The 54,177-nt window shown below is 72.0% G+C and carries 60 protein-coding genes (2 of these 60 cut by a window edge); 15 read left to right on the top strand and 45 right to left on the bottom strand.

What is annotated here, in order from left to right:
• Positions 1–1,140 carry the 3' portion of a nucleotide sugar dehydrogenase gene (locus K7472_RS03260; protein WP_222973694.1) on the top strand. The gene continues 120 nt to the left of window position 1, outside the view, so only the last 1,140 of its 1,260 coding nucleotides appear in the window; the start codon falls outside the window, past its left edge; it ends in the stop codon at positions 1,138–1,140.
• 39 nt (positions 1,141–1,179) lie between these two features.
• Here the strand turns inward: K7472_RS03260 and K7472_RS03255 are convergent, their stop codons facing one another.
• Both K7472_RS03255 and K7472_RS03250 read right to left on the bottom strand, forming a co-directional pair.
• Positions 1,180–3,699, bottom strand: a complete 2,520-nt coding sequence (locus K7472_RS03255) for a hypothetical protein (protein WP_222973693.1) — start codon at positions 3,697–3,699, stop codon at positions 1,180–1,182.
• A 139-nt stretch (positions 3,700–3,838) separates the two neighbouring features.
• Positions 3,839–5,056 (bottom strand): rod shape-determining protein, encoded by a 1,218-nt coding sequence (locus K7472_RS03250; RefSeq protein WP_222973692.1) that lies wholly within the window; start codon positions 5,054–5,056, stop codon positions 3,839–3,841.
• Between the two features lie 246 nt (positions 5,057–5,302).
• Between K7472_RS03250 and K7472_RS03245 the strand changes: the two genes are divergently transcribed.
• Entirely contained in the window at positions 5,303–5,920 is a 618-nt protein-coding gene (locus tag K7472_RS03245; RefSeq protein WP_222973691.1) for a hypothetical protein, read from the top strand.
• A gap of 121 nt (positions 5,921–6,041) precedes the next feature.
• Here the strand turns inward: K7472_RS03245 and K7472_RS03240 are convergent, their stop codons facing one another.
• From K7472_RS03240 to K7472_RS03225, 4 genes are all read right to left on the bottom strand, one after another.
• Positions 6,042–7,163 carry a GuaB3 family IMP dehydrogenase-related protein gene (locus tag K7472_RS03240; protein ID WP_222973689.1) on the bottom strand — a complete coding sequence of 374 codons (1,122 nt, stop codon included), beginning with the start codon at positions 7,161–7,163 and terminating at the stop codon, positions 6,042–6,044.
• Positions 7,164–7,298: 135 nt separating this feature from the next.
• Positions 7,299–8,813: an IMP dehydrogenase gene (guaB, locus tag K7472_RS03235; RefSeq protein ID WP_222973686.1), complete on the bottom strand. Its 1,515-nt coding sequence runs from the start codon at positions 8,811–8,813 to the stop codon at positions 7,299–7,301.
• Between the two features lie 351 nt (positions 8,814–9,164).
• Positions 9,165–9,800: a sigma-70 family RNA polymerase sigma factor gene (locus K7472_RS03230; protein ID WP_222973685.1), complete on the bottom strand. Its 636-nt coding sequence runs from the start codon at positions 9,798–9,800 to the stop codon at positions 9,165–9,167.
• Between the two features lie 495 nt (positions 9,801–10,295).
• Positions 10,296–10,907 carry a response regulator transcription factor gene (locus K7472_RS03225; protein WP_003948568.1) on the bottom strand — a complete coding sequence of 204 codons (612 nt, stop codon included), beginning with the start codon at positions 10,905–10,907 and terminating at the stop codon, positions 10,296–10,298.
• Between the two features lie 755 nt (positions 10,908–11,662).
• Here K7472_RS03225 and K7472_RS03220 point away from each other — a divergent pair.
• Positions 11,663–11,968: a WhiB family transcriptional regulator gene (locus tag K7472_RS03220; protein WP_109451398.1), complete on the top strand. Its 306-nt coding sequence runs from the start codon at positions 11,663–11,665 to the stop codon at positions 11,966–11,968.
• A 220-nt stretch (positions 11,969–12,188) separates the two neighbouring features.
• Here K7472_RS03220 and K7472_RS03215 read toward each other — a convergent pair whose 3' ends face one another.
• Positions 12,189–13,121: a LysR family transcriptional regulator gene (locus tag K7472_RS03215; protein WP_222973684.1), complete on the bottom strand. Its 933-nt coding sequence runs from the start codon at positions 13,119–13,121 to the stop codon at positions 12,189–12,191.
• An 82-nt stretch (positions 13,122–13,203) separates the two neighbouring features.
• Here K7472_RS03215 and K7472_RS03210 point away from each other — a divergent pair, with 82 nt between their 5' ends.
• From K7472_RS03210 to K7472_RS03195, 4 genes are all read left to right on the top strand, one after another.
• Positions 13,204–14,259 carry an aminotransferase class V-fold PLP-dependent enzyme gene (locus tag K7472_RS03210; RefSeq protein ID WP_222973683.1) on the top strand — a complete coding sequence of 352 codons (1,056 nt, stop codon included), beginning with the start codon at positions 13,204–13,206 and terminating at the stop codon, positions 14,257–14,259.
• A 230-nt stretch (positions 14,260–14,489) separates the two neighbouring features.
• Positions 14,490–15,065, top strand: coding sequence for an MOSC domain-containing protein (locus tag K7472_RS03205; RefSeq protein ID WP_222973681.1), 576 nt, complete (start codon positions 14,490–14,492; stop codon positions 15,063–15,065).
• 3 nt (positions 15,066–15,068) lie between these two features.
• Positions 15,069–15,770, top strand: a complete 702-nt coding sequence (locus tag K7472_RS03200; protein WP_222973678.1) for an MOSC domain-containing protein — start codon at positions 15,069–15,071, stop codon at positions 15,768–15,770.
• 61 nt (positions 15,771–15,831) lie between these two features.
• Positions 15,832–16,605 carry an SDR family NAD(P)-dependent oxidoreductase gene (locus tag K7472_RS03195; protein WP_222973676.1) on the top strand — a complete coding sequence of 258 codons (774 nt, stop codon included), beginning with the start codon at positions 15,832–15,834 and terminating at the stop codon, positions 16,603–16,605.
• 167 nt (positions 16,606–16,772) lie between these two features.
• Here K7472_RS03195 and groL read toward each other — a convergent pair whose 3' ends face one another.
• Both groL and groES read right to left on the bottom strand, forming a co-directional pair.
• Positions 16,773–18,398 (bottom strand): chaperonin GroEL, encoded by a 1,626-nt coding sequence (groL, locus tag K7472_RS03190; RefSeq protein ID WP_222973674.1) that lies wholly within the window; start codon positions 18,396–18,398, stop codon positions 16,773–16,775.
• Positions 18,399–18,551: 153 nt separating this feature from the next.
• Entirely contained in the window at positions 18,552–18,860 is a 309-nt protein-coding gene (gene groES, locus K7472_RS03185) for a co-chaperone GroES (protein WP_109451385.1), read from the bottom strand.
• 362 nt (positions 18,861–19,222) lie between these two features.
• Between groES and K7472_RS03180 the strand changes: the two genes are divergently transcribed.
• Positions 19,223–20,431, top strand: a complete 1,209-nt coding sequence (locus K7472_RS03180) for a class I SAM-dependent methyltransferase (RefSeq protein WP_222973672.1) — start codon at positions 19,223–19,225, stop codon at positions 20,429–20,431.
• A gap of 229 nt (positions 20,432–20,660) precedes the next feature.
• Positions 20,661–21,080 (top strand): hypothetical protein, encoded by a 420-nt coding sequence (locus K7472_RS03175; RefSeq protein ID WP_222973671.1) that lies wholly within the window; start codon positions 20,661–20,663, stop codon positions 21,078–21,080.
• A 42-nt stretch (positions 21,081–21,122) separates the two neighbouring features.
• Here K7472_RS03175 and K7472_RS03170 read toward each other — a convergent pair whose 3' ends face one another.
• From K7472_RS03170 to tsaB, 4 genes are all read right to left on the bottom strand, one after another.
• On the bottom strand, positions 21,123–21,368 hold the full coding sequence (locus K7472_RS03170) for a hypothetical protein (RefSeq protein ID WP_222974309.1): 246 nt from the start codon (positions 21,366–21,368) through the stop codon (positions 21,123–21,125).
• Between the two features lie 80 nt (positions 21,369–21,448).
• Entirely contained in the window at positions 21,449–22,552 is a 1,104-nt protein-coding gene (gene tsaD, locus K7472_RS03165) for a tRNA (adenosine(37)-N6)-threonylcarbamoyltransferase complex transferase subunit TsaD (protein WP_252395024.1), read from the bottom strand.
• Positions 22,545–23,096, bottom strand: a complete 552-nt coding sequence (gene rimI, locus K7472_RS03160; protein ID WP_222974306.1) for a ribosomal protein S18-alanine N-acetyltransferase — start codon at positions 23,094–23,096, stop codon at positions 22,545–22,547. The genes tsaD and rimI overlap by 8 nt, the downstream gene beginning before the upstream one ends.
• A 59-nt stretch (positions 23,097–23,155) precedes the next feature.
• Positions 23,156–23,824, bottom strand: coding sequence for a tRNA (adenosine(37)-N6)-threonylcarbamoyltransferase complex dimerization subunit type 1 TsaB (tsaB, locus tag K7472_RS03155; RefSeq protein ID WP_222973669.1), 669 nt, complete (start codon positions 23,822–23,824; stop codon positions 23,156–23,158).
• Positions 23,825–23,976: 152 nt separating this feature from the next.
• Here tsaB and K7472_RS03150 point away from each other — a divergent pair, with 152 nt between their 5' ends.
• Complete coding sequence (locus K7472_RS03150) at positions 23,977–24,552, top strand: hypothetical protein (protein WP_222973668.1); 576 nt, start codon at positions 23,977–23,979, stop codon at positions 24,550–24,552.
• Between the two features lie 39 nt (positions 24,553–24,591).
• Here K7472_RS03150 and K7472_RS03145 read toward each other — a convergent pair whose 3' ends face one another.
• The 5 genes from K7472_RS03145 to K7472_RS03125 all read right to left on the bottom strand — a co-directional run bounded on the left by K7472_RS03145 (position 24,592) and on the right by K7472_RS03125 (position 29,291).
• Complete coding sequence (locus K7472_RS03145) at positions 24,592–24,807, bottom strand: hypothetical protein (RefSeq protein ID WP_222973667.1); 216 nt, start codon at positions 24,805–24,807, stop codon at positions 24,592–24,594.
• Between the two features lie 258 nt (positions 24,808–25,065).
• Positions 25,066–25,629: a tRNA (adenosine(37)-N6)-threonylcarbamoyltransferase complex ATPase subunit type 1 TsaE gene (gene tsaE, locus K7472_RS03140; protein ID WP_222973666.1), complete on the bottom strand. Its 564-nt coding sequence runs from the start codon at positions 25,627–25,629 to the stop codon at positions 25,066–25,068.
• 62 nt (positions 25,630–25,691) lie between these two features.
• Positions 25,692–26,900 carry an alpha/beta fold hydrolase gene (locus K7472_RS03135; protein WP_222973665.1) on the bottom strand — a complete coding sequence of 403 codons (1,209 nt, stop codon included), beginning with the start codon at positions 26,898–26,900 and terminating at the stop codon, positions 25,692–25,694.
• Complete coding sequence (gene alr / locus K7472_RS03130) at positions 26,897–28,168, bottom strand: alanine racemase (protein ID WP_222973664.1); 1,272 nt, start codon at positions 28,166–28,168, stop codon at positions 26,897–26,899. Before alr ends, K7472_RS03135 begins: the two co-directional genes overlap by 4 nt.
• 91 nt (positions 28,169–28,259) lie before the next feature.
• A complete protein-coding gene (locus K7472_RS03125; protein WP_222973663.1) occupies positions 28,260–29,291 on the bottom strand; it encodes a L,D-transpeptidase in 1,032 nt (343 codons plus the stop codon).
• Between the two features lie 253 nt (positions 29,292–29,544).
• Between K7472_RS03125 and glmS the strand changes: the two genes are divergently transcribed.
• From glmS to coaA, 4 genes are all read left to right on the top strand, one after another.
• Positions 29,545–31,392, top strand: a complete 1,848-nt coding sequence (gene glmS / locus K7472_RS03120) for a glutamine--fructose-6-phosphate transaminase (isomerizing) (protein WP_222973662.1) — start codon at positions 29,545–29,547, stop codon at positions 31,390–31,392.
• 7 nt (positions 31,393–31,399) lie between these two features.
• A complete protein-coding gene (locus K7472_RS03115; RefSeq protein WP_222973659.1) occupies positions 31,400–31,768 on the top strand; it encodes a holo-ACP synthase in 369 nt (122 codons plus the stop codon).
• Positions 31,769–31,857: 89 nt separating this feature from the next.
• Complete coding sequence (locus K7472_RS03110) at positions 31,858–33,327, top strand: NAD(P)H-hydrate dehydratase (protein ID WP_222973657.1); 1,470 nt, start codon at positions 31,858–31,860, stop codon at positions 33,325–33,327.
• A gap of 23 nt (positions 33,328–33,350) precedes the next feature.
• The gene (gene coaA, locus K7472_RS03105; RefSeq protein ID WP_222973655.1) at positions 33,351–34,334 is read left to right on the top strand and encodes a type I pantothenate kinase; all 984 of its coding nucleotides are present in this window, start codon (positions 33,351–33,353) and stop codon (positions 34,332–34,334) included.
• Between the two features lie 91 nt (positions 34,335–34,425).
• On the opposite strand, the gene glmM is transcribed toward coaA, so the two are convergent.
• From glmM to K7472_RS03080, 5 genes are all read right to left on the bottom strand, one after another.
• Positions 34,426–35,784: a phosphoglucosamine mutase gene (gene glmM, locus K7472_RS03100; protein ID WP_222973654.1), complete on the bottom strand. Its 1,359-nt coding sequence runs from the start codon at positions 35,782–35,784 to the stop codon at positions 34,426–34,428.
• 143 nt (positions 35,785–35,927) lie between these two features.
• Complete coding sequence (rpsI, locus tag K7472_RS03095; protein ID WP_222973653.1) at positions 35,928–36,440, bottom strand: 30S ribosomal protein S9; 513 nt, start codon at positions 36,438–36,440, stop codon at positions 35,928–35,930.
• 42 nt (positions 36,441–36,482) lie between these two features.
• Positions 36,483–36,929: a 50S ribosomal protein L13 gene (rplM, locus tag K7472_RS03090; protein ID WP_222973652.1), complete on the bottom strand. Its 447-nt coding sequence runs from the start codon at positions 36,927–36,929 to the stop codon at positions 36,483–36,485.
• A 227-nt stretch (positions 36,930–37,156) separates the two neighbouring features.
• On the bottom strand, positions 37,157–38,395 hold the full coding sequence (locus tag K7472_RS03085; protein ID WP_308013745.1) for a glycosyltransferase family 87 protein: 1,239 nt from the start codon (positions 38,393–38,395) through the stop codon (positions 37,157–37,159).
• A gap of 90 nt (positions 38,396–38,485) precedes the next feature.
• Positions 38,486–40,105 carry an ABC-F family ATP-binding cassette domain-containing protein gene (locus K7472_RS03080; RefSeq protein WP_222973649.1) on the bottom strand — a complete coding sequence of 540 codons (1,620 nt, stop codon included), beginning with the start codon at positions 40,103–40,105 and terminating at the stop codon, positions 38,486–38,488.
• A 163-nt stretch (positions 40,106–40,268) separates the two neighbouring features.
• Here K7472_RS03080 and K7472_RS03075 point away from each other — a divergent pair, with 163 nt between their 5' ends.
• Positions 40,269–41,366: a chromosomal replication initiator protein DnaA gene (locus K7472_RS03075; RefSeq protein ID WP_222973647.1), complete on the top strand. Its 1,098-nt coding sequence runs from the start codon at positions 40,269–40,271 to the stop codon at positions 41,364–41,366.
• A 23-nt stretch (positions 41,367–41,389) separates the two neighbouring features.
• Here the strand turns inward: K7472_RS03075 and truA are convergent, their stop codons facing one another.
• The 22 genes from truA to rpsQ all read right to left on the bottom strand — a co-directional run.
• The gene (gene truA / locus K7472_RS03070) at positions 41,390–42,220 is read right to left on the bottom strand and encodes a tRNA pseudouridine(38-40) synthase TruA (protein ID WP_222973646.1); all 831 of its coding nucleotides are present in this window, start codon (positions 42,218–42,220) and stop codon (positions 41,390–41,392) included.
• Between the two features lie 82 nt (positions 42,221–42,302).
• Positions 42,303–42,791: a 50S ribosomal protein L17 gene (gene rplQ, locus K7472_RS03065; RefSeq protein WP_222973644.1), complete on the bottom strand. Its 489-nt coding sequence runs from the start codon at positions 42,789–42,791 to the stop codon at positions 42,303–42,305.
• A gap of 210 nt (positions 42,792–43,001) precedes the next feature.
• Positions 43,002–44,021 (bottom strand): DNA-directed RNA polymerase subunit alpha, encoded by a 1,020-nt coding sequence (locus K7472_RS03060; RefSeq protein WP_222973642.1) that lies wholly within the window; start codon positions 44,019–44,021, stop codon positions 43,002–43,004.
• 110 nt (positions 44,022–44,131) lie between these two features.
• Positions 44,132–44,758 carry a 30S ribosomal protein S4 gene (gene rpsD / locus K7472_RS03055; protein ID WP_222973640.1) on the bottom strand — a complete coding sequence of 209 codons (627 nt, stop codon included), beginning with the start codon at positions 44,756–44,758 and terminating at the stop codon, positions 44,132–44,134.
• 27 nt (positions 44,759–44,785) lie between these two features.
• Complete coding sequence (gene rpsK, locus K7472_RS03050; protein ID WP_003948617.1) at positions 44,786–45,190, bottom strand: 30S ribosomal protein S11; 405 nt, start codon at positions 45,188–45,190, stop codon at positions 44,786–44,788.
• Between the two features lie 66 nt (positions 45,191–45,256).
• Positions 45,257–45,637 (bottom strand): 30S ribosomal protein S13, encoded by a 381-nt coding sequence (rpsM, locus tag K7472_RS03045; protein WP_222973639.1) that lies wholly within the window; start codon positions 45,635–45,637, stop codon positions 45,257–45,259.
• A gap of 194 nt (positions 45,638–45,831) precedes the next feature.
• Positions 45,832–45,945, bottom strand: a complete 114-nt coding sequence (gene rpmJ, locus K7472_RS03040; RefSeq protein ID WP_003956441.1) for a 50S ribosomal protein L36 — start codon at positions 45,943–45,945, stop codon at positions 45,832–45,834.
• Positions 45,946–45,982: 37 nt separating this feature from the next.
• Entirely contained in the window at positions 45,983–46,204 is a 222-nt protein-coding gene (infA, locus tag K7472_RS03035; protein WP_003956442.1) for a translation initiation factor IF-1, read from the bottom strand.
• Positions 46,205–46,435: 231 nt separating this feature from the next.
• Complete coding sequence (gene map / locus K7472_RS03030) at positions 46,436–47,272, bottom strand: type I methionyl aminopeptidase (protein ID WP_222973638.1); 837 nt, start codon at positions 47,270–47,272, stop codon at positions 46,436–46,438.
• A 141-nt stretch (positions 47,273–47,413) separates the two neighbouring features.
• Positions 47,414–48,073, bottom strand: a complete 660-nt coding sequence (locus K7472_RS03025) for an adenylate kinase (protein ID WP_222973637.1) — start codon at positions 48,071–48,073, stop codon at positions 47,414–47,416.
• Positions 48,073–49,389, bottom strand: coding sequence for a preprotein translocase subunit SecY (gene secY / locus K7472_RS03020; RefSeq protein WP_222973635.1), 1,317 nt, complete (start codon positions 49,387–49,389; stop codon positions 48,073–48,075). The genes K7472_RS03025 and secY overlap by 1 nt, the downstream gene beginning before the upstream one ends.
• A 169-nt stretch (positions 49,390–49,558) precedes the next feature.
• Positions 49,559–50,017, bottom strand: coding sequence for a 50S ribosomal protein L15 (rplO, locus tag K7472_RS03015; protein ID WP_109451327.1), 459 nt, complete (start codon positions 50,015–50,017; stop codon positions 49,559–49,561).
• 1 nt (position 50,018) lies between these two features.
• Positions 50,019–50,201 (bottom strand): 50S ribosomal protein L30, encoded by a 183-nt coding sequence (gene rpmD, locus K7472_RS03010; protein ID WP_109451325.1) that lies wholly within the window; start codon positions 50,199–50,201, stop codon positions 50,019–50,021.
• Positions 50,202–50,203: 2 nt separating this feature from the next.
• A complete protein-coding gene (gene rpsE, locus K7472_RS03005) occupies positions 50,204–50,809 on the bottom strand; it encodes a 30S ribosomal protein S5 (protein ID WP_222973633.1) in 606 nt (201 codons plus the stop codon).
• 43 nt (positions 50,810–50,852) lie between these two features.
• Positions 50,853–51,236, bottom strand: coding sequence for a 50S ribosomal protein L18 (gene rplR / locus K7472_RS03000; protein ID WP_109451321.1), 384 nt, complete (start codon positions 51,234–51,236; stop codon positions 50,853–50,855).
• A 3-nt stretch (positions 51,237–51,239) separates the two neighbouring features.
• A complete protein-coding gene (rplF, locus tag K7472_RS02995; RefSeq protein ID WP_109451319.1) occupies positions 51,240–51,779 on the bottom strand; it encodes a 50S ribosomal protein L6 in 540 nt (179 codons plus the stop codon).
• Positions 51,780–51,801: 22 nt separating this feature from the next.
• On the bottom strand, positions 51,802–52,200 hold the full coding sequence (gene rpsH, locus K7472_RS02990) for a 30S ribosomal protein S8 (RefSeq protein WP_109451317.1): 399 nt from the start codon (positions 52,198–52,200) through the stop codon (positions 51,802–51,804).
• 187 nt (positions 52,201–52,387) lie between these two features.
• Complete coding sequence (locus K7472_RS02985; protein ID WP_003956452.1) at positions 52,388–52,573, bottom strand: type Z 30S ribosomal protein S14; 186 nt, start codon at positions 52,571–52,573, stop codon at positions 52,388–52,390.
• A 3-nt stretch (positions 52,574–52,576) separates the two neighbouring features.
• On the bottom strand, positions 52,577–53,140 hold the full coding sequence (gene rplE / locus K7472_RS02980) for a 50S ribosomal protein L5 (protein WP_222973628.1): 564 nt from the start codon (positions 53,138–53,140) through the stop codon (positions 52,577–52,579).
• The gene (gene rplX / locus K7472_RS02975) at positions 53,140–53,463 is read right to left on the bottom strand and encodes a 50S ribosomal protein L24 (protein WP_222973625.1); all 324 of its coding nucleotides are present in this window, start codon (positions 53,461–53,463) and stop codon (positions 53,140–53,142) included. Before rplX ends, rplE begins: the two co-directional genes overlap by 1 nt.
• Positions 53,464–53,466: 3 nt before the next feature.
• Positions 53,467–53,835: a 50S ribosomal protein L14 gene (rplN, locus tag K7472_RS02970; RefSeq protein WP_109451312.1), complete on the bottom strand. Its 369-nt coding sequence runs from the start codon at positions 53,833–53,835 to the stop codon at positions 53,467–53,469.
• Positions 53,836–53,966: 131 nt separating this feature from the next.
• Positions 53,967–54,177 carry the 3' portion of a 30S ribosomal protein S17 gene (gene rpsQ / locus K7472_RS02965; protein WP_222973623.1) on the bottom strand. It continues 71 nt past the right edge of the window, so 211 of the gene's 282 nt are visible here — the last part of the coding sequence; its start codon lies beyond the right edge, outside the window; it ends in the stop codon at positions 53,967–53,969.

The following is a 54,177-nucleotide window of genomic DNA, read 5'->3' as shown; positions in this document are numbered from 1 at the left end:
CTGAACGCGGGACGTTCCCACCTCGACGGTCTCACCGCGGCCGAGGTACGGCGAATGCTGGCCACCGGATTCCGCGCCACCGGTGACCCCGCCGTCCTGGGCCGGGCCCGTACCGCCGTGATCTGCGCACCGACCTCCCTGGGCGAGGACCGTGCCCTCGACCTGTCCGCGGTGACCGAGGCGGCCCGCACTCTGGCCGCGCATCTGCGCCCGCACACCACCGTCGTCCTGGAGTCGACCGCATACCCGGGAACGACGGAGGAAATCCTGCGTCCGATCCTGGAACACGGTTCCGGCCTGCGCGCCGGCCGCGACTTCCACCTCGCCTACTCCCCCGGCCGCCTCGACCCCGGCAACCGGCACCACGGCATCGCCAACACCCCCAAGGTCATCGGCGGCCTCACCTCCGCCTGCACGGAGGCAGCCGCCGCCTTCTACGGCCGCCTCACCGAACGCGTGGTGCGGGCCCGCGGCCCCCGCGAGGCCGAGGCGGTCAAGCTGCTGGAGACCAACTACCGGCAGGTGAACATCGCGCTGGTCAACGAGATGGCCGTCTTCTGCCACGACGCGGGCATCGACCTGTGGGACGTGATCCGCTGCGCCGAGACCAAGCCATTCGGCTTCCAGGCGTTCCGGCCCGGCCCCGGCGTCGGCGGCCACGGCTTCGCGCTGGACCCGAACTACCTGTCCTATCCCGCCCGCACCCTCGGCTACCCGCTGCGCATGGTCGAACTGGCCCAGGAGGTCAACGGCCGCATGCCCCGCTACGTCGTCCAGCGCTGCGCGGCGCTGCTCAACGAACACGGCAAGTCGGTGCGCGGCGCCCGCGTCCTGCTGCTGGGCGTCACCTACAAGGCCGACGTCGCCGACGACGAGGGCGCACCGGCGCGCGAGGTCGCCTCGCGGCTGCTGGACCTCGGCGCGTCCCTCAGCTACCACGACCCCTACGTCCCCGACTGGCGCGTCCTGGACCGCCCGGTCCCCCGCGCCGACTCCCTGTGGGAGGCCGCGGCCGACGCCGACCTGACGGTCCTCCTCCAGCACCACCGCACGTACGACCTCCAGGGGCTGGCGGTGAAGGCGCAGCTCCTGCTGGACACCCGCGGGGCCACTCCGGCGGGGGCGGCGGCACGGCTGTAGGGGCGCGGGAGGGCGCCGGCCCGTCCCATGCCGGGTCACTCACCTCGGCGCCGGGCCGTCCGAGCCGGGGTCCTCGGGTGGCGAGCCGTCCGGACCGTCCGGGCGCTCCGGGCTGTCCGGGCCGGGGCCGGGCGTCCCCGGAGCGGGGTCGCCGGGGGGCTGCCTGCGGCGGGCCTGCCGCATCTTGAACGCTCCGGCCAGGAGCACCAGCAGCACGCCTCCCGCGATGACGCCGATCGCCAGCGGGGAGATCTTGCTGACCCGGACCTGGAACGTGATCGGATCTCCCCAGGGGCGGTTGTTCGCCGTCGTGTAGAGCTGTGCGGTGACCTGCACCGGACCGTTGGCGTGCGCCCGCGCCCGTACCTGCACGGTGTGGTTGGCCTCGGCCGCCGCGCGTACGGCCGTGGTGGGGTTGCCGATGGTGACCCGGTCGGCCGCCGAGGAGGTGACCCGCAGCTCCAGTCCGCTCAGGGGCTGCTGCAGTCCGTTGGAGACCGTGACCGGGATCGACGCCGAGTCGCCCGCCATCGTGACCGTGCCGAGCTTGGGCAGCAGGCGCACGGAGGTTATCGACTTGTCCACATAGGCACGCACCCCTTTCGTGTACGAGGTCTCGCTGTCGGTGTCGCCGCTGACCGCGTCCACCCGCCACCCGGTGGAAACAGCTCGCAGCATGGCGCGGTGCACCACGTCCGTGGTCCGGGCCGGGGCGGACAGCACCAGGGACAAGGTGTCGAGGTCCGGCTCGATCGCGGCCACCGCGTGAAGATCGTCCGCCGTCAGCTCGCTCGCCCGCAAGGCCTGTGGATAACTCTCCGGCGGGCCGACCGAGGCGGTGGGGGTCGCGGCGGTGGGGGTCGCGGCGGTGGGGGTCGCGGCGGCGGAGGCGAGGCCTGCGGGGGCGGCGATGCCTGCGGCGGGGGTCAGGCCTATGGCGGGGGCCAGACCCGCGGCGGAGGTCGTGGAAGCCTCGCCGGAACCCGAGGGAGCCTCGCCCGAAGCCGCAGAAGCCGCACCGGAAGCCCAGGGAGCCGTGGAAGCCGTGCTGGAGGCCGTCGTCGACGCCGGGGCCGCGTTGGAGACCCCGTTGAGGCCGACGACCTTCGCCCATCCCGCCCCCTGCGCCGCCTTCAGCGCCTCCGCGAGGGCCTGGGCGGTCGACGCCGACATCTGTCGCGGCGGTACGACGAGCAGACCGCCCGGGGCGTCAGGAGCGTCCCGCTCGGCGTTCAGCAGGTCGCCCAGGATCTCCTGGCGGGCGGTGGCCACGTCTCCGGCGTCGGTCGTCGGCTGGGTCAGGACCGCGTCGATCGCCGGATCGCCGACCAGCGCGGTCCCCCCACCGCCGATCGAGACCTTCGGCTCGGAGGCGCCGGTGCTCAGGCCGCGCCCGGAGGCGAGGAAGACGTTCGGGCCCAGCTTCTGCACCAGGGCGGCGATGTCGGTGTCCAGGGCGCCCGCGTACGGCCAGGCCACGTCGTCGCGCACCGACACGTGCAGCGTCTGCGCGGCCGTGGTCCCGCCCCAGCTCACCGCGTCGCGAAGGATCGTGGCGAGCGCTCCGGTGTCCGCGTTCCAGCGCGCGATCGAGGCCAGGTCGGGGTCGGCGTACGGCAGGGCGACCACCGAGCCGTCCTTCACCGCGGCGCGGATCGCCGTCAGCCATGAGGAGGCCACCGTGCCCCCGGTGCCCGGCACGCTTTCCTGGGGGCTGCCGCTGTCCGGGTTCTTCGCGACGCGGTAGCCGCCCGTCATGCCCTGCGCCTCGTCCAGCAGCGCGGGGTCGACCGTCCAGGTGACGGGCAGGCCGGCGGCTGCCGCGACGACCTGCCGCAGCCGCCCTCCGTCGGCGAACTCGGTGGCCAGTTCGTCGTCCCGGAAGACGGGCTGGGCCGTGTCGCCCTCACCGAGCGAGACGGGTTCCTCGTGCGGAGTGTCGGTGACCGGCCAGACGGCGGCGACGTCCAGCGGCTTGCCCTGCGTGCCGGGCGGATACCAGGGCAGGCGCACGTGGAGCTGTCCCCAGCGCGTTCCGTCCGATCCGGCCAGTGCGAGGGTCAGCGTGTGGTCGCCCGCGCTGTGCAGGTTCAGCGCCGATACCGGCACCTTGAACGTGAACGGCAGCGTCTCACCGGGCGCCAGCGCGGCGACCGGTTCGGTATGTCCGGTGATCTCCCCACCGTTGCCGATGCGCACGCCCAGGTGGCTGTCGGCGACCTGGTGGTTCGTGGAGTTGGCGAGGTCTCCGGTGATCGTGAGGGTGTCGTCCGGCTTCGGGAGTGACGGGCTGAACGCGCTCAGAGTGACGGCGACCGGGTCACCGTCCGGAGGCTGCTGGACGTGGACGCCTCGACCAAGGACGGCCGACTGCACGCGGTCCGACTGGGCTTGTCCCGGCTCAACCCGTCCCGGCTGAGCCCGTACCAGCTGCGCCGAGGACGCCCGCGCCGGGGCCGTCAGCAAGGTGAGCGCCACGACCACCATGAGCACCAGCAGGTCCGCCGACCGGCGCAGGGCACGGCGGCCCGCCCCCGCCGCGCACCTCGCGCCGCTCACCACCTGTCAACGTTCTCCCTGCCGTCCCGGTTCCCGCCTCGTCCCCGCGGCCTGCCGTCGCATACGCGGCCTGCCGTCGCCTCCGCGGCCCGGTCGGTCCGGCCCGGCCGACGCGCGCCCGGACCGGCCTGGCCTGCCGTCAGCCCTTGTACGCCAGGTACGAGTTGGGCGTGGCGTCGATGACGGTGCGCAGGGCGTCGTAGTTCTCGACGCACTTGCCAGTGCCCACCGCCACGCAGTCGAGCGGCGAATCCGCCACGATGACGGGGATGTCGAAGGCGCTGCTGAGCCGTGCGTCGAGGCCCGGCAGGAGTGCGCCACCGCCCGTCAGCACGATGCCGTGGTCCATGATGTCGCCCGCAGGCTCCGGAGGGCAGGAGTCCAGGGTCTGGCGCACGGCGTCGATGATCGTTTCCACGGGATCGTTGATCGCGTGGCGTATCTGCGCGGTTTCCAGCTCCAGGGTCTTGGGCAGGCCGCTGACCTGGTCACGGCCCCGGATCCTGCACCGCTGCTCACCGTCGGGGGTGGTGCCGACCGCGGTCACCAGGCCCACCGACGACTCCGGGTCGGCCTCTCGAGCGCCTCGCGCGTCGGCGGCGTCGGATCCGTCGTCCACGGGGTCGGCGGCTCCCATGTCCGCCTCGAGTTCGCGGTCGAGCAGGCCCAGTCCGTCCGGCCAGTAGCCCGAGGGCGCGGCCGAACCGATGGCCATCTTCACCTCTTCGGCGGTACGTTCACCGATGACGAGGGTGTGTTCTCGTTTCACGTAGTTCGCGATCGCCGTGTCGATGGCGTCCCCCGCCGTCCGTACGGACCGGGCGGTGACGATGCCGCCGAGTGAGATGACCGCGACTTCCGTGGTGCCACCGCCGATGTCCACGATCATGGAGCCGACCGGTTCGCTCACCGGCAGCCCCGCACCGATGGCCGCGGCCATGGGCTCGTCGATCAGGTACACCTGGCGTGCACCCGCGGTGGTGGCGGCCTCGACGACCGCGCGTCGTTCGACGCTGGTGATGCCCGAGGGAACGCACACCACCACCCGGGGGCGGCTGAAGCGGCGCCGGTTGCCGGCCACCTTGCGGATGAAGTGGGCGAGCATCCGCTCCGCCATGTCGAAGTCGGCGATCACCCCGTCGCGCAGGGGGCGTACGGCGACGACGTGGGAAGGCGTTCGCCCGATCGTGGACTTGGCGTCGGTTCCGACGCTGATGACCTCGCCGCCCACGGCGTTGACGGCCACCACTGACGGCTCGTTGAGCACGATGCCCTCGCCTCGCACGTACACCAGGGTGTTGGCGGTGCCGAGGTCTATGCCCAGGTCTCGTCCGGAAAAAGACTTCCTATGCGCCATAAATCTGATTATTAGGTGGCTGTGCGTCGGCCGCCTGTTGGGCAGCAAATGGCCCAACGGCGTCACCCTCGCGTCACCCGGCCGGTTCGTCACCGGTCCTCCGCTCGCCCGTGATTGAGCCGCCCTCAGCCGGTCCGGCGCTCTCACGGACGCCGCACGGCTGGTCAGGCCCCCTTGTCAGAGGTGACTGCTAGCCTTCAGGCCACCATCAACTTCAGGCCATAACTTCACTTACCGGGGGACCTCATGAGCACGCCGCTGCAACAACCACCCGCGGGCGACCCCTTCGGCGCTCAGCCTGCGCCGCCGCAGGGCTACGCCGCCCCGCAGCCCGGCTACGGACAGCCGCCGCAGCAGCAGGCTCAGGGCGGCTACCCGGCGCCCGCCCCCGCCCTCTACCCGCCGGGCGGCGGCGCCTTCCCGCCGCCGTTCGCCGTGCCGCAGCGCCCCGAGCGCTTCGGCCTCGGCCTGCTGGCGGGGCTCGGCGCGGCAGTCGTCGCCATCGTCTTCTACGCGGCGGTGCTCCGCTTCACCAACCACGAGGTCGGCTACGTCGCGATCGTCGTGGGCCTGGTCGTGGGGGCGGCGATGGGCAAGGTGGGGGGTGGCCGCAGCGCCGCACTGCCGATGATGGCCGCGGTGATCTCGCTGCTCGCGGTCTGGCTGGGGCAGCTGGTCGGCATGGCGTGGACGATCAACCACATGGACGGCATCCCGTTCACCAACGTTCTGTTCACCCACTTCAACGACCTGGTGAAGGCGTGGAAGGACTCGTTCGTCAGCCCGATGGACGTGCTGTTCTTCGGGATAGCCGGCGCCGAGGGGTTCGTCATCGCGCGTCGCGCGGCCCAGGCCCAGCGCTGATCCGGCACGTCGGCACTCGTACGCCAACCGGGGGACACGCGAAGGGCCCGGGACTCGCAACCGAGTCCCGGGCCCTCGCCTCACTTCTCACAACGCCGCGCGTACGGCACGGGGAAGTGCCTCAGCGGTGGGCCACCGGAGCGACCGTCACCTCGACGCGCTGGAACTCCTTGAGGTCCGAGTAGCCGGTCGTGGCCATGGCCCGACGCAGCGCGCCGAAGAAGTTCATCGAGCCGTCCGGGGCGTGCGACGGGCCGAGGAGGATCTCCTCGGTGGTGCCGGCGGCGCCGAGGTTCATCCGCTTGCCGCGCGGCAGCTCCTCGTGCACCGCCTCCATGCCCCAGTGGAAACCGCGGCCGGGCGCGTCGGTGGCACGGGCCAGCGGGGAGCCCATCATGACCGCGTCGGCACCGCAGGCGATCGCCTTGGGCAGGTCGCCGCTGGCGCCGAAACCGCCGTCCGCGATGACGTGCACGTAGCGGCCACCGGACTCGTCCATGTAGTCGCGGCGGGCGGCGGCCACGTCGGCCACCGCGGTGGCCATCGGCACCTGGATGCCCAGCACGTTGCGCGTGGTGTGCGCGGCGCCGCCGCCGAAGCCGACGAGGACACCCGCCGCGCCGGTGCGCATCAGGTGGAGGGCCGCCGTGTAGGTGGCGCAGCCGCCCACGATGACGGGCACGTCCAGCTCGTAGATGAACTGCTTGAGGTTGAGCGGCTCGTGCGAACCCGAGACGTGCTCGGCGGAGACGGTCGTCCCGCGGATCACGAACAGGTCCACGCCCGCGTCCACCACGGCCTTGGAGAACTGCGCGGTGCGCTGCGGGGAGAGCGCGGCGGCGGTGACCACGCCCGCGTCGCGCACCTCCTTGATGCGCTGGCCGATCAGTTCCTCACGGATGGGGGCGGCGTAGATCTCCTGGAGGCGCTTGGTCGCGCTCAGGTCGTCCAGCTCGGCGATCTCGGCGAGCAGCGGCTCGGGGTCGTCGTAGCGGGTCCACAGGCCCTCGAGGTTGAGCACCCCGAGGCCGCCGAGGCTGCCGATGCGGATCGCGGACTCCGGGGAGACCACGGAGTCCATCGGCGCGGCCAGGAACGGCAGCTCGAAGCGGTAGGCGTCGATCTGCCAGGCGATCGAGACCTCCTTGGGGTCCCGGGTGCGCCGGCTCGGGACGACGGCGATGTCGTCGAATGCGTACGCCCTGCGGCCCCGCTTGCCTCGCCCGATCTCGATCTCAGTCACTGTTCGCTATGCCTTTCCTCGTGGCCTGCACGCCCAGTATCCCAGGCCGGGCCACGCCGTCACCCAGTCGCGTCGGCGCTGTGCGGCGTGACGCTGTACGGCGTGAGCTGTACAGCGCCGACGCGGGACCGACGCTCAGCGCGTGTGGTAGTTCGGCGCCTCGGTGGTCATCTGGATGTCGTGCGGGTGGCTCTCCTTCAGGCCCGCGGAGGTGATCCGCACGAAGCGGCCCTTCTCCTTCAGCTCCGGCACGGTCTCCGAGCCGACGTAGCCCATCGAGGAACGCAGGCCGCCGATGAGCTGGTGGGCGACGGCGGAGAGCGGACCGCGGTAGGGCACCTGGCCCTCGATGCCCTCGGGGACGAGCTTGTCCTCGGACAGCACGTTGTCCTGGAAGTAGCGGTCCTTGGAGTAAGACTTGGCCTGGCCGCGGCCCTGCATGGCGCCCAGCGACCCCATGCCGCGGTACGACTTGAACTGCTTGCCGTTGATGAACAGCAGCTCGCCCGGGGACTCCTCGCAGCCCGCGAGCAGGCTGCCGAGCATCACGGTGTCGGCGCCGGCCGCGATGGCCTTGGCGATGTCGCCGGAGTACTGCAGGCCGCCGTCGCCGATGAGCGGGACGCCCGCCGGACCGGCCGCGAGCGACGCCTCGTAGATGGCGGTGACCTGCGGAGCGCCGACACCGGCGACCACGCGGGTGGTGCAGATCGAGCCGGGGCCCACGCCGACCTTGACGCCGTCCGCGCCCGCGTCGATGAGCGCCTGGGCGCCGTCCCGCGTGGCGACGTTGCCCGCGACGACCTCGATCTTCAGGTTGGCCTTCACCTTGGCGACCATGTCGAGGATGCCGCGGCTGTGGCCGTGCGCGCTGTCGATGACGAGGAAGTCGGCGCCGGCTTCCACCAGTGCCTGGGCACGCAGGAACGCTTCGTCGCCGACACCGACCGCCGCGCCCACCAGCAGGCGGCCCTCGGAGTCCTTGGCGGCGTTCGGGTACTTCTCCGCCTTCACGAAGTCCTTGACGGTGATCAGGCCCTTGAGGCGGCCCTCGTCGTCGACCAGCGGCAGCTTCTCGATCTTGTGGCGGCGCAGCAGCTCGATCGCGTCGTCGCCGGAGATGCCGACCTTGCCGGTGACCAGCGGCATCGGGGTCATGACCTCGCGGACCTGGCGGCTGCGGTCCAGCTCGAAGGCCATGTCGCGGTTGGTCACGATGCCCAGCAGCTTGCCCGCCGGGTCGGTCACCGGGACGCCGCTGATGCGGAACTTGGCGCACAGCGCGTCGGCCTCGGCGAGGGTGGCGTCCGGGTGCACGGTGATCGGGTCGGTGACCATGCCGGACTCGGAGCGCTTGACCAGGTCGACCTGGTTGACCTGGTCCTCCACCGACAGGTTGCGGTGCAGCACGCCGACACCGCCCTGGCGGGCCATCGCGATGGCCATCCGGGCCTCGGTGACCTTGTCCATGGCGGCGGAGAGCAGCGGGATGTTGACCTTGATGTTGCGGGTCACCCGGGACGAGGTGTCCACCTGGTTCGGCACGACCTCGGACGCGCCCGGCAGCAGCAGCACGTCGTCGTAGGTGAGCCCGAGGAACCCGAATTTCTCGGCGGCCTTCTCGGCCACTCCGTCGGCGTTTGCGGTCATGACACCTTCCCCAATGCTCTTGCCCGGCGTGGCATCCCATGCTACTGGGCCACTCGGACCACCTTCGGCCGTTCCGGTGGCGGACGGCGCGGGCAGGCAGGCTTCCGCCCTTGCGCGGGCCGGGGTGACGCGCGTAGCGCACGGGTGCGGCGCCACTCGCGTCTTATGCGTCACGTTCCGGGCAAACGTCGCCGCGCGGACACGTACGGGTGACCGGGGTGCGGTGGTGGGCACGCGGGGCACGCGGGGCGCGCGGCAAGGGCAGGCGCCCGGGTCGACGAGAGCAGCCCTGCGCCACGCGCCCCGGGCTCAGCCGTGGATCCCCGACGAGCTGCGCCGTGATCCGCCGAGCTACGCCGTGAGCCCCCGGGCGCCGTCCTCGCGCATCGCGCCGTCCGCCCGCATCGCCTCCGCCTGCTCGGCCAGCGCCCGCAGCCTGCTCAGCGCGCGATGCTGGGCGACCCGCACCGCACCCGGCGACATCCCGAGCATCCGGCCGGTCTCCTCCGCCGTCAGGCCCACCGCGACCCGCAGCAGCACCAGTTCGCGCTGGGTCGCGGGCAGGTTGGCGAGCAGGGCCTTGGCCCATTCGGCGTCACTGCTGAGCAGCGCACGTTCCTCGGGGCCGAGGGAGTCGTCGGGCTTCTCCGGCAGGTCCTCGGACGGGACGGCCGTCGAGCCGGGGCCGCGCATCGCCGCTCGTTGCAGATCGGCGACCTTGTGCGCGGCGATGGCGAAGACGAACGCCTCGAACGGGCGGCCCTGGTCGCGATAGCGCGGCAGGGCGCAGAGCACGGCGAGGCAGACCTCCTGAGCGAGGTCGTCCACGAAATGGCGGGCGTCGCCCGGCAACCGGGACAGCCTGGTCCGGCAGTACCGCAGGGCGAGCGGATGGACGTGCGCGAGCAGGTCATGGGTGGCCTGCTCGTCGCCCTCGGCAGCGCGGCGGACCAGGGCGCCGATGGCCTGAGTCTCGTTGTCGCGCATCGGTCCATGGTGCCTGGTCGCCTCGGCGTCCGTCGCACCGCGTCCGGAGTTGTGCACCGAAGCGTTATGGGGAGCGCTGGAGGAAGCGGCGTGAGGCGGAGCGCCCGCCGCCGTCATCTCTTCCCCCCGCGACTCCTCCGGTCCGGTTGCCGCAGCGGCGTCCACCGCCGCGGCCGACCCCACCGCCACACCTCCAGACGGAGGTACTGCACGCCGCAGTTCTCGTCGGTCCCCGAGGAAGTCCATACCTCAAGCATGCGTCCTCGGACGGGCATCCGGAACTTCACCCGCGATTCCGCTCCGCCGAACACCCCCGCGCACCCCGTCCGGCGACCGCTCCGCGCAGCCGCCGCCCGCCCTTTCCGCTCGCGTCGCCCCTGGTGAGCGTCGCGCCGGGGCGCACGGCACCGTTGGCACGCGGAGTCGCCCCCGGGCGGGTGCGGCCGGGGCGGGGCGGCGGACCGCCCCCGTCCACAACAGCGCATGACGCGCTCCTCAGCGCACCAGGCCCCAGCGGAAGCCGAGTGCCACCGCGTGCGCCCGGTCGGAAGCCCCCAGCTTCTTGAAGAGCCGGCGCGCGTGGGTCTTGACCGTGTCCTCGGAGAGGAACAGCTCACGGCCGATCTCCGCGTTGGACCGGCCGTGGCTCATGCCCTCCAGCACCTGGATCTCCCGCGCGGTCAGCGTCGGCGCGGCGCCCATCTCGGCGGAGCGCAGACGCCGGGGCGCGAGCCGCCACGTCGGGTCGGCGAGCGCCTGGGTGACCGTGGCCCGCAGTTCGGCGCGGGACGCGTCCTTGTGCAGATAGCCGCGGGCGCCGGCGGCGACCGCGAGCGCGACCCCGTCCAGGTCCTCCGCGACGGTCAGCATGATGATGCGCGCGCCCGGGTCGGCGGACAGCAGGCGCCGTACGGTTTCCACACCCCCGAGTCCGGGCATCCGGACGTCCATCAGGATGAGGTCGGACCGGTCGGCGCCCCAGCGGCGGAGGACTTCCTCGCCGTTGGCCGCCGTCGTCACGCGCTCGACGCCGGGCACGGTCGCGACCGCACGGCGAAGCGCCTCTCGGGCAAGCGGGGAGTCGTCGCAGACGAGGACGGATGTCATGACCGCCCTCCGCAGCTGATCCGCTTCACGTTGAGCCTCCAGGCTGGTACGAATCGTCACCGGTGGGGCCGACGGCGCCGGGCCGGTGCCCGTTTGCCTCGCCGTTCAACCACCTCCGCACTCTCAACGACGCTCACTCGAAAGAGTTACGGAGTCTGGCAGCCGTCCTCGACACTCTACGTGATCAAGCGGACACGAATCAGCTATCCGGCTCGACCAAGCGGTGCAATCCCCTCTCATGCCGGAGCGCACGGGGGCACGCGAACCCCTCGCCGCCACCGCCGGGACGGCCTCCGGACCCCCTGCCGCCCCGCTCCGGCCACCTCCCTCACGAACGCCCCCACTGACGGGCGCGCCCACTCGCGGGACATTCGCCACTCGAACGGGGCATCGCGCGGCGCGGGAGTGACGCCGGCGCGGTGGGCGCGCCCCGGGAGCGACCCGGGCTCGCCGCCCGTGCGCCGACCGGTCCGGCGCCCGCCGCGCGGCCAGGTGAGAGGCGGGACGGAAGGGGTACCCGGGGCGTCGCGACGTCCTGTTCGGTACGACTTCAGAGCACTCCGGACGGGTTGATGAACGAACCCGACGCAAGGATGTCGGATTTTGAACTGTTTGGAGGCTTTTTTTCCTAAGTAGGGGTGTTGAGGCTAGATTGGCAATGAGTCATATTTACATCCTGTTACACACTGAATGTGCACAGCCGCGGGAGGATGTGCCGCGGCAGACCTCAGGAAGACCGTTCGAGGGGATGAGCAATGGCAGATTTCTCCCGTCTCCCTGGCCCCAACGCCGACCTCTGGGACTGGCAGCTGGTGGCCGCGTGCCGGGGCGTCGACAGCTCTCTGTTCTTCCACCCCGAGGGCGAACGAGGCGCCGCGCGCAGTTCACGCGAGGCCGCCGCCAAGGAGGTGTGCATGCGCTGCCCGGTACGTGCGGCGTGCGCGGCACACGCACTGGCAGTCAGAGAGCCCTACGGCGTCTGGGGTGGTCTCACCGAGGACGAGCGCGAGGAGATGATGGGCCGCTCGCGGAACCGGCTGATCAGCAGCACGAGCAACTGACGAATCGTTTCTTCTTTTGAACTGTCGGGGGAAGACAGGGCCTCCGTGTCCGGGGTCGGTCGTATGGCGTAACGCGGCTTCGGAGGTTGCGGTCCCGCGGGGGCGTTTGGAGGACGCGATCCCGAGGGGACCTTTGGGAGGGCGCTGCAGCATGCGGGGGCGATACGACATGCGGGGCCGCCGCGGGCCGCCCCCAGCACCCCCAGCACCCCCGGCGCCCTCAGCGCATCGCCGCGTAGGCCAGTCGGTCGAGCATCGCGCTCACCGCGGGCACGTTGGCGAGGTCGGGCAGAGTGAGGGCCACGACCTCCCGGCGCACCGCCGGCCGGACGTCCACGACCGCCACGCCCTTGGCGCGTACCGCGCGAAGGGCCAGCTCGGGCAGCATCGCGACGCCCAGGCCCGCGCCGACCAGGCCCGCCACTGCCGGGTAGTCGTCGGTGGCGAAGTCGATGCGCGGGGTGAACCCCGCGGCCTCGCAGATGTCGACGAGGTGGCCCCGGCAGCGCGGGCACCCCGCGATCCACTGTTCGTCCGCCAGCTCGGCCATGTCGACGGGCCGCCCACCGCCGGGGTCACCGGGTTCGCCGGGACCGGAGGTCGCGTCGAGGCGGTGGCCCGACGGGACGAGGCCCACCAGCCGGTCGGTGAGCAGGTGGCGCACCACCAGGTCGCCCCAGTCCTCGCCGTCCCGCATGTCGGGGTACCGGAAGGCCAGGGCGATCTCACAATCACCCGAACGGAGCATCCCGACGGACTGCGGCGGTTCGGCCTCCTCCAGGGAGATCTGCGTTCCCGGGTTCTCGGCGCGCATCCCGGCGACGGCGGGCGGAACGATGGTCGAGATCCCGGAGGGGAACGAGACCAGCCGCACCCGCCCGGCCCGCAGCCCGGCGATGGCGGCGACCTCCTCCTCCGCGGCGGTCAGCCCGGCGAGGATCCCGGCGGCGTGCCGGGTGAGGGCCTCGCCCGCCTCGGTGAGCCGCATCTCGCGTCCGGCCCTGATCAGCAGCGGAGTCCCGGCGGACGACTCCAGCGCCTTCATCTGCTGGCTCACGGCCGGCTGGGTGCAGCCCAGCTCGCGCGCCGCGGCGGAGAAGGAGCCGGTCCTGGACACGGCACGTAGTACCCGGAGGTGGCGTGCTTCGATCATTCCTCAACCATAAGCAATCCTTAGGGGTGAATGCCACTTATTCTCAATGGACTTTGAGTTCGAGGGGGTCCAAGCTGAGGTCATGGACAGCTTGAGGAGCACCGAGTTCGCAGCGGAGACGACCTATCTCAACACCGCGTCCTGCGGCCTGGGCCCGGCCCGGTCGACCGCCGCGGTGCGCGAGGCCCTGGACGGCTGGTCCCGTGGGGACCTGTCCTCCTTTGACCCCGCGGTGACCGCGTCGCGCGAGGCGTTCGCGCGGATAGCGGGGGTGCCGGCCGAGCGGGTCGCGATCGGCTCGGCGGTCAGCGCGCACGTCGGCCTGATCGCCTCCGGTCTGCCAGAGGGGGCCGAAGTCCTCGTCGTGGAGGCCGACTTCAGCTCGCTGGTGAACCCCTTCGCCGTCCGCAAGGACCTCAAGCTGCGGGCCGTACCGCTGGAGCGGGTGGCCGAGGAGATACGGCCCGGGACCGCGCTGGTCGCGGTGAGCTCCGTGCAGTCCGCGGACGGGCGGGTGGCGGACCTGGCCGCTGTCCGGGCGGCCGCCTCGGCGCACGGGACACGCACGCTCGTGGACGCCACGCAGTCGCTGGGCTGGCTTCCGCTGGACGCGGGCGAGTTCGACTACGTGGTGTGCGGGGCGTTCAAGTGGCTGATGTGCCCGCGGGGGGCGAGCTTCCTGGTCGTCGGCGAGTCGGCCGCCGCCGAGCTGACGCCGGTCTTCGCGGGCTGGTCGGCCGGCGAGGCCCCCGAGATGTCCTCCTACGGCCCGATCGCCGAACTCGCCTCGTCGGCACGGCGGTTCGACCTGTCCCCCGCCTACCTCAGCTACGTCGGTGCCGCGCCGTCGCTGGCACTGGTCGAGGAGATCGGCGTCGAGGCCATCGGCGCGCACGACCTGGCGCTGGCGGAGCGGTTCCGGGCCGGCCTGGCGGAGCTGGGCCACGAGCCGATATCCACCGGGGGCTCCCCGATCGTGGCGACAGCGGGACTCGGGCACTTGGCGCCGGCACTCTCCCGGGAGGGCATCCAGCTGGCGGCGCGGGCGGGCAACCTGCGCGCGGCGTTCCATCTGTACAACTCAGCCGCCGACGTCGACCACCTCCTGGAGGCGATGGCTTCGGTCCTGGGGAGCTGAGGGCTGCGCCCCGAACGGCCCCGCCACGCCCAGCCTCGCCCCGGACGCCCCGCCACGCCCAGCCTCGCCCCGGACGCCCTACGCCACTCCGGGCCCCGGGCGCCCCACGCCACCCCAGGCCCCGGGCCCCGGACGTCCCGCCACGCCCACGCCACCCCGACCCCGGACGCCCACGCCACCCCGGGAGAAAAGAAAGCGCAGCGCGTCCCGCCCCGCCGTACCGTCGGAGCATGAAGCTGCTTTCGGTGAACGTCGGGGTGCCGCGTGCGAACCCGTGGAAGAAGCTCGCCCTCACCGGGATCGACAAGCGGCCGGTCGACGGTCCCGTCGCGGTCCACGCCCCGGGGCCCAAGGGCACCGGCGAAGTGGGCCTGGCCGGTGACCGCGCCTACGACGTCAAGCATCACGGCGGGACGGACCAAGCCGTCTACGCGTACGGAAGGGAGGATCTCGACGACTGGGAGAAGGAGTTGGGCCGCACGCTGGCCAACGGTACGTTCGGCGAGAACCTCACCACCGAGGGCTTCGACGTCAACGCCGCGCTCATCGGCGAGCGGTGGCGCGTCGGCGACGACGTCGTGCTGGAGGTGACCGGGCCGCGCATCCCCTGCGTGACGTTCCAGGGGTGGCTGGGCGAGCCGAAGTGGATGAAGCGGTTCACCCGGGCGGCGCGACCGGGCGCGTACCTGCGGGTGGTCGAGCCGGGCGAGATCCGCGCGGGCGACGCGATCGAGGTTGTCCGGCGGCCGGAGCACGGAGGCGAAAGCGTCACCGCCGCCTTCCGCCGCGAGATGGGCGGTGAGTAGCCGATGACGTCCGCCGAGCGGCCGGAGCGGTGCGGGCAGCCGTGGCTGGTGTCGGTCAACCTGGCGGTTCCGCACGTCGTGGACTACACGGACGCGGCCTTCACCGGGATCGACAAGCGGCCGGTCGGCGGCCCGGTGGCGGTCGCGGCGCCGAGCGAGCGCGGCGCGGACCCGGTCGGGCGCAGTGGGCTGGCGGGCGACGGCATCGGTGACGGGCGGTTCCACGGCGGCGACGACCAGGCGGTGTACGCGTACGGAAGGGAGGATCTCGACGACTGGGAGAAGGAGCTGGGCCGCACGCTGGCCAACGGCACGTTCGGCGAGAACCTCACCACCGAGAGCCTGGACGTCAGCGGGGCGCTCATCGGCGAGCGGTGGCGGGTGGGCCGGGACGTCGTGCTGGAGGTGACGTCGGCGCGCATCCCGTGCCGGACGTTCGCCGCGTGGCTCGGGGAGAAGGGCTGGGTCAGGCGGTTCACCCAGGCCGCGGTGCCGGGCGCGTACCTGCGGGTGATCGAGCCGGGCGAGGTCCGGGTGGGCGACGCGATCGAGGTCGTCCGGCGGCCGGGGCACGGGGTGAGCGTCGCGATGCAGTTCCGGGCGATGACGACTGAGGCGGGGTTGCTGCCCAGGGTGCTGGAGGCGGGGGACGCGCTCAACGCCCGCCACGCGCAGGTGATCCGGCAGCGGCTCGCGATGGCGTGAGCACGGGACCACGACGCCTCCGGGAGGAATGGCGCCGGGCGCGCGGGCTAGCCTTCCCCGCATGACGACCTCACTGATCACAGGTGCGACGGCGGGGCTCGGGGCCGCCTTCGTGCGGCGGCTGGCGGGCGACGGGCACGACCTGGTGCTGGTGGCGCGGAACGGCGAACGGCTGGAGGAGGCCGCGGCCGAGGTGCGCGGGCGGTACGGGGTGGCGGTCGAGGTGCTGGCCGCCGACCTGTCGACGCCGGACGGGATCGCGGCGGTCGAGACGCGGCTGAAGGACCCGGAGCGGCCGGTCGACGTGCTGGTCAACAACGCCGGGTTCGGCAACCGGGCACCGTTCCTCCAGGCACCGGTGGAGGACGAGCTCACCATGCTCACGGTGCACTGCGAGGCGGTGCTGCGGCTGACGTACGCGGCGACCGGGGCGATGCGGGAGCGCGGGCGGGGGTTCGTGGTCAACGTGGCGTCGGTGGCGGCGTTCTTCCCGCGCGGTACGTACGCGGCGAGCAAGGCGTGGGTGGTGCGGTTCACCGAGGGCGCGGCGCGTGAACTGGCGGGCAGCGGTGTGCGGTTGATGGCGCTGTGCCCGGGGTTCGTGCACACGGAGTTCCACCAGCGGGCGGGGATGGACACCAGCGGTCTGCCGTCCTGGGCGTGGCTGGACGCGGACAAGGTGGTCGCCGCGGCGATCAGGGACCTCGCGCGCGGCCGGGCGGTCTGCGTGCCCGACGTCCGTTACAAGACCGCGGTGACGCTGGGACGGCTGGCGCCCACGGGAGCGTTCGGCCGCCTCACGACCGGACTCGGTCGCCGCTTCGGGCCCCGCTGACCGCTCCCTTCGTGCGCCAGCCCCCGCTGACCACGGCACCGTGACGCCCGGCCCCGGCACGCCCCGGCACCACGCGCGAGGCGGCACCACGAACGGCACGCCAACGCATGAGGCCCGGCGCCCCCGAGGGGGTGCCGGGCCTCAGTGCTGAGGCGGACCGCTCGGCGTCAGTGCGAGTGGCCGTGGCCGTGACCGGCCGGGGCGGGCTCCTCCTCGGCCGGCTTCTCGACGACCAGGGTCTCGGTCGTGAGCAGCAGCGAGGCGATGGAGGCCGCGTTCTCCAGGGCGGAGCGGGTGACCTTCACCGGGTCGATGACGCCGGCCTTGACCAGGTCGCCGTACTCGCCGGTGGCGGCGTTGAAGCCGTGGCCCTTCTCCAGGTCGGCGACCTTGGAGGTGATGACGTAGCCCTCGAGGCCCGCGTTCTCGGCGATCCAGCGCAGCGGCTCGACGACGGCGCGGCGGACGACGGCGACACCGGTGGCCTCGTCGCCCTCCTTGCCGAGGGAGTCCTCCAGCACCTTGGCGGCGTGCACCAGGGCGGAGCCACCACCGGAGACGATGCCCTCCTCGACCGCGGCGCGGGTCGCGGAGATGGCGTCCTCCAGACGGTGCTTCTTCTCCTTCAGCTCGACCTCGGTGGCCGCGCCGACCTTGATGACGCAGACGCCGCCGGCGAGCTTCGCCAGGCGCTCCTGGAGCTTCTCGCGGTCCCAGTCCGAGTCGGTGGCGGTGATCTCGGCCTTGATCTGGGCGACGCGGCCCTCCAGCTCGGACTTGTCACCGGCACCGTCGACGAGGGTGGTGTCGTCCTTGGTGACGGTCACGCGGCGGGCGGAGCCGAGCACGTCCAGGCCGACCTGGTCGAGCTTGAGGCCGACCTCCTCGGCGACGACGGTGGCACCGGTGAGGGTGGCCATGTCGCCGAGCATCGCCTTGCGGCGGTCGCCGAAGCCGGGGGCCTTGACCGCGACCGCGTTGAAGGTGCCGCGGATCTTGTTGACGACCAGGGTGGACAGGGCCTCGCCCTCGACGTCCTCGGCGATGATCAGCAGCGGCTTGCTGGAACCGGCCTGGATGACCTTCTCCAGCAGCGGCAGCAGGTCCTGGATCGAGGCGATCTTGCCCTGGTGGATGAGGATGTACGGGTCCTCGAGGACCGCTTCCATCCGCTCCTGGTCGGTGACGAAGTACGGGGAGAGGTAGCCCTTGTCGAAGGCCATGCCCTCGGTGAAGTCCAGCTCCAGGCCGAAGGTGTTGGACTCCTCGACGGTGATGACGCCGTCCTTGCCGACCTTGTCCATCGCCTCGGCGATCAGCTCGCCGACCTGCTTGTCCTGGGCGGACAGCGCGGCGACGGCGGCGATGTCCTCCTTGGAGTCGATCGGGCGGGCGGTGGCGATCAGGTCGTCGGAGACGGCCTTGACGGCGGCGTCGATACCGCGCTTGAGGGCGGCCGGGGAGGCGCCGGCGGCGACGTTGCGCAGACCCTCGCGGACCAGCGCCTGGGCCAGCACGGTGGCGGTGGTGGTGCCGTCACCCGCGATGTCGTTGGTCTTGGTCGCCACCTCCTTCACCAGCTGGGCGCCCAGGTTCTCGTACGGGTCCTCGACCTCGACCTCGCGGGCGATGGTGACACCGTCGTTGGTGATGGTCGGAGCACCGAACTTCTTGTCGATGACGACGTTGCGGCCCTTGGGGCCGATCGTCACCTTCACCGTGTCGGCAAGCTTGTTGACGCCGCGCTCAAGGGCGCGACGGGCGTCCTCGTCGAACTTCAGGATCTTGGCCATGCCTCGTACTACCTCGTCATTTCCTCGTCAAAGACCGCGCCCCGGGTCCCCGGTCCGTAGGACGCGGAAAACCCGGGGCGGGATCACGGCTGCTTGGTATGAAGCCGGGTTACGGAGCCGTACCCCGCGCGGACGCGGAGGCGGGTGCCGTAATTACTTCTCGACGATCGCGAGGACGTCGCGAGCCGAGAGGACGAGGTACTCCTCGCCGTTGTACTTCACCTCGGTGCCGCCGTACTTGCTGTACAGCACGACATCGCCGACCTTGACGTCGAGTTCGATGCGCTTGCCGTCCTCGAAGCGGCCCGGACCGACGGCGAGGATGACGCCCTCCTGGGGCTTCTCCTTCGCGGTGTCCGGAATGACCAGGCCCGAGGCCGTGGTCTGCTCGGCCTCGAGCGGCTGGACCACAACGCGGTCCTCGAGCGGCTTGATGGCAACCTTGGTGCTGGCGGTCGTCACGATCCGACCTCCCCCTTCGGAGAGCTCACGGGAGTGTCTGTCTTGGGGTGGCGACCTGGTAGGCCCGTCGTCGCGGGTGCCGGACCTGCCTCGTCGCTGCTTGGCACTCCTTGATGGAGAGTGCCAGAGCCGAGACTAGGACGGACTTAGCACTCGGTCAAGCGGAGTGCCAACGCCACGCCCACGACGGTGTCCTGGGACGACCGCTCCCCCGCCCACGACGGCGTCCTGGTACGAGCGCTCCCCCGCCCGCGGCGGCGTCCTGGTACGAGCGTTCCCCCGCCCGCGGCGGCTCCCCCCGGCGGCGGCACCCCCGCCCCACGGCGGCGTCCTCGACGGCTTCGCCATGGCCGACATCCGCCATGGCCGACAATGGCCGGGTGGATCTCGACGCCTTCGCCTTCCTCCTGACCGACGACGGGCAGGCCCTGCTGTCCTCCTTGCGCGATTACGCGCCCGGGGACGAGCTGGCGACGGCGACCCGCCTGCGCCGCGACCACCCCGCCCCCGTGGTGTCCGCGGCGATCGCGCAGGCGGGGCTGCGGCGGCGGGCGGAGGCGAAGTTCGGCGCCGACGCGGCCCGGATGTACTTCACGCCTGACGGCGTCGAGCAGGCGACGCGTTCGAGCGTGGCCGCGCACCGCGCCGCACGCTTCCGCGCCCTGGGCGTCGGGCGCGTCGCCGACCTGTGCGGCGGCATCGGCGGGGACGCGATCGCGCTGGCGCGGGCCGGGATCGAGGTGATCGCGGTCGACCGTTCGCCGCAGGCCTGCGCGGTGGCCGAGGCGAACGCCCGCGCCCTCGGGCTCGACGGCCTGATCCGCGTGACGCAGGACGACGTGACCGCGTTCGACCCCGCGGACCCGGTGTACGCCGGGTGCGACGCGGTCTTCGTGGATCCCGCCCGGCGGGCCGGACGCGGGCGGATCTTCGACCCGGAGGCGTACTCGCCGCCGCTGTCCTGGGCGGTCGGGGCCGCCCGCCGCGTCCCGTACGCCGCGATCAAGGTCGCGCCGGGCATCCCGCACGAGGCGGTCCCCGAAGACGCGGCGGCGGAGTGGGTCTCGGACCGCGGGGACGTGAAGGAGGCGGTGCTGTGGTTCGGCACCCGCCCCGGGGAGCGCCGCGCCACCCTGCTGCCCGCGTCCGCGGAACTGGCCGGCGGCACGCTGCCCGATCCCCCGGTCGGCCCGGTCGGGCGCTACCTCTACGAGCCCGACGGGGCCGTGATCCGCGCCCACTTGGTGGCGGAGGTGGCCGAACGGCTCGACGGCGCGCGGCTGATCGACGAGACGATCGCGTACGTCACCTCGGACACCCTGCGTCCCACCCCGTACGCGACGGCCTACGAGATCACGGACGTGCTGCCGTTCAACCTCAAGAAGCTGAAGGCGGTGCTGAGGGAACGCCAGGTCGGCACGCTCACCGTGAAGAAGCGCGGCTCGGCGGTCGAACCGGAGGAACTGCGCAGGCGGATCAGGCCGCAGGGCCCCAACTCCGCGACGGTGGTGCTCACCCGCGTCGCCGGAGCGCCCACGATGCTCATCGGCGCCCCCGCGCGAGCCGCCTGAACACCTCCCGCGCCGGCCGCCCGAACACCTCCCGCGCGCGCCGCCCGAACGCGCCCGTTCGCCCCCGCCGGGCCCTGCGAAACGTCGCCGTCGCCCACGCCTCAGGGCTACGGAACCCCCTCCCCATCTCGCGCGATCACCCCCTGTGAGCGCCGACATGCCGAGCGCAGGCATCCGTCGTAGGCTCGTCTTCCTCGGGGACGACCCGACCTCCGATGGGAGGCACGTCATGTTCACCCGATTCAGCTGGGCCCGAGTCATCGCCGCCTCCGGCGTGGCGATCGGCACCATCGCCGCGGCCGTCCCGGCACACGCCGACGACGCCGCCACCGATCCGGACGTCGTCATCAACTGCGTCGCCTGGAACGACCACGGGGACAACATCGGCGACAACGTGTTCTACGTCAACGCCAAGACCCCGGCCAGCTCCGAGGTCATGCCGATCGACGGCACGCAGATCACCTGCACCAACCTGCCGTCCAACGCCTATCCGGTGCGCATCACGCCGGGACCCGAGACCTCGCTGGGTGAGCTGGGCGACGGCTTCGAGCTGACGCCGGGCCAGACGCAGAACACCTTCCCCACCCCGGCCCACCCGCACGACGACGTCGTGCTGACCGTGACGCGGATGCCGGCGGACGCCAACTGAGCGCACGCCGCAACGGGCGGACCGCGCCGGGCTCCGCAGGCCCTAGCCGAGGACCTCGACCGACTCGAAGCGCCAGCGGTGCACCGGCCGCCGGACCAACTCCCCCGGCGGATCGGCGAGTTCGGGAACGGGTTCGGCGGCGGGCGCGGGCCACCAGGTGACGACCAGCACCCGGTCCCCGGGCGCGCGGAACGTCTCGCGACGCAGCGGCTCCCCAGGGAGCCGCTGCTCGCGTACCCAGGCCAGCAGTTCGGCGCCCCGGCCCTCCTCGGCCCGCGCCTCCCACATCAACGCGACGGCACCGCCGCCACCGTCGGCCGCACCGCCGCCACCGTCGGCCGCACCGCCGTCACCGGCCACCGCCGCCATCAGTGCGTGTGCCCGTGGCCCGCCGTGTGCAGGGCGGTGTGCGCGTCCAACGCGCCGCCCGCGCCCGGCACATGGGGCTCGGTCACCGGCAGCGAGGAGTCCGCGGGCAGTTCCCAGTCCGACGCGGCCCGCCCGCGCGCCACCATCTCGGCGCCCAGCGCGGCCACCATCGCGCCGTTGTCGGTGCACAACTTCGGCCGCGGGACGCGCAGTCGGATGCCCGCGTCGGCGCAGCGCTCCGCGGCCATCGAACGCAGCCGGGAGTTGGCCGCGACACCGCCGCCGATCATCAGGTGGTCGACGCCGTTGTCCTTGCAGGCGCGGATCGCCTTGCGGGTCAGCACGTCGGTGACGGCTTCCTGGAACGAGGCCGCCACGTCCGCGACCGGCACCTCCTTGCCCTCCCGGCGCCGTTCCTCGACCCAGCGCGCCACGGCGGTCTTCAGGCCCGAGAAGGAGAAGTCGTAGACCGGGTCGCGCGGTCCGGTCAGCCCGCGCGGGAAGCGGATCGCGGCCGGGTCGCCCTCGCGCGCGTAGCGGTCGACGACCGGGCCGCCGGGGAAGCCGAGCCCCAGCACCCGCGCGACCTTGTCGAACGCCTCGCCCGCCGCGTCGTCGATGGTCGAGCCGAGCGGCCGCACGTCGCTGGTGATGTCGGGCGCCAGCAGCAGCGAGGAGTGCCCGCCGGAGACCAGCAGCGCCATCGTCGGCTCCGGCAGCGCGCCGTGTTCCAGCTGGTCGACGCAGATGTGCGAGGCGAGGTGGTTGACGCCGTACAGCGGCTTGCCCAGCGCGTACGCGTACGCCTTGGCGGCGGCGACGCCGACCAGCAGCGCGCCCGCCAGGCCCGGGCCCGCGGTCACGGCGATGCCGTCCAGGTCGGAGGCGGCCACCCCGGCCTCCTTCAGGGCGCGCTGGATGGTCGGGACCATCGCCTCCAGGTGCGCGCGGCTGGCGACCTCGGGCACCACGCCGCCGAACCGCGCGTGTTCGTCCACGCTGGAGGCGACCGCGTCGGCCAGCAGCGTGTGGCCGCGCACGATGCCCACTCCGGTCTCGTCGCAGGAGGTCTCGATGCCGAGGACGAGCGGTTCGTCAGTCATGGTCGTTTCCTTGCAGAGGTCCTTGCGGGGAGCCGTCGGTCGTTACGGAGGTCACGGACGTCACGGAGGTCACGGACGTCACGGGGGCCGTGGCGGGGTCGTCGGCGGTGTTCAGGCGCATCACCAGCGCGTCGACGTTGCCCGGCTGGTAGTAGCCGCGGCGGAAGCCGATCGGCGCGAAGCCGAAGCGCTCGTAGAGCCGCTGGGCGCGGGTGTTGTCGACCCGCACCTCCAGCAGCACTTCGTGGCACTCGAACGCGGTGGCCTTGCGCAGCAGTTCCGACAGCAGCCGGGCGCCGAGGCCGGTGCCCTGGTGGCCGCCGGTGACGCCGATGGTCTGCACGTCGCCGGTGCCGGAGACCGCCGCCAGGCCGCCGTAACCGACGAGGCGGCCGGTGCCGTCCTCGGCGACGACGTAGTGCCGGGTCGCCGCCGGGTGGCGGGCACCGGCCAGTTCCGACCAGAACATCCCGCGCGACCAGGCGTCCTCGGGGAACAGTTCCTCTTCCAGCGCCATCACCGCTTCGATGTCCCACCAGCGCATCTCGCGCAGCGCCACGGCGTCGGGGTCCACCGCGGCGGGCCGCGTGCGGGCAGTCCCGGTCACTTCGGCAGGACCGCCTTGTACCCGGCGGGCACCTGGGCGTCGGGGCGGCGCAGGTAGAGCGGCAGCGCGGGCAGGAACTCCCCGCCGGTGGCGAGCCGTTGGGCGGCCAGCGAGGCCAGCGCCCCGGCGGACTGGTCGGCGGGCGGGCGCACGTCGGTGAAGACCTCGGGGTAGAGCGCGGCGCCCGCGCCGACCGCGGGCAGGCCCGCGACGCGCTCGGCGATGTCGGCGGGGCGGTCCACGGCCGGGTCGGTGACGCGGCGGCCGGGACCCTCGTAGCGCGCCCAGTAGACCTCCTTGCGGCGCGCGTCGGTGGCGACGACGAACGGTCCCTCGCCCACCGTGCCGCTCGCTCCCGCCGCGTGCGCCAGGCCGTCCAGCGTGCACAGGCCGTGCACCGGCACGCCGAGGGCGTCGCCGAACGCGGCCGCGGTGACCAGGCCGACCCGCAGGCCGGTGTACGGGCCGGGGCCCACGCCGACCACGACGCCGGTGACGTCGGACAGCGACGCGCCGGCCTCCGCGAGGACCTTGTCCACCGAGGGCAGCAGCAGTTCGCCGTGCCTGCGGGCGTCCACCACGGTGGACTCGGCGACCACGGCCGTCCCGTCGTGGACGGCGGCGGTGATGGCGGGGGTGGCGGTGTCAAACGCGAGCAACAGCACCCTGACAGCCTAAGGCTCCGCGCGGCGCGCGCCGACGGGCGGAGTGGCCCGGGAGCGCGGGGTGGCCGACGGGCGGAGTGGTCCGGGGGCAGTGGCGGGCCCGGCGGTCGTGCAGGCCCTGCCGGGCGGGCGGGGTCGCGTAGGCTCGGCGCATGCCGATCCGCTCCGGAACCATCGTCACCGCGCTCACCACGGCCGCACTGGCGGCGATCGGCGTGCTGGCCTGGCAGGCCTCCGCCGCTCCGGACCACACCGGCGGCACGCACGCGGGCGCGGCGCCGACACCGAGCGCGAGCGTCCCCGGCAAGCGGCAGGGCGGCTCGCCGTCGGCGTCCGCCCGGGCGGACGCGCTGCCCACCGAGTCGGGACAGGGCAAGCGCGTGGTGTACGCCCTCGGGCGCAAGCGGGTCTGGCTGGTGGACGTCAGCGGCACGGCGGACCGCACGTTCACCGTGGTGCCCGGCTCGGTCTCGCCGACGCCCGGCACGTACACCGTGACCTCGCGCACCTCCACGCCGATCATCGGCTCGGACGGGGTGCCGGTGGAGCACGTCGTGCGCTTCACGCGGGTCGACGGGACGACGATCGGCTTCAGCGAGGCGGTCAACGGTTCGCTGCCGACGCCGCAGACCGGCAAGAAGGCGGGCGGCGTGCGGGAGCTTCCGGCGGACGGCGACGCGATGTGGCAGTTCGCGCTCAACGGCACGAAGGTGATCGTGGTCCCGTAGCGGGACCGCATCGCTCGCTCACCCGAACGGACTACGGCGCTAGGCGGCGTCGCGTTGATCCGCCCGGTCCGCGCCCTCCCCCTCGTCTCGCGACTCCGGACGTCCCGCACCGCCGCGGCCGTCCCCGCCACCAGCGCCGTCGTCCGCGCGCGGATCCCCCGGCGGCGTGCAGACCGCCTGGGCCGCCGCGTTCGCCGCGAGCAGCGCGCTCATCGAGATGCCGGGCGCCGACGGGACGCCACTGCCGGCCGACATACGCGCCTCCTGGGCCTGAGGTCGGTTAGGTAACCCTAACCACTGTTCGACTCCAGCACACCATGGAGCGCGCCGCCACGCAACATCTTACCGACAGCCTGTCGGAATGTTCGTCGGAACGTACGGCGCCCGACACGGAACGCGCACAGGAGACGCGACACGGAACGCGCACGTGAAAAGGCGGGCCGCCGCGTGCGACGCGACGACCCGCCTGCCCGGCCCGGGCCCGGCTCAACCGGCCCGTGTCCGGCCCATCCCCTACTCCGCCAGCGCCGCCAGCTCCCGCGCCGTCCAGCGCGGCCCGACGCCGGTGAACGTGACCTCGCGCGCGTCGTCGGTCTCGTCGGCCTCGGCAACGCCCTCGTCGTCAACACCGGTGCCCTCCCGCGCGCCGGTGCCGGTGCCCGTGCGGCGGTGGATGGTGACGTGCAGGCGCTCCTCCGACAGCTCCTCGACCTTGCCCTCGCCCCACTCGACGACCACCACGGACTCGGCCAGCGAGACGTCGAGGTCGAGGTCCTCCATCTCCTCCAGGCCGCCGCCCAGCCGGTAGGCGTCCACGTGGACCAGCGCGGGCCCGCCGGTCAGCGAGGGGTGCACCCGGGCGATGACGAAGGTCGGCGAGGTCACCGCGCCGCGCACGCCGAGGCCCTCGCCCAGCCCCCGGGTCAGCGTGGTCTTGCCCGCGCCGAGTTCGCCGCTGAGCAGCACCAGGTCACCGGGGCGCAGCAGCCCGGCCAGCCGCCCGCCCAGCTCCCGCATGGCGTCGGCGGTGGGGACCGTCAGCCGCTTCGTGACGTCCAAGTCCTGCGTTGTACCCATGCCTGTGGATGCTACGCGGCCCGCGGACCCACCTTCCGCGCCCCGGGACCGGTCGCCCCGTCCTACGCCCCCGCCGCCTGGGCCTGCGGGTCGTCCGGGTCGGCCAGCGCGCGGACCGCCTCCGGCAGCGGCGCCCGGACCCGTTCCGCGGCGCGGGCCAGCAGCGCGGCCATCCTGGCGTTGACGATCTGCGGGTACTCCAGCATGACGAGATGACCGGCGTCGGGTACGACGACGAGTTCGGCGCCGGGCAGCCGTTCCGCGATGGCCACGCTGTGCTCGCTGGGCGTCAGCAGGTCCTTGTCCCCGGCCATCACCAGCGCCGGGAGGCCGTCCAGCGCGACCAGCGAGTCGGCCTTCTCGTGCTGGGTGAACGCGGGGTAGAACTCGGCGACCACGTCGATCGGGGTCGCCTCGATCATCCGCTCGGCGAGCCGGGCGACCGCCGGGTCGACCTCGGAGGCGAACGAGTAGCGCTTGACGATGCCCGCGAACAGGTCGGCGGTCGCCCTGCGGCCCTTCTCCACCAGCGCGGCCTGCGCGCCCATCGCCCGCAGCACGCCCGGCGCCAGCGCCCGGAACGCCTTGGCACCCACCGCGGGCAGCCCCAGCGTCACCGCCGCCAGCTTGCCCGCCGAGGTCCCGGCGAAGAACACGCCCGCGACCCGCTCGGCCAGCAGCCCCGGGTACTGCTCGGCGAAGGCCATCACCGTCATGCCGCCCATCGAGTGCCCGACGAGCACCAGCGGCCCCTCGGGCGCCGCCGCGTCGATGACCGCCTTCAGGTCGCGGCCCAGCTGGTCGATGCTGGCGGGTTCGCCGTCGAGCTGGTCGCGCCCGCGGCCCGAGCGGCCGTGGCTGCGCTGGTCCCAGTAGACGGCCCGCACCCCGCCGCGCAGCGCGGCGCGCTGGAAGTGCCAGGAGTCCTGGCTGAGGCAGTAGCCGTGGCAGAAGACGACGGTCAGCGGCCCGGTGCCGCGCTTGAACCACCCGCCGCGCCGCCGCTCGCCGACCGCGCCCACGGGGGCGTCGGCCTCCTCGACCTCGTAGTACAGCTCGGTGCCGTCCTCGGCGTGGGCCGTGCCGGGGGTGCCGCGGAGCGTGCCGTAGGGCCCCGCCGCGTCGAGCGCGAGGCGTGCCCTCCGCCGCATGCCACGTCCCACGGTCATCCGTTCTATCGCGACACCCGCCGCCGCGCCCGCCGCGACGACACCGATCGCGGCACCCAGGACACCGGCGGTCCGCCCGACCGTCCTGCCGCTCTCGCTCATCGCCTGCCCTGCTCGGGGTGCGGGTAAGCCGTCCCGGCCACCGGTTCGTCCGACCGGCCCTCCGGCCCGCCGCCGCCTCCGGGGCCGCCCGCGCCCTCGGGGTCGTCGCGGTACAGCCGCGGGACGCGGGCGCCGATGCGGGTGACGATCTCGTACGCGATGGTGCCCGCCGCCCGCGCCCAGTCCTCCGCGGTCGGCTCCCCGTGCTCGCCGGTGCCGAACAGCACCGCCCGCTCGCCGACCCGGGCGCTGTCGCCGCCGAGGTCCACCACGAACTGGTCCATCGCGACCCGTCCGGCCACCGTCCGCAGCTTGCCCGCGACCAGCACCGGACCGGCCCCGGAGGCGTGCCGGGGGATGCCGTCGGCGTACCCCAGCGGGACCAGCGCGAGGGTGGTCTCGCCGGGCGTGACGTAACTGTGGCCGTAGCTGACGCCGTGGCCGCCGGGGACCCGCTTGACGTGCGCCAGGTGCGCGGCGAGCGTCATGACCGGCCGCAGCCCGAAGTCGGCCGGGCCGCCGACCTGCGGGACCGGCGAGATGCCGTACATCGCGACGCCGGTGCGCACCAGGTCGAAGTACGCCTCGGGAAGGGTGAGAGTGGCGGGCGAGTTGGCCATGTGGCGCACCTCGGGGCGCAGGCCCGCCGCCTCGGCGGTCGCCAACGCCTCGTGGAACGCGGTCAGTTGGGCCGCGACGGACGGGTGGCCCGGTTCGTCGGCGCAGGCGAAGTGCGACCACAGGCCGGTGACCCGGATCAGGCCCTCGGTCTCGGCGGCCCGCGCGGCGGCGGTCAGTTCGGGCCAGTCGGCGGGCTGGCAGCCGTTGCGGCCCAGGCCCGTGTCGGACTTGAGCTGGACGCGTGCCGGGCGGCCCGCGGCCCGGGCGGCGTCGGTCACCTCGCGCAGCGCCCACATGCCGCTGACCGACACGTCCACGTCGGCCTCGATCGCCTCGCGCCACGGGCCGCCGGGCGTCCACAGCCAGCACAGCACCGGTCCGCCGACGCCTGCGGCACGCAGCGCGAGCGCCTCCTCGGGCGTCGCGGTGCCCAGCCAGTCGGCGCCCGCCTGCCGGGCCGCGCGGGCGCAGGGCAGCAGACCGTGGCCGTAGGCGTCCGCCTTGACGACGGCCATCAGCGCGGCTCCGGCGGCACGCTCGCGCAGCGCGCGGACGTTGCCGCGCAGGGCGGCGAGGTCGATCTCGGCCCAGGCGCGCGACGGCGTGGCGGACCGCGCGGCGGTGGTGTCTGCTGTCGTTGCGTCCATCCCGCACAGTCTCTCAGGCCCGGCCGGGCGATCGGCTGTGGCGTGGGTTACGCCCGGCGCGCGAGGGCACGGCCGCGGGAGGCGGGGGTGTTCAGCGCGGCTTGTGCCCCCAGACGTACACCCGGTCGCCCTTGCGCAGCACACCCCACAGCCTGCGGGCGTCCGCCACGCGCAGGTTGACGCAGCCGTAGGAGCCGGTCGGCGCGTACAGGCTGCCGTAGATGCCGTGGAACGCCTCGCCGCCGTCGAAGAACTGGCTGTACGGCATGGGCGTGCCGTAGATCGTCGAGACGTGGTACTCGTGCCGCCAGTAGACGCGGTACAGCCCGTCGCGGGTGCGCATCCCCGTCTTGCCGGTGCGGACCCGGACCGGGCCGAACAAGATGCGGCGGCCCTGCTGCACCCACATCAGCTGCCGGTTCTGGTCGACGCAGGCGATGCGGTAGCGGCCCACCGGGCAGTGGTGGCCGGCGTCCGGGTTGGCCGGGGCCTTGGAGGCCAGTTCGGCGGCGAGCCCGGCGTCGAGCATCGAGCCCCAGGTGACCGGTCCGGCGAAGCCGATCGCCGGCCGGATGGCGTGGGCGCGCTGGTAGCGCCGGATGGCGGAGCAGCCGTCAGGGGTCTGCCGGGCGTGCCCGGTGCCCGCGAACAGGTGGAGGAAGCGTTCGACCTCGGTCTGGTACGGGCCGGTGTGCGCGGAGCAGTACGGGCGGCGCGCCGGGCGCGGGGCGGGCGACGGCTCGGCGGCGGCGCGCACCGCGGCGGCGTCGTCGGCGGGGACCCACTCGATGAGCGCGGCGTCGCGGGCCTGCGCGGGCGCGGGGACGGCGCGCCCGCGGGCGGGGGCGGGGTCACCGGGGGCCAGGCCCTGATCGGGAGTGTCGCGGGCGGCGGCGGGCAGCGGCTCGCCGGGCACCAGGCGGTCGAGCGGTACGACGTCGTCGGCGACGACCTCGTCGGGGCGGTGCTTGGGCGAGCCGATCGCGGCGCGGTCGGCTCCGCCGGGGGCACCGGGGCCGGCCGCCGAGCCCGCCGACGCGGTCCCGCCGGTGAGCAGCACCGGCAGCAGCGTCGCCGCCGCGAGCAGTCCGGCCCGCCCTCTCGCTCTCGTGACACCAGCCATGGCCAAGACCTCCTGGAACCGGCAAGGGTGTGCGCGGCAGGCGGCCGCGCAACGTCGGGACGGACCAGCCATGCCCGCACCGGACCCGCGTCCCGTGGCCCCCGGTCCAGCGGCCACTCCCTTGCCCGATCGCAAATCCCCCTAAAGGCCCACCAAGGCCCACCAATCCCACGTACCGTCAGCAAGGCCGTGAGCCACCGGCGTCGAACACGCGACGCAGCCGTACCCAGCAGGTGCGCCTAAGCTGACCCCCATGTGCGGAATCGTTGGATACGTGGGCGGCCAGAACGCCCTCGACGTCGTCATCGCCGGGCTGAAGCGGCTGGAGTACCGCGGCTACGACTCGGCCGGGGTGGCCGTCCTGGCCGATGGTGGACTGGCCTCGGCCAAGAAGGCCGGCAAGCTCGCCAACCTGGAGAAGGAGCTGGCCGAGCGCCCGCTGCCGTCCGGCACCACCGGCATCGGCCACACCCGCTGGGCCACCCACGGCGGCCCCACCGACGCCAACGCCCACCCGCACCTCGACAACGCGGGCCGGGTCGCCGTCGTGCACAACGGCATCATCGAGAACTTCGCGGCCCTGCGCGCCGAACTCGCCGAACGCGGCCACGCGTTGACCTCCGAGACCGACACCGAGGTCGTCGCCCACCTGCTGGCGGAGACGTACTCCTCGGCCGGCGACCTGGCCGAGGCGATGCGCCAGGTCTGCCGCCGCCTGGAGGGCGCCTTCACCCTCGTCGCGGTCAGCGCCGACGCGCCCGACGTGGTGGTCGCCGCGCGCCGCAACTCCCCGCTGGTGGTGGGCGTCGGCGACGGCGAGGCCTTCCTCGCCTCCGACGTCGCCGCGTTCATCGCGTACACCCGCGAGGCCATCGAGCTGGGCCAGGACCAGGTGGTGGAGCTGCGCCGCGAAGGCGTCACCGTCACCGACTTCCACGGCGCGCCCGGCACGTTCCGCGAATACCACGTGGACTGGGACGCCTCGGCCGCCGAGAAGGGCGGCTACGACTACTTCATGCTCAAGGAGATCGCCGAGCAGCCCAAGGCGGTCGCCGACACCCTGCTGGGCCGCATCGACGGCTCCGGCCGCCTGACGCTGGACGAGGTACGCATCGAGCAGTCGGCGCTGCGCGAGATCGACAAGATCGTCATCGTGGCGTGCGGCACGGCGTTCCACGCGGGCATGATCGCCAAGTACGCGATCGAGCACTGGACGCGGGTGCCCTGCGAGGTGGAGCTCGCCAGCGAGTTCCGCTACCGCGACCCGATCCTCGACCAGCGCTCGCTGGTGGTCGCCATCAGCCAGTCCGGCGAGACGATGGACACCCTGATGGCGCTGCGCCACGCCCGTGAGCAGGGCTCGAAGGTGCTGGCCATCTGCAACACCAACGGCTCGACCATCCCGCGCGAGTCCGACGCGGTGCTCTACACCCACGCGGGCCCCGAGGTCGCGGTGGCGTCCACCAAGGCGTTCCTGACCCAGCTGGTCGCCTGCTACCTGGTGGCGCTCTACCTCGGCCAGGTACGCGGCACCAAGTGGGGCGACGAGATCTACACCGTCATCCGCGAACTGTCCGACATCTCCAAGCAGGTCGACCAGGTCCTGGAGACGATGGAGCCGGTCCGCGAGCTGGCCCGGTCCCTCAAGGACAAGGACACGGTGCTCTTCCTCGGCCGCCACGTGGGCTACCCGGTGGCCCTGGAGGGCGCGCTGAAGCTCAAGGAACTGGCGTACATGCACGCCGAGGGCTTCGCGGCCGGCGAGCTGAAGCACGGCCCGATCGCCCTGATCGAGGAAGACCTGCCGGTCGTCGTGGTGGTGCCGTCGCCGCGCGGGCGCTCGGTGCTGCACGACAAGATCGTCTCCAACATCCAGGAGATCCGGGCCCGCGGCGCCCGCACGATCGTGATCGCCGAGGAGGGCGACGAGGCGGTCGTCCCGTACGCCGACCACCTCATCCGCATCCCCGCCACCCCGACGCTGCTCCAGCCGCTGGTGGCGACCGTTCCGCTCCAGGTCTTCGCCTGCGAGCTGGCGACCGCGCGCGGCAACGAGGTCGACCAGCCGCGCAACCTGGCGAAGTCCGTCACGGTGGAGTGAGCGCGGCATGATCATCGGAGTGGGCATCGACGTGGCCGAAATCGCCCGCTTCGAGGAGGCGTTGCGGCGGACCCCGGCCCTGGCGGACCGCCTCTTCGTCCCCGCGGAACTGCGGCTCCCGGACGGCGAGCGGCGCGGCGCGGCCTCGCTCGCCGCCCGCTTCGCCGCGAAGGAGGCCCTGGCCAAGGCCCTCGGCGCGCCCCCGGGCCTGCTGTGGACCGACGCGGAGGTGTGCGCGGAGGACTCCGGCCGCCCCCGCCTGGAAGTCCGCGGCACGGTGGCCGCCAGAGCCGAGGCCCTGGGCGTGCGCACCTGGCACGTCTCCCTCTCCCACGACGCGGGCGTGGCATCGGCGGTGGTGATCGCGGAGGGGTGACCGCGACGGGCCCGCGCGGGGCCCGCGGGTCGCGTGCGCCCCGCGGCGATCGGCGTGCCTCCGGCCGGAGTTGGGCTTACGCTCGGCGCATGCGCTGTGGGTACGACGTCGAGACCGTGCGCGCCGCCGAGCGGGCGCTGATGGGCACGCTGCCTGACGGGGCCCTGATGCGGCGGGCCGCCTTCGGGCTGGCCACCGCCTGCGCCGACATGCTCGGCGGCGTCTACGGGCGACGCGTCGTCGTGCTCGCCGGGAGCGGGGACAACGGCGGCGACGCGCTGTACGCCGCCGCCGCGCTGGCCCGGCGCGGGGCCGGGGCCGTCGCCGTCGAGCTCGCGCCCGAGCGCACGCACCCCGGCGCTCTCGCCGCCCTGCGCGCCGCCGGCGGCCGCACCGTCGCCCCCGAGGACGCCGACGCCGTCATCGGCCGCGCCGACCTCGTGCTGGACGGCATCGTGGGCATCGGCGGCAAGGGCGGGCTGCGGCCGGAAGCCGCCCGGCTCGCGGAGCTGGCCCGCCGCGCCCGCGCGGCCGTCGTCGCCGTGGACCTGCCGAGCGGCATCGACCCGGACACCGGTGAGGTGGCGGGCGAGGCGGTGCGCGCCGACGTCACCGTGGCCTTCGGCGCGTACAAGCCGGGCCTGCTGATCGACCCCGGCGCCGAACACGTCGGCGCCCTGCGCTTCACCGACATCGGCCTCGGCCCGCACCTGCCGCGGACTCCCGCGCTCGAAGCGCTCCAGCACGCGGACGTCGCCGCGCTGCTGCCCTCCCCCTCCGGCGAGAGCGACAAGTACCGGCGCGGCGTCGTCGGCGTCGTCGCCGGGTCAGAGCGCTACCCGGGCGCGGCCGTGCTCGCGGTCGGCGGCGCGCTGCGCGGCGGCGCCGGTGCCGTGCGCTACGTGGGGCCGGGCGCCGACGCGGTGATCGCCCGTTTCCCCGAGACGCTGGTGAGCGCCGGGCCGCCCGCGAAGGCCGGACGGGTGCAGGCCTGGGTGATCGGCCCCGGCCTCGGCGACGACTCCCGGGCCCGGCAGGCGGTCGCCGAGGTCGTCGCCGCCGACGTGCCCGTCCTCATCGACGCCGACGCGCTGCGGCTGGCCGACCGCGAGGCGGTGCGCGCCCGCCGCGCCGGGACCGTGCTGACCCCGCACGCGGGCGAGGCCGCCGCGCTGCTGGACGCCGACCGCGGGGACGTCGAGGGCGCCCGGCTGGCGCAGGTGCGGCGGCTGGCCGAGGAGTTCCGGGCGACCGCGCTGCTGAAGGGCTCCACCACGCTGGTCGCCGGGCCGGACGGGGCCGCGGTAAGGGTCAACCCGACCGGTTCGGCCTGGCTGTCGACCGCGGGCAGCGGCGACGTGCTGTCCGGGCTGACCGGTTCGCTGCTGGCCGCCGGGCTGTCCGCGCAGGATGCCGCCTCCGTCGGCGCGTACCTGCACGGGCTGGCCGGGCGCGACCTGCCGCCGCCGTTCGGCGCCCACGAACTGGCCGATCGCGTACCGCTGGTGCGCGCCTCGATCATGGATTCCGTGACGAACGACGCACTGCCCCGAACGTGAACGCCGCGTAACGGCGCAGCACAATGGACGACGTGTCCCTGACGAGTGAGCGCCGCCGCGAGGCGACCCCCTACGTGGATCTGACCCGGGCCGAGTGGAGCGCGCTGCGTGAGCGGACGCCGTTGACGCTGAGCGCCGAGGAGGTCGAGGGGCTGCGCGGTCTCGGCGACCTGATGGACCTTGACGAGGTGCGCGACGTCTACCTGCCGCTGTCCCGGCTGCTCAACCTCTACGTCGGCGCCACCATGGGCCTGCGCGGGGCGCTCAACACCTTCCTCGACGCGGGCAACGGGCACGGCGCCCAGTCCGGCACCCCGTTCGTGATCGGGGTCGCGGGCAGCGTCGCGGTGGGCAAGTCCACCACCGCCCGCGTCCTTCAGGCCCTGCTGGCCCGCTGGCCCGAGCACCCCCGGGTGGAGCTGGTCACCACCGACGGCTTCCTGCTGCCCAACGCGGAGCTGGCGCGGCGCGGCCTGATGTCCCGCAAGGGCTTCCCGGAGTCCTACGACCGCCGGGCGCTCACCCGGTTCGTCGCCGACGTCAAGGCCGGCAAGGACGAGGTCACCGCGCCGGTGTACTCGCACCTGATCTACGACATCGTGCCCGACGAGCGGCTGGTGGTGCGCAGGCCCGACATCCTCATCGTCGAGGGCCTCAACGTGCTCCAGCCCGCGCTGCCCGGCAAGGACGGCCGCACCCGGGTCGGCCTCGCCGACTACTTCGACTTCAGCGTCTACGTGGACGCGCGCGGCGAGGACATCGAACGCTGGTACCTCAGCCGCTTCCGGATGCTGCGCGAGACCGCGTTCCAGGACCCCTCGTCGTACTTCCGCAGGTACACGCAGGTCTCCGAGGACGAGGCGCTGGACTACGCGCGGATGCTGTGGCGGACGATCAACCGCCCGAACCTGGAGCAGAACGTGGCGCCGACGCGCGGCCGCGCCACGCTGGTGCTGCGCAAGGGCCCGGACCACAAGGTCCAGCGGCTCTCCCTGCGCAAGCTGTGAGCGCCCGGCTGTCGCCGCGCGAGCTGTGAGCGCTGCTTGCGTCAAGCTGTGAGCGCCGCGCCGGTCCCGGCGCGGCGCCCGCCCCGGCCGGTCAGCCCAGGGTGCGCTTGACGACGTCCGCGAGCCGTCCGGCGACCGACCGGGCGTGGTCGATGTCGGCGGCCTCGACCATGACGCGCACCAGCGGCTCGGTGCCCGAGGGGCGCAGCAGGACGCGGCCGGTGGCGCCCAGCTCGCGTTCGGCCTCCTCGACCGCGCGGCGCAGCTCGGCCTCGGAGCCGACCCGGGACCTGTCCACGTCGGGGACGTTGACCAGCACCTGCGGCAGCCGCTCCATCACGGCGGCCAGCTCCGCCAGGGAGCGGCCGGTGGCGGCGACCCGGGCGGCGAGCAGCAGGCCGGTGAGGGTGCCGTCGCCGGTGGTGGCGTGGTCCAGCACGATGACGTGGCCGGACTGCTCGCCGCCGAGGGCGTAGCCGTTGTCCTTCATCGACTCCAGCACGTAGCGGTCGCCGACGGCGGTCTGGATCAGCCGGATGCCTTCGCGCTCCATGGCGAGCTTGAAGCCCAGGTTGGACATGACGGTGGCGACCACGGTGTTCTCCCGCAGTCCGCCCGCCTCGCGCATCGCGAGCGCGAGCACGGCGAGGATCTGGTCGCCGTCCACCTCGGCACCGGAGGCGTCCACCGCGAGGCAGCGGTCGGCGTCGCCGTCGTGGGCCACGCCGAGGTGGGCGCCGTGCTCGACGACGGCGGCGCGCAGCTTGTCCAGGTGCGTCGAGCCGCACTCGTCGTTGATGTTGAGGCCGTCCGGCTTGGTGCCGAGGGTGACGACCTCGGCGCCCGCGCGGGCGAAGGCCTCGGGCGAGACGCGGGAGGCGGCGCCGTGCGCGGCGTCGATGACGACCTTCAGGCCGTCGAGCCGGTTGGGCAGGACGCCGACGAGGTGGGCGACGTAGTTGTCGAAGCCCTGGGTGTAGTCGCGGACCCGGCCCACCCCGGCGCCGGTCGGGCGGTCCCACGGCTCACCGGAGGCGTGACCGCGGTAGGTCTCCTCGATGCGGTCCTCCAGCTCGTCGGCGAGCTTGTGACCGCCGCGGGCGAAGAACTTGATGCCGTTGTCCGGCATCGGGTTGTGGCTGGCGGAGAGCATGACGCCCAGGTCGGCGCCGAGCGCACCGGTCAGGTAGGCGACCGCGGGGGTGGGCAGCACGCCGACCCGCAGGACGTCGACTCCGGCGCTGGCCAGGCCCGCCACCACGGCGGCCTCCAGGAACTCCCCGGAGGCGCGGGGGTCGCGGCCCACGACGGCGGTCGGGCGATGGCCCTCGAAGGTGCCTGCCTCACCGAGCACGTGCGCCGCGGCGACCGACAGGCCGAGTGCCAGCTCGGCGGTGAGGTCCGCGTTCGCGACACCGCGTACCCCGTCCGTACCGAAGAGTCGTCCCACTGTGGTTCCTCCGAGATGACGATGGGGTGGCCCCGTACGGCCACCGTACGGCCCGATCCCGCGCGGTCCGCGCAGACCGTACACGGTAAGCGAACGCCCCGGAGGCGCACGACGTGCCTCCGGGGCGTTGCGACAAGCGGGATTTAGCGCTTGCTGTACTGCGGGGCCTTGCGGGCCTTCTTCAGACCGGCCTTCTTCCGCTCGATCTCGCGAGCGTCGCGGGTCAGGAAGCCCGCCTTCTTCAGCACCGCGCGGTTGTTGTCGACGTCGGCCTCGTTCAGCGAACGGGCGACGCCCAGGCGCAGCGCACCGGCCTGGCCGGAGATGCCGCCGCCGGCGATGCGGGCGATGACGTCGTAACGGCCGTCGAGCTCAAGGATCTTGAACGGCTCGTTGACTTCCTGCTGGTGCACCTTGTTGGGGAAGTACTCCTCAAGGGTGCGACCGTTGATCTTCCACTTGCCGGTGCCCGGGACGATGCGGACACGGGCGACCGAGCGCTTGCGGCGGCCGGTGCCGGCAGCCGGCTGCGGGTCGCCGAAACGGCCCGCGAGCGACTCGGAGGTGTACTCCTGCGGGGCCTCGGTGGACTCGCTGGTGTACTCGGTGATCTCGCCGTCCTCGGCGAGCGGGGCCTCAGGGGTGGTCTCAGCCACGATTCTCCTCAGATGCTTTCTGCTGGTAGCCGGTGGCCGGGACTAGCCCTGCGAAACCTGCGTGATCTCGAACGGGACGGGCTGCTGAGCGGCGTGCGGGTGCTCGGAGCCCGCGTAGACCTTCAGCTTCGAGAGCATCTGGCGGCCCAGCGTGTTCTTGGGGAGCATGCCCTTGACGGCCTTCTCGACGGCCTTCTCCGGGGCCTTCTCCATCAGCTCGTCGTAGCGGACGGAGCGCAGACCACCCGGGTAGCCGGAGTGGCGGTAGGCCATCTTCTGGGTCCGCTTGTTGCCGGACAGGTGCACCTTGTCGGCGTTGATGATGATGACGAAGTCACCGGTGTCAACGTGAGGCGCGTACACCGGCTTGTGCTTGCCCCTCAGGAGGGACGCTGCCTGGGACGCCAGACGGCCCAGGACCACGTCCTGCGCGTCGATGACGTGCCACTGGCGCTGGACATCGCCGGGCTTGGGGCTGTACGTACGCACGGTCGTAGCCTTCGCTTCTTCAGTGAGTGGGTACTGACAAGGCCACCCGGACGATCACGACAGCCCTGACGACAGACGGGTGACGCAACCCGTGTCATCGCTGGTCATCGGCCCGGTGAACCGGCGTAACGGCCTCTCACGTGAGAACGAGCAAGCCAATACGCATAACGAACTGGCAGAATACCCGCCCGGCGCCGTACGGGTCAAAACGCGTCCGGAAACGGGCGCTACAGCGCCGCCCGGGAGCCCGCCGGACGCGGTGGTCCCGCCGCGCCGCCCTGCTCGGGCACCAGCACCCGCCGGGCCCTCCCGCACCGCCAGGCCAGCAGCGCCGCCAGCCCGCCCAGCATCGCCGCGTCCTTGAAGGCGCGCCGGGTGTCGGGCAGCAGGAACGGCCAGTCGATCACCGGGACCTGCGGCACCAGCGCGATCCAGAACCACGCCTGCCGGGGCACCGAGCCCGGCACCACGGCCGACGCGAGCAGCACCGGCAGCACCACGAGGCTGTAGTGGTCGAAGGCGGGCCGGGAGACCAGGAAGGTGGCGAGCATCAGCATCGCGGCGGTCTCCACCAGCCGCAGCCGCTCCGCCACGCACGCCCGCCCGGCCCCCGACCACCAGCCGGGCACCTCGGGCCGCCCGCGTTCCAGGGCCCCGGCGCCGACCGCACCGTTCCAGCGCCGCCAGGCGCACCACACCCCGGCCGCCGCCGCGCCCGCCGCGAGCGCCGCGGCGACGTCCACCGGCACGCCGATCCGCGGCAGCACGGCCACCAGCGAGGCGTCGAAGGGCCGGGCGAACGCGTCCTGCCCGTGCAGCAGGAACGGCAGGGTGCGGGTGAAGAAGAAGGTGGGGTTGGGCATGACCAGCGCCGCGGGCAGGGAGAGCGCGACCGGGACGCCCACGGCGAGCGCGAGGGCGCGCGGCCGCCGGGCGAACAGGAACAGCAGCGCCAGCGGCACCAGCATCGGCTTGACCGCGACCGCGGCCCCGATCACCACCCCGGCGGCCGACCAGCGCGAGCGGGACATCAGCAGCAGCGCCAGCGGCAGCGCGGCGGCGCTGGCGGCGGTCCAGTTGCCGAGCGCGACCAGGCTGCGGAACGGGGCGAAGAACGCGAGGCCGCCCGCGACCAGCGTGGCCAGCCGGCTGCGCCAGGGGACGTCGAAGATTCGCAGGGCGAGGAACCAGCCGGCCACCACCAGGCCCGCGGTGAGGGTCGGGACCAGGGGGCGCAGCATCCAGTGCGGCAGCAGCGCCTCCGGCACGGCGGCCAGCACGCTGCTGGGCAGATAGAGGAAGCGGCGGTCGGAATAAGGCGAGCCGCCGTGCAGGAAGGTACTGGCGGCCTTGACCACGAAGGCGTTGTCGGAGCCGTCGGTGCCGCTGCGGCGGTAGACCTCGAAGACCGAGGCGAGCAGCAGGACGACGGCGGTGACGCGCGCCTGCCAGGAGGCGGGTCTCACCAGCCAGCCCGTTATACCCAGTTCTTCCGATTTACCCCAAGTCACACTCCGGATGCTAAGCGTGGCCGCCCGCGCCCGCACGCCGTCGCGCTACCTGCTGCGCTCCACCCGGCCCTCGTCCCACAGCGGCTCCGGCGCCTCGCGGACCACGCCGTCGGCGCCGAAGACCAGGAAGCGGTCGAAGGAGCGGGCGAACCAGCGGTCGTGGGTGACCGCGAGCACCGTGCCCTCGTACGCCTCCAGCCCGGCCTGGAGGGCGTCGGCGCTCTCCAGGTCGAGGTTGTCGGTGGGCTCGTCCAGCAGCAGCGCGGTGGAGCCCGCCAGCTCCAGCAGCAGGATGCGGAAGCGGGCCTGCTGGCCGCCGGAGAGGGTGCCGTAGCGCTGGTCGCCCTGGCGTTCCAGCTCGTAGCGGCGCAGCGCGCTCATCGCCCGGCCCCGGTCGCGGGCGTGCTCGGTCCACAGGATGTCGACGAGGGTGCGCCCCTCCAGACCGGGCGTGGCGTCGGTCTGCGCGAAGTGGCCGGCCACGACGCGGGCGCCGAGCCGCCAGGTCCCGGTGTGCGCGACTTCGCCGCCCGCCAGCAGGCGCAGGAAGTGCGACTTGCCGGAGCCGTTGGAGCCGAGGACGGCGACCCGCTCGCCGTAGAAGACCTCCAGGTCGAACGGCTTCATCAGGCCGGTCAGCTCCAGGCCCTCGCAGGTGACGGCGCGCAGCCCGGTGCGGCCGCCGCGCAGCCGCATCCTGATGTCCTGCTCGCGCGGCGGCTCCTGCGGCGGCCCGGCCTCCTCGAACTTCGCCAGCCGGGTGACGGCCGCCTGGAGCCGGGAGGCCATGTCCGAGTTGAACGCGGCTTTCTGACGGTACGTCAGCACCAGGCTCTTGAGCTTGGCGTGCTGCTCGTCCCAGCGCCTGCGCAACTCCTCGAAGCGGGCGAAGCGTTCCCTGCGGGCCTGGTGGTAGGTGGCGAAGCCGCCGCCGTGCGTCCACACGTCGCTGCCCGCCGGGCCCGGCTCGACGCTGACGACGCGGTCGGCGGCGCGGGCCAGCAGTTCCCGGTCGTGACTGACGAACAGCACCGTCTTGCGGGTCGCCCGCAGCTGCTCCTCCAGCCAGCGCTTGCCGGGCACGTCCAGGTAGTTGTCCGGCTCGTCGAGCAGCAGGACCTGGTCGGTGCCGCGCAGCAGGGCCTCCAGCACCAGCCGCTTCTGCTCGCCGCCGGACAGGGTGCGCACCTCGCGCCACTGGGCCCGTTCGTACGGCACGCCCAGCGCCGCCGTCGTGCACATGTCCCACAGCGTCTCGGCCTCGTAGCCCCCGGCCTCCGCCCAGTCGGCGAGCGCCTGGGCATAGGCGAGCTGGGCGGGTTCGTCGTCCTGCGCCATGATGTCCAGCTCGGCGGCGTCGACCGCGCGGGCCGCGTCGCGCACCCGGCGGCGGGCGACGGAGACCAGCAGGTCGCGCACGGTGCGGTCGTCGCGCACCGAGCCGACGAACTGCGGCATCACGCCGAGCCCGCCGCTGACCGTCACCGAGCCGCCGTCCGGCGTCAGCTCCCCCGCGAGCAGCCGCAGCAGCGTGGTCTTGCCCGCGCCGTTGGCGCCCACCAGCGCGACCCGGTCGCCCTCGCCGACCCGGAACGAGACGTCACCGAGCAGCACCCGGCCGTCCGGCAGGAGGTACTCCAGGTGTGCCGCTTCGAGGTGTCCCATGGCTGGATTCTCACCCCGCGCCCTCCGCCGCCCAACAGATTTTCAGCGGTACGGGAAAGCGGCCCGGAGCGGCTGCGGGGTGACTCCGGGGTGACCGCGGAGCGGCTGCGGGGTGGTCGTACGGGCCATGGAGGCGACGTTGGGCCTCCAATAGGATCGCGCCATGACGGATGGGCCGCAGCAGCCGAACACGCCCCAGGAAACGCCCGGATCGCCGGAACAGGCCCAGCCGCCGCAGGGCTCACCCGGCGCCGGGGAGCAGCCGAGGCGGCCCAACCCCCGCCAGCCCACGCTGCCGTTCCGCGCCGACACCTCGTCCCCCGGATACGGCTACCCGCCCGCGCAGCCGCCGCAGGGCTACGGGTACCCGCCCGCCCAGCCGTCCGGTTACGGCTTCCCGCCCGCCGACCCCGCCGCCCCGCAGCAGCCCGCCTGGTCGCCGCCCGCCGTCAACCTCGCGCGCAGCGGCTTCCCCCAGCAGCCGCACGGGCCGGGCGCCGAACCCGACTGGTCGGCGCTGGCGGAGCGCACCGAGGCGGAAGGACGGCGCCGCAAGGTGCTGTTCGCGGCCGGCGGCGTGCTGGCCGCCGCCCTGGTCGCCGCGATCGTGGCCACCGCCGTCGTCGTCACCGGCCACCACAAGCACCCGGTCGCCGCCCCCGACACCGCGCCCAGCAGCCCCCAGCCGACCCCCAGCTTCTCCGACGTCACCCCGCCGCCCCCGCCGGACCCGCTGGCGATCCTGTCGGACCCGAAGAAGGACACCGCGCCGCTCACCCCGGACGGGCTCTTCCCCGGCACCCGACTCGTCATGGACGGGCGGACGTACGCCAAGGGCGCCACCGACTCCACGGCGGTGTGCGCCGACTACGCCGCCGCGGGCCTGGGCACCGTGCTGTCCGACGAGGGCTGCCGCAAGATGCTGCGCGCGACGTACGAACGCGGCGGCGTCGCGGTCACCGTGGGCGTGGCCGTCTTCGACACCAAGGCCGAGGCGGACACGGCGAAGACGGACTTCACCGGCTACGTCGTCCCGCTGTCCGGCGCGGGCGTCCCCGCGTTCTGCCACGCCACCGCCTGCCACACGAGCGCCAACTCGGTTGGCCGGTACGCCTACTTCACGATCTCCGGCTTCACCAACGGCTCCGCGGTCACCTCGACGGACACCACGGCACGGCAGGCGGGCGACGACATCGCGTCCTTCGCGTTCAACCGCATCGTCCAGCGGGGGCGCGACGAGGGGCAGTCGGAGGGCGGTTAGCAGTCAGGGGCGCGGGGAACTGCTCAACAACCGGGCAAAGTCCGCCTGTTGCGGGCCGCCACCGCTCGCGCGGCCAGCTCCTCGTCGGCCGGGTAGCCCACCTCCTCCAGGGTCAGGCCGTGCGGCCGCACCACGTTGACCGCGGAGTGCCGCACCTTTCCGGCCAGCACCTCGCCGGGGAAGCCCACCGGCCGGTGCCCGTCGCCGACCAGCAGCATCGCGCCGACCAGCGCCCGCACCATGTTGTGGCAGAAGGCGTCGGCCCGCACGGTCGCCACCGCGAGCCCGTCCGCGTCCCGCTCCCAGCCCAGCTCCAGCAGGGTGCGGATGGTGGTCGCGCCCTCGCGCTTCTTGCAGTACGCGGCGAAGTCGTGCTCCCCCAGCAGCAGCCGGGCCGCCTCGTTCATCAGGTCGACGTCCACCGGCCGGTCGTGCCAGAGCACGTGCCCGCGCAGCAGCGGATCGACGCCGCCGGGATGGTCGCCGACCCGGTACGCGTACCGCCGCCAGATCGCCGAGAACCGCGCGTCGAACCCGGGAGGCGCCGCGCTCACCCGCCACACCCGCACGTCCCACGGCAGCCGGCCGGCGAGCCTGCGCAGCAGCCTGCCGCTCTCCCGCTCCCACACCTCGGCGGGCAGGTCGACGTGCGCGACCTGGCCGCGGGCGTGCACCCCGGCGTCGGTGCGCCCGGCCACCGTCAGCTCCACCGGCTCCGGCAGCCGCAGCACCGTGGTGATGGCCGACTCCAGCTCGCCCTGGACGGTCCGCCGGGTGCGCTGCTTGGCCCACCCGGAGAAGTCCTCGCCGTCATAGCTCAGGTCCAGCCGTACCCGTACCCGTGCGTCGCTCACCCGTAGATCCTCTCCCACACGCGGAACGGGCCCGCCCCCAGTGACCTGGGGTGCGGGCCCGCTCCCGGACGAGCCGTCAGGCTCAGGCGTCCTCGGACTCCTCGGCGGCCTCGACCGCCGGAGCCTCGGTGGCCTCGGCCTTCTTGGCCTCGTCCTCCTTCACCGCGCGCTTGGTCGCGGCCTCGGCCTCACCGGTGGCCTGCTGGGCCACGGTCAGCGCCTCCACCAGCTCGATGACCGCCATCGGGGCGTTGTCGCCACGACGGGGACCGATCTTGGTGATACGGGTGTAGCCACCCGGACGGTTCTCGTACCGCGGGGCGATCTCCGAGAAGAGCGTGTAGACCACGTCCTTGTCGGTGATGTCGCGCAGCACCAGGCGACGGTTGTGGATGTCGCCCTTCCTCGCCTTGGTGATCAGCTTCTCGGCGTACGGACGCAGCCGACGAGCCTTCGCCTCGGTGGTGGTGATGCGGCCGTGCTCGAAGAGCGCCTTGGCGAGGTTCGCCAGGAGCAGCTTCTCGTGCGCGGCGCTGCCGCCCAGACGGGCACCCTTGGTGGGCTTCGGCATGGTGTTTCTCCTTGAATCTGCGCCGGCCGTACCAGGTACCGACGACAGGACCCCGTAGGCGGCCGCCTACGGGCAGTTTTAAGGAGCGGGGCTACGCCCCGCCCTCAAGGGGCGCGGGGAACTGCGCGACCAGCCGAAGCGGGCCCGCAGTCCCCGTACGACCCACGGAACAACGGCGGAACCGGAATCCCGCCAGCCCCCGCGGAGCGATCAGTACTGCTCGGTCTCGACGAAACCCGTGTCGTCGTCGTCCGCGCCGAACGCGTCCGCCGCGGCGGTCGGGTCGAATCCGGGCGGGCTGTCCTTGAGCGCCAGGCCCATGCCGGCCAGCTTCGCCTTGACCTCGTCGATCGACTTGGCACCGAAGTTGCGGATGTCGAGCAGGTCCGCCTCGGAGCGGGCCACCAGCTCGCCCACCGAGTGGATGCCCTCGCGCTTGAGGCAGTTGTAGGAGCGGACGGTCAGCTCCAGCTCCTCGATCGGCAGCGCCAGATCGGCGGCGAGCGCGGCGTCCGTCGGGGACGGGCCCATGTCGATGCCCTCGGCGTCGACGTTCAGCTCGCGCGCCAGGCCGAACAGCTCGACCAGGGTCTTGCCCGCCGACGCCATGGCGTCACGCGGCCGCATCGCCTGCTTGGTCTCGACGTCGACGATCAGCTTGTCGAAGTCGGTGCGCTGCTCGACACGGGTCGCCTCGACCTTGTAGGTGACCTTGAGCACCGGGCTGTAGATGGAGTCGACCGGGATACGGCCGATCTCCTGGCCCTGCTGCTTGTTCTGGACGGCGGAGACGTAGCCGCGACCGCGCTCGACGGTCAGCTCCATCTCCAGCTTGCCCTTGCCGTTGAGGGTGGCGAGGACCAGGTCCGGGTTGTGCACCTCGACACCGGCCGGCGGCGCGATGTCCGCGGCGGTGACCAGGCCGGGGCCCTGCTTGCGCAGGTACATCACGACCGGCTCGTCGTGCTCCGAGGAGACGACCAGCTGCTTGATGTTGAGGATGAGGTCGGTGACGTCCTCCTTGACGCCCGGCACGGTGGTGAACTCGTGCAGGACACCGTCGATCCGGATCGACGTGACCGCCGCGCCGGGGATCGAGGACAGGAGGGTACGACGCAGGGAGTTGCCGAGCGTGTAGCCGAAGCCGGGCTCCAGCGGCTCGATCACGAACCGGGAGCGGTACTCGTCGACGACCTCTTCGGTCAGCGACGGACGCTGAGCGATCAGCATGTGTTCTCAGATCCTTCAGTCGAGGACGCCCGCTATTTGACGTCCGCTGTACTGACTAAGGGTACGGGCGGCACGGCGCGAACGCGCCGCACCGCCCGGCCCCACGAGCCTTACTTGGAGTAAAGCTCCACGATCAGCTGCTCCTGCACCTGGGTGTCGATCACCTGGCGCTCGGGCAGCGAGTGGACGAGGATGCGGAGCTTGGCGGGGTTGGACTCCAGCCACGCCGGCACCGTCTTCTCGCCCGCCTCGGCGGCAGCGACCACGAACGGGGTCAGCTGACGCGAGGAGGAACGGACCTCCACGATGTCGTTCGGGGCGACCCGAGCCGACGGGATGTCCGTCTTGCGGCCGTTCACGGTGATGTGACCGTGGCGGACCAGCTGACGGGCGTGGTCGCGGGACTTGGCGAAGCCGGCCCGGTAGACCACGTTGTCCAGACGGGACTCCAGGATGCGAAGAAGGTTCTCACCGGTCTTGCCGGTCTTCTTGTTCGCCTCCTCGTAGTACCCGCGGAACTGCTTCTCAAGGACACCGTAGATGCGCGCGCACTTCTGCTTCTCGCGCTTCTGCAGCAGGTACTCGCTGTCCTTGGTGCGCCCGCGTCCGTGCTCACCCGGGGGGTAAGGACGGATCTCGATCGGGCACTTCGCGCTCTCGCACTTGCTCCCCTTGAGGAAGAGCTTCTGCTTCTCCCGACGGCATCGCTTGCAGTCGGCCCCGGTGTAACGCGCCATTGTCTAGTTGTCTCCTACTTCAGCTGGTCAGACGCGGCGGCGCTTGGGCGGGCGGCAGCCGTTGTGCGGAGTCGGCGTGACGTCCTGGATCGAACCGACCTCGAGGCCGGTGGCCTGGAGGGAGCGGATCGCGGTCTCACGGCCGGAGCCGGGACCCTTGACGAACACGTCGACCTTGCGCATGCCGTGCTCCTGCGCGCGGCGGGCGGCCGACTCGGCGGCCATCTGCGCGGCGAACGGAGTGGACTTGCGCGAGCCCTTGAAGCCGACGTGGCCGGCGGAGGCCCAGGAGATCACGTTCCCGGTGGGGTCGGTGATCGAGACGATGGTGTTGTTGAACGTGCTCTTGATGTGAGCGTGCCCGTGGGCGACGTTCTTCTTCTCCTTGCGGCGCACCTTCTTGGCAGCGCCCTGACGACCCTTGGGGGGCATCCTTTATCTCCTGTGGGGAGGTGGTCGGTCCTACAGCGAAGACCGCTGACGAGCGTCCGCTGAGGACTACTTCTTGCCCGGCTTCTTCTTGCCGGCGATCGCGCGACGCGGGCCCTTGCGGGTGCGGGCGTTGGTGTGGGTGCGCTGACCGTGCACCGGCAGACCACGGCGGTGCCGCAGACCCTGGTAGCAGCCGATCTCGACCTTGCGGCGGATGTCGGCCTGAACCTCACGGCGGAGGTCACCCTCGGTCGTGTAGTTCTCGTCGACCCACTTGCCGATCTTGACGAGGTCGTCCTCGGCCAGGTCGCGAACGCGGACGTCCGGGTTCACGCCGGTGTTCTTCAGGGTCTCCTGGGCACGGGTGCGACCGATGCCGAAGACGTAGGTCAGAGCGACCTCGACGCGCTTGTCGCGCGGGAGGTCCACCCCGGAAATGCGTGCCATGAAAACTGGCTCCTGTGACTGGTTCGGAGGTCTTCCGCAGCACCGTTCCCGTAAGACTCGTTCCAAGGCTTACGAGCCGGGTCCCCGGCCTCCACCGGGGGTGTCGTCCCCGCGCCGAGCGAGGGGTCGGGTGACTGCGTATGTACGTGTCGCTGCTTGCGTCGCGCGAAGTTCTGCGAGGTGCGGGTCGTGCGTCAGCCCTGGCGCTGCTTGTGGCGCAGGTTGTCGCAGATGACCATGACCCGGCCGTGACGGCGGATCACCTTGCACTTGTCGCAGATCTTCTTGACGCTCGGCTTGACCTTCATGGGATGAGGTTCTCCGGGTCGTGAGATCTACTCGTTGCTACTTGTAGCGGTAGACGATCCGTCCGCGCGTCAGGTCGTAAGGAGACAGCTCCACCACGACCCGGTCATCGGGGAGGATGCGGATGTAGTGCATACGCATCTTGCCGCTGATGTGCGCGAGGACCTTGTGACCGTTCTGCAGCTCCACCTTGAACATCGCGTTCGGCAGAGACTCGATCACGGTGCCCTCGATTTCGATGGCGCCTTGCTTCTTGGCCATGTCCTGCTTTCGGGATCGGCTACCTTGGTGGCTCCCGGGCACCCGGCGGACCCGCCCGGAAAGAGGCAAGCCTGAGGACACACGTGAGCCGACGTGTCAGTCTACGTCAGCCCATCCGGAAAGACTAATCCGGGGTCGTTCCCCGCAGCCTGCCCCGGTTCCAAGATCGTTACGCGGAAGTGCCGGGCGTCCGGCCCGGCGCACTCCCGTTCTCGCGCGCCCCCCGCGGGCTCAGCCCAGCGGGTCCGGCGCCGCCTCGATGCCCATCTCGGCGAGCTTCGCCCGGCCGCCGTCCGGCGCGGTGAGCACCAGCGGACCCCGCTCGGTCAACGCGATGGAGTGCTCCCAGTGACAGGCCCAGGTGCCGTCGTCGGTGAGCACCGTCCACTCGTCCTCCAGCACGTGGGTGCGGGGGGTGCCCAGGGAGACCATCGGCTCGATCGCCAGGCACATGCCCGGCACCAGCTTGGGGCCGCGGCCGCGCTTGCGGGAGACGTAGTTGAGCAGGTGCGGGTCCATGTGCATCTGGGTGCCGATGCCGTGGCCGCCGTAGTCCTCGATGATCCCGTACTTGCCGGTCGCCGGACGCGGCTGGCGGCGGATGTAGTTCTCGATGGCCTTGGAGATGTCGACCAGCCGGTCACCGTTGCGGAACGCGGCGATGCCCGCCCACATCGACTCCTCGGTGACCCGGCTCAGCTCGACCACCTCGGGCGCGTGCCCGGAGCCGACGAACGCGGTGAAGGCCGCGTCGCCGTGCCAGCCGTCGACGATGGCGCCCGCGTCGATCGAGATGATGTCGCCGGACTTCAGCACGGTCTCGCGGTCCGGGATGCCGTGCACCACGACCTCGTTGACCGAGGTGCAGATGTTGCCGGGGAAGCCGCCGTAACCCAGGAAGTTCGGCTTGGCACCGTGGTCGGCGATCACCTTCGCGGCGATCTCGTCCAGCTCCTTGGTGGACGTCCCCGGCTGGGCGGCCTCACCGCAGGCCCGGTGGATCGCGGCGACGACCAGTCCCGCCTCGCGCATCTTCGCGATCTGCTCGGGGGTCTTGATCTCCACCATGGCGTTGCGCCTTCCCTGGTCTCGTGAGTGGTGCGGCCGCGGGCCGGTTCCCACAAATGTACGGCCGCGGCGCCCCCAGGGGCACCGCGGCCGTCGTCGTACTGCGGGCACACGCGCGGCGAGCGGCCGCGCGCGGCGGGGTCAGACCGACTCGGCGGCGCCGAGGGCCTCCATCGCGCGGCGGGTGACCTCGTCCACCGTGCCGAGCGCCGAGATCGTGACCACCAGGTCCTGCGCCTTGTAGTAGTCGATGATCGGCTCGGTCTCGCTGTGGTAGACCTCCAGCCGCACCCGCACCTTGTCCTCGGTGTCGTCGTCGCGCTGGTACAGCTCGCCGCCGCACACGTCGCAGACGCCCTCGGTCTTCGGCGGGTTGTAGCTCACGTGGTAGACGTGGGCGCCGTCCTTGCGGCACAGCCGGCGGCCGGCGATCCGCTTGACGACCTCGTCCTCGGGGACCTCCAGGTCGAGCACGCCGTCGAGCGTGACCTCCTTGTCCCGCAGGTAGGCGTCGAGCGCCTCGGCCTGGCCGAGGTTGCGCGGGAAACCGTCCAGCAGGAAGCCCTCGGCGGCGTCCGCCTCCTCCAGCCGGTCCTTCGCCATCGCGATGGTGACCTCGTCCGGTACCAGCCGCCCGGAGCTGGTGTACTCCTGGGCCTTCCTGCCGAGGGCGGTGCCCTGGCTGATGTTGCTGCGGAAGAGATCCCCGGTGGAGATGTGCGGGATCGACAGGTTCTTGGCGAGGTACTGGGCCTGCGTGCCCTTACCCGCGCCAGGGGGCCCGACGAGGACGATTCTCATCAGCGGAGGAACCCTTCGTAGTTACGCTGCTGAAGCTGGCTCTCGATCTGCTTCACGGTCTCCAGACCGACGCCCACGATGATGAGAATGCTCGTGCCGCCGAACGGGAAGTTCTGGCTCCCGTTGAACAGCGCGATCGCCACCGTGGGAACAAGGGCGATCAGACCCAGGTACAGCGAACCCGGCCAGGTGATCCGGTTGAGCACGTAGCCCAGGTACTCCGCCGTGGGTCGTCCCGCCCGGATGCCCGGGATGAACCCACCATACTTCTTCATGTTGTCGGCAACTTCTTCGGGGTTGAAGGAAATGGCCACGTAGAAGAAGGCGAAGAAAACAATCAGGAGGAAGTACAGGGCCAGGTAGACCGGGTGGTCACCCTTGGTGAGATTCGTGCTGATCCACTGGGCCCATCCGGACGTGGTGTTACCGCTGAACTGCACGATCAGCGCCGGAATGTAGAGCAGCGACGACGCGAAGATGACGGGAATCACACCGGCCTGGTTGACCTTGAGCGGGATGTACGTCGAGGTCCCGCCGTAGGACCGGCGGCCGATCATGCGCTTCGCGTACTGCACCGGCACCCGCCGCTGCGCCTGCTCGACGAAGACCACCAGGCAGACGATGGCCAGGCCGACGATGATCACGCCGAAGAACTCGCCCCAGCCGCCGAGGATCTTGCCGGACTGCTTGATCGCCCACAGCGAGCCGGGGAAGCCGGCCGCGATCGAGGTGAACATCAGGATCGACATGCCGTTGCCGATGCCGCGGTCGGTGATCAGCTCGCCGAGCCACATGATCATCACGGTGCCGGCGGTCATGGTGATGACCATGACGGCGGTGCGGAAGATCGAGGTGTCCGGGATGATCTGGTTGCCGACCTGGCAGGTGCGGAAGAGCGTGCCGCTCTGGGCGGTGGCCACCAGGCCGGTGCCCTGGAGGATGGCGAGCGCCAGCGTCAGGTACCGGGTGTACTGGGTGATCTTCGTGGTGCCGGCCTGGCCCTCCTTCTTGAGGGCTTCCAGACGCGGGATGACCACGGTCAGCAGCTGGAGGATGATGCTCGCCGTGATGTACGGCATGATGCCGAGGGCGAAGATCGTCAGCTGGAGCAGCGCGCCGCCGCTGAACATGTTGATCATGCCGAAGAGGCCGCCGTTGCCGCCGGCTTCCTTGATGCACTGGTTGACGTTCGCGTAGTCCACGCCGGGGATCGGGATGGTCGCGCCGAGCCGGAACAGCACCAGGATGCCCAAGGTGAACAGCAGCTTCTTGCGCAGGTCGGGCGTCCTGAACGCCCGGGCGAACGCGGTGAGCACGGTGCCTCCTGCGCCCCCCGCGGCGTCGCGCGGAAGGGTCGGTCGTGAGGGTGGCTGGTTATGCGGTCCTCGCCACCTTACCGGCGACGGAGTACCCCTAGGAATGACCAACCGGGGATGCCCCGAATCTGGGACACCCCCGGTAGGCCGTACTACAGCTCAACGAGCCTTACAGCAGCTCGGTGACGGTACCGCCGGCAGCGGCGATCTTCTCCTTGGCGGAGCCGGAGACGGCGTCGACCGTCACCGTCAGCGCCACCGAGACCTCGCCGGAGCCGAGCACCTTGACGAGCTCGTTCTTGCGAACGGCGCCCTTGGCGACCAGGTCGGCCACCGTGACCTCGCCACCCTGCGGGTAGAGCTCGGCCAGCTTGTCCAGGTTGACGACCTGGAACTGCTTGTGGGCGGGGTTCTTGAAGCCCTTCAGCTTCGGGAGACGCATGTGGAGGGGCATCTGCCCGCCCTCGAAGCGCTCCGGAACCTGGTAACGGGCCTTGGTGCCCTTGGTGCCACGACCGGCCGTCTTGCCCTTCGACGCCTCACCACGACCCACGCGGGTCTTGGCGGTCTTGGCGCCGGGAGCCGGACGGAGGTTGTGGACCTTCAGCGGCTTGGATTCCTGCGACATGTCAGTCCACCTCCTCGACCGTGACGAGGTGACGCACGGTGTGCGCCATGCCGCGGATCTCCGGGCGGTCCTCCTTGACGACCACGTCGTGCAGGCGCTTGAGCCCGAGCGAACGCAGGGTGTCACGGTGGTTCTGCTTGCTACCGATGTAGGACTTGGTCTGCGTGATCTTCAGACGGGCCATGATTACGCACCCGCCCCTGCACGCGCCCGCAGCAGAGCGGCGGGAGCCACGTCCTCCAGCGGCAGACCGCGGCGGGCGGCGATCTCCTCGGGCCGCTGAAGGCCCTGGAGCGCGGCCACCGTGGCGTGCACGATGTTGATCGGGTTCGACGACCCGAGCGACTTGCTGAGGACGTCGTGGATGCCGGCGCACTCGAGCACGGCGCGCACCGGGCCACCGGCGATCACACCGGTACCGGGGGACGCCGGCTTGAGCAGCACGACACCGGCCGCCTTCTCGCCCTGGATCGGGTGCGGGATGGTGCCCTGGATACGGGGGACGCGGAAGAAGTGCTTCTTGGCCTCCTCAACACCCTTGGCGATGGCGGCCGGCACCTCCTTCGCCTTGCCGTAGCCGACACCGACCTGACCGTCACCGTCGCCCACCACGACCAGCGCGGTGAAGCTGAAACGACGACCACCCTTGACAACCTTGGCGACGCGGTTGATCGCGACGACGCGCTCGACGTACGCGGTCTTCTCAGCCGCGGCGCCGCCGTCGCGCCGGTCCTTCCGGTCCCGCCGCTCGCCGCCACCGGCACCGCTTCCGCGGCGCTGGGGTCCAGCCATTGGAATTACCTCTCTTCGTTGCTTCCGCTAGCTACGGAGCGGCTCAGAACTTGAGCCCGGCCTCGCGGGCGGCGTCGGCCAGCGCGGCGATGCGACCGGCGTACCGGTTGCCACCGCGGTCGAACACGACCGCCTCGATGCCCGCGGCCTTCGCACGCTCGGCCACGAGCGCGCCGACCAGCTTCGCCTTGGCGCTCTTGTCGCCCTCGCCACCACGGATGGAGGCGTCCAGCGTGGAGGCCGAGGCGAGCGTGTGACCCGCGTTGTCGTCGATGACCTGCGCGACGATGCCCCGGTTGGACCGGGTCACCACGAGGCGCGGACGCTCGACGGAACCGTGCACGTGCTTGCGCACGCGGATGTGACGACGCTTGCGCGCGGCGCCCTTGTACGCGTTGCCCTTGGCAATCTTGACACCGTATGCCATGGCTTACTTACCAGCCTTTCCGACCTTGCGGCGGATGACCTCGCCCGCGTACTTCACGCCCTTGGCCTTGTAGGGGTCGGGCTTGCGCAGCTTGCGGATGTTCGCGGCGACTTCGCCGACCTTCTGCTTGTCGATGCCCTCGACGCTGAGCTTGGTGGGCGACTCGACCTTGAAGGAGATGCCCTCAGGGGCCTCAACGAGGATCGGGTGGCTGTACCCCAGGGAGAACTCCAGGTTGGAGCCCTTCGCCTGGACGCGGTAGCCGACACCGCTGATTTCGAGCGCCTTGCTGTAGCCCGCGGTCACGCCGGTGATCATGTTCGCCACCAGCGTGCGCGACAGGCCGTGCAGGGCCTTCGACTGACGCTCATCATTCGGGCGGGACACCACGAGGGTGCCGTCCTCGCCCTTGGCGATCTCGATGGGTGCGGCCACGGTGTGGGAGAGGGAGCCCTTGGGACCCTTCACCTGGACCGTGCGGCCATCGATGGTGACGTCCACGCCGGCGGGAACCGGGATGGGCAGCCGTCCAATACGCGACATGGCTAAACCTCCGTTTCCCGAGTTACCAGACGTAAGCGAGGACTTCCCCGCCTACGCCCTTCTTGGCGGCCTGCTGGCCGGTGAGCAGACCCTGCGACGTGGAGATGATCGCCACGCCCAGGCCGCCGAGCACCTTCGGCAGGTTGGTGGACTTTGCGTAGACCCGCAGACCCGGCTTGCTGATCCGCTTGATGCCGGCGATCGAGCGCTCGCGGTTCGGGCCGAACTTCAGGTCGAGGATGAGGTTCTTGCCGACCTCGGCGTCCTCGACCTTCCAGCCGGTGATGTAACCCTCCTGCTGGAGGATCTCCGCGATGTGCGACTTGATCTTGCTGAACGGCATCACGACGTCGTCGTGGTAGGCCGAGTTCGCGTTCCGCAGACGCGTGAGCATGTCTGCGATGGGGTCGGTCATGGTCATGATGGCCTGTGGCCTCTCTCGCCGCGGTTTCCTGTATGCGCGTCCCTCTCCCCCAACCAACTGCGTGGGGACGGGTGGGCGCGGGGACCTTCGGCGTAGTGATGGTCATGGGCGGCGGGCGCCCAACCCCTCTACCTTACGGGAGAGAGGAGGGCTACCCGCCCACCTATGGCTGTCAGGGCTCCGGTTACCAGGAGCTCTTGGTCACGCCCGGCAGTTCACCGCGGTGCGCCATCTCACGGAGGCACACACGGCACAGGCCGAACTTGCGGTAGACGGAGTGCGGACGACCGCAGCGCTGGCAGCGGGTGTACGCGCGCACGCCGAACTTGGGCTTGCGAGCGGCCTTGGCAATGAGAGCCTTCTTCGCCACGGCTCACGCCTCCTTGAACGGGAAGCCGAGGTGACGCAGCAGGGCACGGCCCTCGTCGTCGTTGGTCGCCGTGGTGACCACGGTGATGTCCATACCCCGGACGCGGTCGATCTTGTCCTGGTCGATCTCGTGGAACATGACCTGCTCCGTGAGACCGAAGGTGTAGTTGCCCCGGCCGTCGAACTGCTTCGGCGACAGACCGCGGAAGTCGCGGATGCGCGGGAGCGCGAGCGACAGCAGGCGGTCCAGGAACTCCCACATGCGGTCACCGCGAAGGGTGACGTGGGCACCGATCGGCTGACCCTCACGCAGCTTGAACTGCGCGATGGACTTGCGGGCCTTGGTCACGGCCGGCTTCTGACCGGTGATCGTGGCGAGGTCGCGGATCGCGCCCTCGATCAGCTTGGAGTCGCGGGCGGCGTCGCCCACACCCATGTTGACCACGATCTTGGTGAGACCCGGGATCTGCATGACGTTCTCGTAGCTGAACTCGTCACGCATCTTGCCCGCGATCTCTTCGCGGTAGCGCTGCTTCAGGCGCGGGGACGTAGCAGTGGTGGCAGTCATCAGATGTCCTCACCGGTCCGCTTGGCAACGCGGATCTTGTTGCCGTCCTCGTCGAAGCGGTAGCCGACGCGGGTGACGACCTTGTTGCCGTCCTTCTCCACGACGAGCTGCACGTTGCTGACGTGGATGGGGGCCTCGGTGGTCACGATGCCGCCGGTCTTCGACCCACGCGCGGTCTGGCCGACCTTGGTGTGCTTCTTGACCCGGTTGACACCCTCGACCAGGACGCGGTCCTCGCGGGGGAAGGCCTGGATGACCTTGCCCTGCTTGCCCTTGTCCTTGCCGGTGATGACCTGGACCAGGTCGCCCTTCTTGATCTTCATCGGTTACAGCACCTCCGGCGCGAGAGAAACGATCTTCATGAACCGCTTCTCACGCAGCTCGCGCCCGACGGGCCCGAAGATACGGGTGCCGCGGGGGTCACCGTCGTTCTTGAGGATGACCGCGGCGTTCTCGTCGAACCGGATGTACGAGCCGTCGGGACGGCGCCGCTCCTTGACGGTGCGGACGATGACCGCCTTGACGACCTCGCCCTTCTTCACGTTGCCACCGGGGATCGCGTCCTTGACGGTGGCGACGATGACGTCACCGATTCCCGCGTAGCGGCGACCGGAGCCACCGAGAACACGGATGCAAAGGATCTCCTTGGCACCAGTGTTGTCGGCGACACGCAGTCGCGACTCCTGCTGGATCACGTCTATCTCCTGATTGTCGCGTCGGTTCCCGGTGCGGGGGCCACTTGCGCGGCCCCCGACCGAGCCTGACGGAACGGTCCTGAGGAAAAACCCTCAGGGATGCATTGTCGCTTCGGAATTCCCTACGGGAATTACTTGGCCTTCTCGAGGATCTCGACGACGCGCCAGCGCTTGGTCGCGGACAGCGGCCGGGTCTCCATCAGGAGGACGCGGTCGCCGATACCGGCGGCGTTCTGCTCGTCGTGCGCCTTGAGCTTGTTGGTACGGCGGATGACCTTGCCGTACAGCGCGTGCTTGACGCGGTCCTCGACGGCGACGACGACGGTCTTGTCCATCTTGTCG

It is taken from the genome of Streptantibioticus parmotrematis, assembly GCF_019890615.1.
Lineage (GTDB): Bacteria > Actinomycetota > Actinomycetes > Streptomycetales > Streptomycetaceae > Streptantibioticus_D > Streptantibioticus_D parmotrematis.
Note: the sequence above shows the minus strand (reverse complement) of the source record. Positions and strands in the feature narration are given on the sequence as shown.

Coding starts and splice junctions, on each gene's coding strand:
- K7472_RS03250 (WP_222973692.1), bottom strand. CDS start 5,056: ATGGCGCATAGGAAGTCTTTTTCCGGACGAGACCTGGGCATAGACCTC.
- K7472_RS03245 (WP_222973691.1), top strand. CDS start 5,303: ATGAGCACGCCGCTGCAACAACCACCCGCGGGCGACCCCTTCGGCGCT.
- guaB (WP_222973686.1), bottom strand. CDS start 8,813: ATGACCGCAAACGCCGACGGAGTGGCCGAGAAGGCCGCCGAGAAATTC.
- K7472_RS03230 (WP_222973685.1), bottom strand. CDS start 9,800: ATGCGCGACAACGAGACTCAGGCCATCGGCGCCCTGGTCCGCCGCGCT.
- K7472_RS03225 (WP_003948568.1), bottom strand. CDS start 10,907: ATGACATCCGTCCTCGTCTGCGACGACTCCCCGCTTGCCCGAGAGGCG.
- K7472_RS03220 (WP_109451398.1), top strand. CDS start 11,663: ATGGCAGATTTCTCCCGTCTCCCTGGCCCCAACGCCGACCTCTGGGAC.
- K7472_RS03215 (WP_222973684.1), bottom strand. CDS start 13,121: ATGATCGAAGCACGCCACCTCCGGGTACTACGTGCCGTGTCCAGGACC.
- K7472_RS03210 (WP_222973683.1), top strand. CDS start 13,204: ATGGACAGCTTGAGGAGCACCGAGTTCGCAGCGGAGACGACCTATCTC.
- K7472_RS03205 (WP_222973681.1), top strand. CDS start 14,490: ATGAAGCTGCTTTCGGTGAACGTCGGGGTGCCGCGTGCGAACCCGTGG.
- K7472_RS03200 (WP_222973678.1), top strand. CDS start 15,069: ATGACGTCCGCCGAGCGGCCGGAGCGGTGCGGGCAGCCGTGGCTGGTG.
- K7472_RS03195 (WP_222973676.1), top strand. CDS start 15,832: ATGACGACCTCACTGATCACAGGTGCGACGGCGGGGCTCGGGGCCGCC.
- groL (WP_222973674.1), bottom strand. CDS start 18,398: ATGGCCAAGATCCTGAAGTTCGACGAGGACGCCCGTCGCGCCCTTGAG.
- K7472_RS03180 (WP_222973672.1), top strand. CDS start 19,223: ATGGCCGACAATGGCCGGGTGGATCTCGACGCCTTCGCCTTCCTCCTG.
- K7472_RS03175 (WP_222973671.1), top strand. CDS start 20,661: ATGTTCACCCGATTCAGCTGGGCCCGAGTCATCGCCGCCTCCGGCGTG.
- K7472_RS03170 (WP_222974309.1), bottom strand. CDS start 21,368: ATGTGGGAGGCGCGGGCCGAGGAGGGCCGGGGCGCCGAACTGCTGGCC.
- tsaD (WP_252395024.1), bottom strand. CDS start 22,552: ATGACTGACGAACCGCTCGTCCTCGGCATCGAGACCTCCTGCGACGAG.
- rimI (WP_222974306.1), bottom strand. CDS start 23,096: ATGCGCTGGTGGGACATCGAAGCGGTGATGGCGCTGGAAGAGGAACTG.
- K7472_RS03150 (WP_222973668.1), top strand. CDS start 23,977: ATGCCGATCCGCTCCGGAACCATCGTCACCGCGCTCACCACGGCCGCA.
- K7472_RS03145 (WP_222973667.1), bottom strand. CDS start 24,807: ATGTCGGCCGGCAGTGGCGTCCCGTCGGCGCCCGGCATCTCGATGAGC.
- tsaE (WP_222973666.1), bottom strand. CDS start 25,629: ATGGGTACAACGCAGGACTTGGACGTCACGAAGCGGCTGACGGTCCCC.
- K7472_RS03135 (WP_222973665.1), bottom strand. CDS start 26,900: ATGAGCGAGAGCGGCAGGACGGTCGGGCGGACCGCCGGTGTCCTGGGT.
- alr (WP_222973664.1), bottom strand. CDS start 28,168: ATGGACGCAACGACAGCAGACACCACCGCCGCGCGGTCCGCCACGCCG.
- K7472_RS03125 (WP_222973663.1), bottom strand. CDS start 29,291: ATGGCTGGTGTCACGAGAGCGAGAGGGCGGGCCGGACTGCTCGCGGCG.
- glmS (WP_222973662.1), top strand. CDS start 29,545: ATGTGCGGAATCGTTGGATACGTGGGCGGCCAGAACGCCCTCGACGTC.
- K7472_RS03115 (WP_222973659.1), top strand. CDS start 31,400: ATGATCATCGGAGTGGGCATCGACGTGGCCGAAATCGCCCGCTTCGAG.
- K7472_RS03110 (WP_222973657.1), top strand. CDS start 31,858: ATGCGCTGTGGGTACGACGTCGAGACCGTGCGCGCCGCCGAGCGGGCG.
- coaA (WP_222973655.1), top strand. CDS start 33,351: ATGGACGACGTGTCCCTGACGAGTGAGCGCCGCCGCGAGGCGACCCCC.
- K7472_RS03080 (WP_222973649.1), bottom strand. CDS start 40,105: ATGGGACACCTCGAAGCGGCACACCTGGAGTACCTCCTGCCGGACGGC.
- K7472_RS03075 (WP_222973647.1), top strand. CDS start 40,269: ATGACGGATGGGCCGCAGCAGCCGAACACGCCCCAGGAAACGCCCGGA.
- rplQ (WP_222973644.1), bottom strand. CDS start 42,791: ATGCCGAAGCCCACCAAGGGTGCCCGTCTGGGCGGCAGCGCCGCGCAC.
- K7472_RS03060 (WP_222973642.1), bottom strand. CDS start 44,021: ATGCTGATCGCTCAGCGTCCGTCGCTGACCGAAGAGGTCGTCGACGAG.
- rpsD (WP_222973640.1), bottom strand. CDS start 44,758: ATGGCGCGTTACACCGGGGCCGACTGCAAGCGATGCCGTCGGGAGAAG.
- rpsK (WP_003948617.1), bottom strand. CDS start 45,190: ATGCCCCCCAAGGGTCGTCAGGGCGCTGCCAAGAAGGTGCGCCGCAAG.
- rpsM (WP_222973639.1), bottom strand. CDS start 45,637: ATGGCACGCATTTCCGGGGTGGACCTCCCGCGCGACAAGCGCGTCGAG.
- rpmJ (WP_003956441.1), bottom strand. CDS start 45,945: ATGAAGGTCAAGCCGAGCGTCAAGAAGATCTGCGACAAGTGCAAGGTG.
- infA (WP_003956442.1), bottom strand. CDS start 46,204: ATGGCCAAGAAGCAAGGCGCCATCGAAATCGAGGGCACCGTGATCGAG.
- map (WP_222973638.1), bottom strand. CDS start 47,272: ATGGTGGAGATCAAGACCCCCGAGCAGATCGCGAAGATGCGCGAGGCG.
- K7472_RS03025 (WP_222973637.1), bottom strand. CDS start 48,073: ATGAGAATCGTCCTCGTCGGGCCCCCTGGCGCGGGTAAGGGCACGCAG.
- rplO (WP_109451327.1), bottom strand. CDS start 50,017: ATGTCGCAGGAATCCAAGCCGCTGAAGGTCCACAACCTCCGTCCGGCT.
- rpmD (WP_109451325.1), bottom strand. CDS start 50,201: ATGGCCCGTCTGAAGATCACGCAGACCAAGTCCTACATCGGTAGCAAG.
- rpsE (WP_222973633.1), bottom strand. CDS start 50,809: ATGGCTGGACCCCAGCGCCGCGGAAGCGGTGCCGGTGGCGGCGAGCGG.
- rplR (WP_109451321.1), bottom strand. CDS start 51,236: ATGGCATACGGTGTCAAGATTGCCAAGGGCAACGCGTACAAGGGCGCC.
- rplF (WP_109451319.1), bottom strand. CDS start 51,779: ATGTCGCGTATTGGACGGCTGCCCATCCCGGTTCCCGCCGGCGTGGAC.
- rpsH (WP_109451317.1), bottom strand. CDS start 52,200: ATGACCATGACCGACCCCATCGCAGACATGCTCACGCGTCTGCGGAAC.
- rplE (WP_222973628.1), bottom strand. CDS start 53,140: ATGACTGCCACCACTGCTACGTCCCCGCGCCTGAAGCAGCGCTACCGC.
- rplX (WP_222973625.1), bottom strand. CDS start 53,463: ATGAAGATCAAGAAGGGCGACCTGGTCCAGGTCATCACCGGCAAGGAC.